Genomic DNA, 55,790 nt, shown 5'->3' with positions numbered 1-55,790 from the left:
CCTGGCTGCCGCCCGCGGTGATGATGGGCGTGCAGGAACAGGTGGCCAAGGTCAACAAGGCCCTGGCGACCTCGACGGCCGACCCTGGCGCCACCGGTGGTCACCAGCGCACAGAGGTGCTGGGCGCGGGCGGGGTCGCGGCCCTGGGCGGGGCGGCCGGAGCGGTCGCCGGAGCCGCCGCCGCGGGCGCGATGGGTGATGACCAGGCCACCCGGGTGGCCGGCCATGGGCAGGACCCCTCGGCAGGGGAGACCTCGGTCCTGGGCGGTCAGGGGCAGCAGACCGGGCAGGGATATCAGCCCACCCAGCAGTATCAACAGGGCTACCAGCCCACACAGCAGGGATACCAGCCCACGCAGCGGTTCCCGGGTGCCCAACAGCAGGCGGGTCCGCCCGCCACCGCGGGTTATGACGCCACCCGACAGCAGCGGCCCGCGGACGATGACCCCTACGCCGACCTGTACGGGGAACGTCGCGGTGCGACCGATCCGCGCCAGGACCAGTATCGCCAGGCCGAGGAACAGCGTCGCCGGCAGATGGAGCAGCAGCGCCATCAGGCCGAGGAACAGCGCCGTAGGCAGGAACAGCAGGACGAACAGCGCCGTCGGCAGGAGGCCGAGCGTGCCCACCGTGACCGGCTGCGCGCCGAGCAGGACGCGGCCCGTCGGGCGCAGTCGGAGGCCCGCCGCGCCGACCAGCCCGGCCTGTGGGGCTTCGTCAAGCTGCTGCCGTTGCTCATCATTCCGCTGATCCAGATCCCGCTGGGTTATGGCGCGGCGTTGGCATGGACGTGGTTCACGACCGAGACCGACGTGTGGACGGGCGTTCCGTACTACTTCGAGCCCTGGAGCATGGACTCGTTCTGGCACGCGACCATGCTGGGCTACTTCATCCTCAACAACCTGGTGGCGTTGGAGTTCCTGGTGCGGTCGTTGCGGACCTCGTTCGTGACCGGCGCGGTGCTGGCGCTGGGTGTGATCGCCGCGACCAACGGGTTGCTGTACAGCTTCGGTTTCTGGGCCTGAGGCTCCGAAGGCACACCGAACCGACTCAAGGCGGGGGCGGGGGACCGACAAGGTTTCCCGCCCCCGCCTCATTGGTGTGATCAGTCGGTGTCCGCGCAGCTCGTAGCGGCTATGGCCTCGAAATTCGGGTTCACTTAACGTGTGCTCAGTTGAGCTGTGCGTAAAAAATCAGCCCGAAACCCTATTGTGGCGGGGTTTCGCTCTTGTTAAGTTGCACCACAAGCTGCATGGGAACGCTCCCAAATTCGGGTTCCCGTGAATGGTAGTCACAAAGACCGACGGAGAAGCACCGTGCACCGACCCCGCTCCCTGGTGTCCCTGGCGGCTCTCGCCCTCACCATCCCCCTCCTGGCCCACGCCGCGCCCGCGTCGGCCGAGACCGGACTCCACGTCGACGACCAGGGTCGACTGGTCCACGCCGACGGCACCGAACTGATCATGCGCGGCGTCAGCCACCCCCACGCCTGGTTCACCGATCGCACCCCCACCGCCCTCGTCGACATCGCCGACCTGGGCGCCAACACCGTGCGCGTCGTCCTCAGCAGCGGCGACCGCTGGGACCGCACCGACGAAGACCAACTCCAGGACATCGTCGCCCAGTGCGCAGACCTGGGCCTGGTGTGCGTGTTGGAGGTCCACGACACCACCGGCTACGGCGAGGACGCCGAGGCGGCCACCCTGGACCAGGCCGTCGACTACTGGATCGACGTCCAAAGCGCCCTCCAGGGCGCCGAAGACCACATCATCGTCAACATCGGCAACGAGCCCTACGGCAACGACGAGACCACCAACCAGGGCTGGGCACTCGACACCTCCGACGCGATCGTGCGCCTACGCGAGGCCGGTTTCGACCACACGCTGGTCGTAGACGCCCCCAACTGGGGCCAGGACTGGCAGGGCACCATGCGCGAGGCCGCCCCCGAGGTCGCCGACGCGGATCCCCACGACAACACCGTCTTCTCCATCCACATGTACGGCGTCTACGAACAGGAGTCGACCGTCGTCGACTACCTGGAACACTTCACCGACGCCGGAGTTCCCCTGATCATCGGCGAGTTCGGCCACGACCACAGCGACGGCGACCCCGACGAGGACGCCATCATGGCCCACGCCGACCGCCTGGGACTGGGCTACATCGGCTGGTCCTGGAGCGGCAACAGCGGCGGCGTGGAATACCTCGACATGGTCGAGGACTTCGACGCCGACCGGATGACCGGGTGGGGAGAGCGCATCTTCCACGGCCCCAACGGCATCGCCACCGGTGACTGAGGAACGCGCTCCGCTCAACACCGAACCCCCGCGAACCCCCCTCGAAAGGACACCCCCATGAGAACGCTCGCCAGGACCGGAGCCCTCACCGCCTCGGCCGCCCTCGTCGGCGGCCTGGCCCTGACCTTGAGCGCGGAGTCGGCCGAGGCGCACGGCGCCTTCACCTACCCGGCCAGCCGCACCTACGCCTGTTACGCCGACGGCATCGAGGGCGGCCAGGGCGGCAACGTCGAGCCCACCAACCCCGCCTGCGCCGACGCCCTGGAGGAGGGCGGCAGCTACCCGTTCTGGAACTGGTTCGGCAACCTGATCAGCGACGCCGACGGCCGCCACCAGGAGGTCGTGGCCGACGGCGAGCTGTGCGGTCCCACCGCCGACTTCGCCGCCTTCAACGCGGTGCGCTCGGACTGGCCCACCACGTCGCTGCCCTCGGGGCAGACGGTCGAGTTCCACCACAACGCCTGGGCCCACCACCCCGGCACCTTCTACACCTACGTCACGAGCCCGGGTTGGTCGCCCGACTCCCCGCTGAACTGGTCCGACCTGGAGCTGATCAACGAGGTCACCGACCCGCCGCTGAGCGAGGGCGGAGTCGAGGGCGCCGAGTACCGCTGGGACGTCGACCTGCCCGAGCGTTCGGGGCAGCACGTCATCTACGTGGTCTGGGAGCGCTCCGACAGCCCCGAGGCCTTCTACAACTGCTCCGACGTCGTCTTCCAATAGGCGGCCTTCGTCTCGCGCCGCCGCTTCGCCCGGGCCGATCCGTCGCCCACCACCGGCCCTCGGCGAAGGAGACGCTCTGGCGCCTTCGGTGTGATGGTGAAAAGCGTGCCATCCCACCGTCGGCACCTCCTCGGGTTCCCGGAGGACAGGGCCTGAGGGCGCCCGAAAGGCGACCCCTCGTGGTCCTCCCTCTGGGGATGGGGCCCGGTCTCGCAGGAGGAGGCCGGGCCCTCGACCCGTTCACCGCCCGGGAGTCACCCGGCGCACGACCCGGTCACCGGCGCCGAGGCGCCTGGCCCAGCAGGTGGACCAGGGCGCGGCGAGCCGAGTCCACGTGCTCCTCGGCGGCCCGGGCCGGCTCCTCGCCGGGGCCGCGGCTCATCAGGCGCACCAGGTGGTGGTGTTCGGCCACCAACAGGTCGCGATAGTGGGCCTGGTCGTGTTCGATGCGGGTCAGCTGGATCAGGCGTACCTGGGAGCGCACGCCGTGCCAGGCGTCGGTGAGGCGGCTGTTGTCGGCGATGGCGTAGACACGGTCGTGGAAGGCCAGGTCCAGGGCGATCAGGGTCAGTCCGTCGGCGTCACCCTCCAGGGCGCGTGCCATGGCCTGGACCAGTGATTCGAGTTCGGCCAGGTGGGCGGGGGTCATGCGGGAGGCGGCGGTGAGGGTGGCCAACCGGTCCAGGGCGGCCCGCACGGTGTAGACCTCGTCGACGTCCTTTGGACCCACATCGATCACGCGGGCGCCGCGGTGCCACTCGCTGCGCACGAGCCCCTCGCGTTCGAGCATGGCCAGTCCCTCGCGCACCGACCCGCGGCTCACGTCCAGGGAGGCGGCCAGTTCGACCTCGCGCAGGGGAGAGCCGGGGGAGACCCGTCCGTCCAGGATGGACTCTCGGACGCGGTCGGCCGCTTCGTGGGCCAGGCCCCGTCTGCGGGCTCGTCGCATTCCACCGTTATCGCCGTCGTCTCGTGCCACGTCGCAAAAGTGTACGGCGTACACCGGCGCGGACAAGAATCCTTCGGGTCTCGGTACCGCTTCGATGTACAAATGTTGACATTGTGACAACACAGGGTCGAATATGGGGCCCCGTACGGGGTTTCGACTCCGTGGTCCGGGTCCCGTCCTGACCCGGACCACGGGCTCTCCGATTCTCTCAGGGTGCCCCGGCCCTTCTTCACGCCCGCGCTCGTTCGCGGTGCCCTTTCCTCTCTCGCGTCGCCCTCGAAGGCGCTGCCCAGGCTCGGTCATCCGACCTTTTCGCTGTTCACGTGTCTGAAATGTGCCTCAAGCACGTCTTGACCCGGTGATCGGGATCACTTATGTTCACCTTAAGAACACGTGTTCGCAAAGCGTACATCCGTGTGTTTCGCGCCCCCCGTTGGAGATCCCATGCGCCTGTCCCCGGCACTCGCGGTCGCCGCGTCCGCCGCACTCCTGGCCACCGCGGCCTGTTCCCCCTCAGAGGAGGGCACGGGCGAAGGAGAACTCACCACCGTCACCGCCGGCGTCATCCCCATCGTGGACGTCGCCCCCATCTACCTGGGCGTCGACCAGGGGTTCTTCAGTGACCGCGGCATCGACCTGCGACTGGAGTCCGGTTCCGGCGGCGCCGCCATCGTCCCCGGCGTCATCAGCGGTGAGTTCGACTTCGCCTTCAGCAACATCGTCTCGCTCATCGTCGCCCGCGAGCAGGGACTGCCCCTGACCACGCTCACCAACGGCGTCACCAGCGCGGGAGAACAGGGCGCCGACTTCGGTGGCGTGTTCGTCCTCGACGACAGCGACGTCACCGGCGCCGCCGACCTCGAAGGCCTGACCGTGGCCGCCAACAACCTCAACAACATCGGCGACACCACCGTCCGCCAGTCCGTGCGCGCCGACGGCGGCGACCCCGCCGAGGTCGACTTCGTCGAACTGCCCTTCCCCGACATGCCCGCCGCGTTGGAGACCGGCCAGATCGACGCCGTCTGGGCCGTGGAACCGTTCGCCTCCACCATCCGAGACGCCGGCCACCGCGAGATCGCCTCCAACTTCGTCGACACCCACCCCGATCTGTCCGTGGCCGCCTACTTCACCGGCGAGGACCGCCTGGCCCAGGACCCCGAACTCTTCGCCGACATCACCGCGGCCCTGGAGGAGTCCCTGGCCTACGCCGAGGACAACCCCGACGAGGTCCGCCGCATCCTCGGCACCTACACCGAGATCGACGAAGCGGTCATCGAGCAGATGGTCCTGCCCCGCTTCCCCGCGCGGATCAACGACGAATCCGTCCAGACCCTGGCCGAACTGATGGTCACCGACGGACTCATCGAGTCCGAGCCCGACCTGGACGCGCTCCTGCCCTGACCCGCCCACGCCCCACCTTCCGAACCACCACAGCCCCCCGCCGGTGTCCCCATCCAGTCCCTGTCCCGTCCCAGGAGAGAACACATGACCGCGAACAAGACCACCCTGGGGGTGCTCGCCGCCGGCGCAGCACTCACCCTGACCGTCACCGCCTGTGGCGGTGAGGCGGACGGCGCCGCCGACGAGGGTGGACTCACCCCCATCACCGTGGGCGTACTGCCGATCACCGCGGTGGCCCCGCTCTACCTGGGTGTGGAACAGGGCCTCTTCGAGGAACAGGGTCTGGACGTGACCATCGAGACCGGCGGCGGTGGCGCCACCACCGTGCCCCGTGTGGTCAGCGGCGAACTCGACTTCGCCTTCGGCAACCTCGCCTCGGTCATCATCGCCCGTGAGCAGGGACTGCCCCTGACCGTGGTCGCCAACGGCATGACCACCACCGGCGACGCCGCCACCGACTACAGCGCCCTGGTCGTACCGCCCGACAGCGACGTCACGAGCGCCGCCGACCTCGACGGCGCCACCGTGGCCATCGACAACCTCAACAACATCGGCGACACCTCCGTGCGCAACTCGGTGCGCGTGGCCGGTGGCGACCCCACCGACCTCGAATTCATCGAACTCGCCTTCCCCGACATGCCCAGCGCCCTGAGCAACGGCCAGGTCGACGCCGCCTGGGTGGTCGAGCCCTTCCTGACCATCGCCCTGGAACAGGGCGCCACCGAGATCGCCGGCAACTTCGTCGACCTGCACGAGGACCTGTCCATCGCCGCCTACTTCACCGGCGAGGAACTCCTCCAAGGCGACCCCGAGACCGCGGACGCCTTCACCGAGGCCATGGACGCCTCCCTGGCCTACGCCGAGGACAACCCCGACGAGGCGGCCCAGATCCTCACCACCTACACCGAGATCGATGAGGCGATCATCGACGACCTGCGCTGGCCGCGCTTTCCCACCGAGATCGACACCGACGCCGTGGCCACCCTCGCCGACCTGATGGTCACCGACGGCATCCTCGACGCCGACCCCGACCTGGACACCCTCATCCGATGAGCACCGCCACCACTTCGGCCCCGACCCCGGGTGGCACCCGCCGCCCGGGCGCTCGGGCGCGCACCGCACCCAATCGGCCCCTGCTCGGTCTCCTGGGCGTCGCCGTCTTCCTCCTGCTCTGGGAAGCCACGCCCCGCCTGGGCGTGGTGCCCGAACGCTACTTCCCGCCCGTCTCCGAGGTCCTGACCACCCTCGCCGAACGCGCGCTCACCGCCCCGTTCTGGCAGGCCGTGGGGCACACCCTGTACGGATGGGCCCTGGGGCTGGCCATCGCCTTCGTCGCCGCCGTCCTCCTCGGCTTCGCCCTGGGAGCGGCACCACGCGTGCGGGCCTTCACCACCTCCACCGTCGACTTCCTGCGCCCCATCCCGTCGGTGGCCCTGATCCCGCTGGCCGTGCTCATGTACGGCACCGACATCCGCTCCACCCTGCTCCTGGTGATCTACGCCTGCTTCTGGCTCATCTACATCCAGGTGCTCTACGGGGTCGCCGACGTCGACCCGGTCGCCGAGCAGACCGCCCGTTCCTACGGACTGGGACGTCTGGCCCGCATCCGCCACGTCGTGTGGCCCACCACGCTGCCGTACCTGATGACCGGGCTGCGCCTGGCCGCCGCGGTCGGACTCATCCTGTCCATCACCGCCCAGCTCATCATCGGCTCACCCGGCATCGGACAGCAGATCACCACCGCCCAACAGGGCAACGCCATCGCCCTGGTCTACGCCTGGATCATCGCCACCGGCATCCTCGGCGTGGTCATCAACATCGGTGTGCGCGCCCTGGAGCGTCGAGTCCTGCGCTGGCACACCTCCGTGCGCGGGGAGGCCACCACATGAGCCGCACCACCCTGGGCGAGTCCACGCCCCCCACCCACACCCCGCCGACGAACCCGACCGAACAGGAGAGCCCCGTGGCCCGCACCCGGCGGCGCCGCCCCGGCGGCCGAGGACCGGCCGGCGCGGCCCTGCGCACCGCGCACGTCCTGCTCCTACCCGCCGTGCTCATCGGCGTGTACTGGGCCTTCACCGCACAACCCGGCGCCGGCTTCTACACGCCCACCCCGTCCGCCATCGGCACCGCCTTCGTCGAACTGTGGTTCTCCGAGCGGTTCTTCGTCGACGTCCTGCCCAGCCTGGGCCGCCTCGCCATCGGCTTCGCACTGGCCGCCCTCATCGGAGTCGGCCTCGGCGTCCTCCTGGGTCTGGACGCTCGCGTACGCGCCGCCATCGAACCCGTCCTGGAGTTCCTGCGCGCCATCCCGCCGCCCGTCCTGGTGCCGTTGATGATCATGCTCGCCGGCATCGACGACACCATGAAGATCACCGTCATCGTCTTCGGGTGCGTGTGGCCCGTCCTGCTCAACACCGTCGAGGGCGTGCGCGCCGTCGACCCCGTCCTGTCCGACACCGCGCGCTGCTACGGCATCACCGGCACCACCCGCCTGCGTGTGCTCATCCTGCGCTCGGCCAGTCCCCAGATCATGGCCGGCCTGCGCCTGGCACTGGCCCTGGCCATCATCCTCATGGTCATCAGCGAGATGTTCGCCAGCTCCAGCGGCCTGGGCTTCGCCATCGTGCAGTTCCAGCGCACCTTCGCCATCCCCGAGATGTGGGCCGGCATGGTCCTGCTCGGCATCATCGGCTTCCTGCTCTCGGCCCTGTTCGAACTCGTCGAAGGCCGCGTCCTGGGCTGGTACCGCGGCCTGCGCGCCGCACACCGGGGAGAGTGACCCATGACCAGCACCCACGAACACGCCTCGCACCACCTGGGAGAACGCCCCACCATGCTCAAGGTCACCGGTCTGCAGAAGATCTACAACGGGGGCGCCACGGCGGTGGAGGCCGTGCGCGACCTGACCTTCGAACTCGCCGAAGGCGAACTCGTCTGCCTCGTCGGACCCTCCGGCTGCGGCAAGACCACCCTGCTCAAGTGCATCGCCGGCCTCATGGCCCCCACCAGCGGCACCGTCGAGCTGGACGGACGGCCCGTTCTCTCACCACCACCGGGCATGGCCGTGGTCTTCCAGGAATATGGACGCAGCCTCTTCGCCTGGATGAGCGTGCGGGACAACGTCGAACTCCCCCTCAAGGAGAAGAAGCTCCCCAAGGCCCGCCGCGCCGAACTGGTCACCGAATCACTCGCCGCGGTCGGCCTGACCGACTTCGCCGACGCCTACCCCTGGCAGCTCTCCGGCGGCATGCAACAGCGCGTGGCCATCGCCCGCGCCGTGGCCTACGAGCCGCAGGTGCTGCTCATGGACGAACCCTTCGCCGCCGTGGACGCCCAGACCCGAGCCGACCTGGAGGACCTGGTCCGCCGGCTCTGGAAGCGCCTGGGCGTGACCGTCCTGTTCGTCACCCACGACATCGACGAAGCCGTCTACCTGGGCGAACGCGTCCTGGTGCTGTCCAACTCACCTACAGTCGTCCAGGACGACATCACCGTGGACCTGCCCGCCGAACGCGACCAGCTCACCACCCGCCAGGACGAACGCTTCACCCACCTGCGCGCCCACGTCTACGCGCAGATCCAACAGGCCAAGAAGGGCACCACCGAACCCGCCGCCTAGGGCCTGACCCCTCCGAACGGCCGCATCACCAACGAAACACAAGGAGCCCATCGTGAGCCTGCTCGACGCCGACAAGTTCACCTCCGCCGTCTTCACCGGCACCTGGACCCCGGCCAAGGGAGGCGACACCGAGGTCGTCTCGCCCTCCTCGGGCACCGTCCTGGGCCGCATCGGCATCGCCGACGCCGACGACGTCCACGAGGCCGCCGAACGCGCGGCCAAGGCCCAGACCGGCTGGGCCGCCACCTCCTTCGAGGAACGCGCCGCCATCCTGCGCCGGGCCGGAGACATCCTCAACGCCAACGCCGAGGAGATCTCGTACTGGTTGAGCCACGAGGGCGGCGCCGCCGCCGGCATGGCCGGCTTCCAGGTACACGTGGCCTCCGAGGAGTGCTACGAGGCCGCCGCCCTGGCCTCCCAACCGCACGGCGAGATCCTGCGCACCGCCAAGCCGCGCCTGAGCTTCTCCCGCCAGGTGCCCGTGGGCGTGGTCGGGGTCATCGCGCCCTTCAACGTCCCGCTCATCCTGGGCATCCGCTCCGTGGCCCCCGCGCTGGCCGTGGGCAACTCCGTCATCCTCAAGCCCGACCCGCGCACCGCCGTCTGCGGTGGCGCGGTCCTGGCCGAGGTGTTCCGTCAGGCCGGAGTCCCCGAAGGCGTCTTCCAGGTCCTGCCCGGCGGCGCGGAGGCCGGCCAGGCCCTGGTCGCCACCCCGCCCGTGCGCGTCATCTCCTTCACCGGATCCACCCCGGCCGGACGCAAGGTCGGCGAGGCCGCCGCCCGCCACCTCAAGCGCGCCCACCTGGAACTGGGCGGCAACTCGCCCCTGGTCGTCCTCGACGACGCCGACGTGGACGCCGCGGCCTCCATCGGCGCCTGGGGCTCCTTCCTGCACCAGGGGCAGATCTGCATGACCACCGGCCGCCACCTGGTGCACGAGTCGATCGCCGACGCCTACGTCGAGAAGCTCGCGGCCAAGGCCGAGGCCCTGGTGGTGGGCAGCACCGAAAAGGACGGTTCCGCACTCGGACCCGTCATCGACGCCGGTCAACGCGACAAGATCCACGGGTTGGTGACCGACAGCGTCGAGGCCGGCGCCGAGCTGCGCGCCGGTGGCACCTACGACGGCCTGTACTACCGGCCCACCGTCCTGGACCGGGTCACCCCGACCACCGCGGCCTACGCCGAGGAGGTCTTCGGTCCGGTCGCCCCGGTGGCGCGCTTCTCCACCATCGACGAACTCGTCGAGATCGCCGGTGCCACCGAGTACGGGCTGTCCTTGGGCGTGATCACCACCAACCCCATGCGGGGGCTGGAGATCGCCGATCGCATTCCCAGCGGCATCGTGCACATCAACGACCAGACGGTCGACGACGAGGCCGTGGCGCCCTTCGGTGGCGTGGGCGACTCGGGCACGGGCTCGCGCTTCGGCGGCACCCGCGCCAACATGGAGGCCTTCACCGAGACCCAGTGGGTGACCATGCAGGCCGACCCCGCCCGCTACCCCTTCTAGACCGGCCGGGGGGGGGGGGGGGGGGGGGCCGGCGCCCCCCCCCCCCCCCCGCCCCCCCCCCCCGCCACCCCCTACCCCGCCGGCGGGGGGGCGGGGGGCCCCGCCCGCCCCCCCAAACGACCCGAGTCACCCGCGTTACCCGTGCTGAGCACGGATCCCGTCGAGGAGGAAGTCGGTGCGACGGTCGTACGCGTCCCGGGACGGGCGGGTGCCGTGTTTGAGGGCGAGCGCGTTGTCGACGATGAGCGCGTGGAGATCCTCCGTCGTGAACCCGGGTCGTAGGGTTCCACAGGCGTGACCGGCCGCGACGAGTTCGTCGTTGATCTCTCCCGCTGCCCGACAGATGTCCATGAGCTGCCGTGAGTGCGGGTACTCCTGCAGCAGGACGTCGTTGGCGGTGGGTTGGCGGTACTGCAGATCGCGGATCGCGGTGAGGTAGTACGCGACCCGCTCTCCAGCTCCTTCGAGGGAGCGCGCGTGGTCGATGACGGCGTGGAGCTCGTTCGCGACGACCTCTTCGATGACGGCCTCGATGAGTCCGACCCGGCCACCGAACCGGTTGAAGATCGTGGCCTTGCTCACCCCCGCCGCCTTGGCCACCTCTTCCAACGGCACGCCCAGACCCCGCCCCTGGAAGGCGTCGATCGCGGCACGGCGGATCTGCTCCGTGTTGCGCCGGGCGTCGGCGCGCAGCCGAGGCTTCGGGGGAGTCCCATCCGTCATGTTCCCCACCGTCCCTCGCCACCGCCACCGTAATTTGACTCGTGGGGTCAGGTTATCTAGCGTCGACGACGGAAGCGAAATTGACCCCACTGGTCAACTTGTGCGACGGCGTGCCGCCGGGGTGCCCACCAGTGCGGGCACACAAGGAAGGGCCGCGAACATGATCGTCGTCACCGGTGCCACCGGCTCCCTCAACGGGGCCACCGTCGAGCACCTCCTCAAGCGCCTGCCGGCCGACCGGATCGGCGTCAGCGTGCGCGACGTCGCCAAGGCGCGGCACTTCGCGGACCGCGGTGTACGCGTACGACAGGCCGCCTACGATGACCCGGCCGCCCTGCGCCACTCCTTCGCCGGCGCCGACCAGGTGCTCCTGGTCTCCGGCAACGACCCGACGGCCGACATGGTGGGCCTGCACCGCAACGCGATCGAGGCGGCGGTCGCGGCCGGCGCCCACAGGATCCTGTACACGAGCCAACAGGGCGCCACGACCGAGGGCCCCTACCCACCGGCGGCCATCCACGCCGCCACCGAGGAGATCCTCGCCGGTTCGGGGGCCGCGTGGACCTCCTTGCGCAACGGCTTCTTCACGCACGACTTCGAAGCCATGCTCGGACCCTGGCGACGCACCGGGACGATCGCCGCCCCGGCCGACGGGCCCGTCCCGTGGACCGCCCCCGCCGACCTGTCCGAGGCCACTGCGTTCGTTCTCTCCGGTGACCGCTCCTTCGACGGAGCCATCACCCTGATCTCCGGTGAGGCCGTCACCCTCGACGACTTCGCCGCTCTCCTCTCCCGCCTCAGTGACCGCACCATCGAACGCGTCGTCGTGGACGACGAACAGTGGGTCGCCGATCAGGTGGCGAACGGTCTTCCGGAGCAGGCGGCCCGCTTCATGCTCACCATGTTCCGCGCGACCCGCGAGGGTTACTTCGCCGAACAGGATCCGCTGTTGGCCGAACTCCTCGGTCGTGAACCCCGAGGCGTCGCCGCCCAGCTCGCGGAGCAGATCGCCGTCTGAAGGGCTCGGGCGACCGATCGAGGGCGAGCGCCACGGGATTCATCGCCGTGGAGATTCCTCCCGAGGAGACCATTCCGGCCGATGGTCGGGGTGGTCGGAGAACGGAAGGGCGAGCAGGGGAAGAACGACTTCCTCGTACTCGCGGAGCAGAGCCTCCCCTTCCGGATGTTCGACCAGGTCGGCGTGGAGCAGTTCGTACCGTTCGATGAGGCGCCTGGTGGACTCCAACCTCCTCAGGGCGTGCGCGGGGTCGTTCCGGACGATGTGCTCCGAGCGCGCTCGCTCTCCTGGACCGCCTTCGCCGGAGGTCGGCGCCACGGTCTCGCCGTCGGCGGACTCCACACGGCCCGACCGGGCCGACCACGTCCGCGCGGCGGAGGAGGCTCCAGCGGCGAGCGCGCCCCGCCAGTGTTCGTCCATCCGCGCCCGCAGGAACGAGACCAAAGCGTCCAACGAATCCCCCTGATCGTCTCGGTGTTCCCTGACGTTTCCGACCGTCGAGGGAACACCGGCCCGGACCATCCCTGGAAAACCCTACAGCGGGTTTTCGGAGTCACTTCGATCGGATGTGGGGTCGAGGGTCGGTTCCGTCGCCCCGGGCTCGGGTCCGGGGCGAGCGGTTCGCCCAACACGCTCCCCGCTCGACCTCACGGCCAGGGCCACCGCGCCCATCACCGTCAGCACGACCACGAGCCCGCCCCAGACCATGGGCTGAGTGATGAGCATGTCCCCGGACTCCTGCCCGGGTGTCCTCCCGCCGTCCCGGCCGGTGACCGTGACCAGCAGGACCACGACCACACCGGCCGCGGCCAGCAGCCGACCGCCCAGCCGCAGCAGGGGACCGGCGCCACCGCCGAGTGCGGCCCGGGTGAGCCTCTCCTCGTGTCGTAGCGGTGTCAGCAGCCGTGCCAGGAACAGCAGGGCCACCGGGAGCTGCAACCCCCACACGATGGTGCGGAACCAGCCGTCGAACCACACGTTGGTGCCGTACAACAGGGTGTGCCACGCGCTCAGGACGTAGACCAGGATGACGAACCGATGCAGTACCCGCCACAGGCGCGAACCCGTCCACGCCCGAATGTAGAACGACAACCCGAGGGGGATCGCCAGGTAGAGGGCGATCAGGCCGAGGAGGATGGCGACCTGGCCGGTGCCGGTCGCGTACCCGCCGGGGACGAAGACGTCGACGAAGGCCGACCACACCAGCCGTGCCGGTGACAGTCCGTCCTCGTTCTGGCGGAGCAGCTCCAGGAAGAACGCCAGGGCGTGGGCGAACATCAGTCCGATGGTGGTGATGCTGGTGACCCGGTGCCAGTGCTCCAGACGGGCGTGGGAGACCGGCGACCAGGACACCGGTCGGGTCGAGCGCAGCAGTCCGAGCATGACGGTGATCCACGCCCACAGCATCGCCGACCAGCCGAAGGCCTGGCACGCCCAGTACAGCCAGTACATCCGAGCGTCGGCCAGGTGCGGCATGACCTCCAGGGTCGCCGAGGTGCCGTCGTCGATGCGCTGATACAGGACCACGAAGATCACCGCGGTCACCACCAGTGCGGCGGTGGAGTCGAAGAGCAGGTTGCGCAGGTCCGCGCGCAGTGTTCGGCGGTCGAGCCGGGGCCGGGGTCTGGCGGGGGAGGACATGGTGGCTCCAGGTGAGGGGTGGGCGACCGGTTCCGAGGCCGAGGGGAGGCCGGGGAGGGAACACGGACCGAAATGGCACGCTAGCGGAAAGTCGGCGCCGGGCCCAGGCCTGTTGAACGCTCAATCATTATTGGGAGGGCGGGATGTCCTCTGTGAGCTGGGAAAATTCCATGCAAGCGCTTACCACAAAGAAAGCGCTTGCCAGGTCTTGGCGTGTGTCCACTACTCGTCGGAGCAGACCTCGAAGTCGCCCCATCCCCGCTCGGTGCCCTGCCAACTCGAACGGTCGTGGGAATCGACGGACTCCCCGTCCACGGTGACACCGTCATCCCGGTAGTGACCGACATGATGGTCGACCGCGCCGTCGCCCTCGGTCTGGAACACCTGCAACTCGGCTCTGCCGTCACCATCCGGGTCAGCGGCCCGTGCCCCGTACACGAACCCCTTGAAGTCGATGCGAAGGGGGCCGACCCTCTCACTGGTCAGATCCTGGGCCAGCGGCCCGAAGTGCACTTCGTGCACCGGCATGTCCTCCACCGGATCGTCGCCCAGGTGCGGCGTCGCGAAGAACAACGCCAGGTCCACGTAGCCGTCACCATCGAAGTCCCCGAGGGTGCCCCGCGCCTCCCGCTTCGGATCCTCCGAACCCGCGTAACCCAGCCTGGCCAAGGCGTCGTCGAGGTCGGCCTCCCACGAGTCCCCGCCGCCCTCGACGGTGATCACACCCTCCCGAGCCGGGTCGCGCACCTCGTCCAGGTGCCCGTCGCCGTTCACGTCGGCGCGCAGCACCGTGCCCTCGGAGTTGGCGCACACCGCCATCGGGGCGTGGTCTCCGGGTCCGGGGGCGGCGGGGCCGGGTTCGATTCGCTCCGACGAGAACGTGAGCCAGGTGAACCCGGCGATGGTGAGCAACCCGAGCCCGGACACGGCGGCGATGCCGAGGAAAAGGGGGCGTCTTTGCGGTGGCGGGGGGAGCGCGCCGGTTCCGGGCGGAAGGGGGGTCGACATCCCGACACCGTAGACGGGCGCGAGGACCCGACTCAACCCATGGCACCCCCGGCGGGCGCCCGACGTCCGAGAGCGCTCCTCCCGGCGCTCCGACACCACACGGTCGACCGTACGATCGAGCGCATGGCCAACGAACACCACCACTCCCTCACCTCCCTCGAACGGCGCCTGGACACCTGGGCGAACGGGCGTTTGGAAGCCCTCCAAGGGCGCGTGGGCGGGGGAGTGCTGGAGTTCGTCGTCTTCACCGTCAAACAGGCCTGGGCGTGCGTCTTCGGCGCCGCCATGCTCGCCCTGCTGGTCGCCACCCACCTGTGGTACCCCGAAGGCGTCGCGCTCTCGCGCAGCGATGCCCTGGTCATCGGAGCGGTCGCCATCCAGGCGCTCATGCTGCTCCTGCGCCTGGAGAGCGGACGAGAGCTCTGGGTGATCGTGCTGTTCCATCTGGTCGGTACGGCCATGGAGATCTTCAAGACGTCCGTGGGCTCCTGGGAGTACGGCGGCGACGGGCTGCTGTGGATCGGCGGGGTACCGCTGTACACGGGGTTCATGTACGCCGCCGTGGGCTCGTACATGGTGCGCGTGTTCCGCCTGTTCGACCTTCGCTTCGACCACTACCCGCCACGTTGGGCCACCGCCCTGCTCGGCCTGGCGATCTACCTCAACTTCTTCGGCCACCACTACCTGTTCGACGCCCGCTGGGTACTGCTGGTCCTCATCGTGGTCCTGTACGCCCGCTGCACCATGCACTTTCGCGACCACCGGTCCCGACCCTGGCGCCGCATGCCCATCCTGGCCGCGTTCGGCGGCGTGGCCTTCTTCATCTGGGTCGCCGAGAACATCGCCACCGCCGCCGGATCCTGGATCTATCCCCACCAGGCCGACGGCTGGCAGATGGTCTCCCCGGCCAAACTGGTCGCCTGGCTGCTGCTGATGATCATCTCCGTGGTGCTGGTGACCTTCGTCTACCGCCCCCGCCCCCTGCACACCCCACCGCAGGACCACGAACTCACCCGGTGAGGATCGCCAGGCCCGCCGAGGGTGGCGAAGGGGTCAGCGCGGAGTGGTCTCGTCAGCCGCCTCCATGGTCCCGCGTTCGCGCAGCAGGGTGTGGGCGAAGTCGATCGCCTCGGGGGTGCTGTCGAATACCGAGCCTCGCTCGAACAACCGGGCGCCCGCGCCCAGTGCGGTCAACGCCCGTGTGTGGTCGGGCCGCACCCCCGACAACAGCACGCAGATTCCGCGTCGCTCCAGACGCTCGATCGCGTCGCCCAGCACCAAGGCCCCGGTGGCGTCCACCGTGCTGACCCGCGACATCCGCAGGATCACCACGGACACGTCGGCCACCTCGGTCAATTCCAACAGGAATCGGTGCGCGGCGGCGAAGAACAAGGGCCCGTCCAGCCGGTAGGCGACGATGTGCTCGTCCAACAGGGCACGTTCCCGCGCACCGTGGTCACCGGGCGGCCCCTGGGACAACTCCACCCGGTTCAGCCGGGCATCGCGCGACACCGCGCGCAGGGCCAGGAACGCGGTGACCGCCATCCCCAGCAGCACCGCCGTGACCAGGTCCAAGGCCAGGGTGGCCACCGCGGTCAGCACCAACACCACGGCGTCGCCTCGGGTGGAACGCATCATCGCGCGCACCGACCCCACCTCGACCATCCGCACGGCGGTGGCCAACAGGACACCGCCCAGCGCGGCCAACGGCACCAGCCCCACCAGCGGGGCGGCGAGCAGCACCACCATGGCCAACACCAGGGCGTGGGAGGCCGCGGCCAGGCGACTGTTGGCGCCCGAACGCACGTTCACGGCCGTGCGCGCGATAGCGGCGGTCGCCGGCACGCCACCGAAGATCGGCACGACCACGTTGGCCACGCCCTGCCCGAAGAGCTCACGGTCGGGGTCGTGCCGTTCGTCGACGCGCATTCCATCGGCCACCGTGGCCGACAGCAACGACTCCAGAGCGGCCAGCGCCGCCACCGCCAGGGCCGCGCTCATCAGCGGGCCCACGGCGGAGGGATCCAGGAACGACAGGGAGGGCGTGGGAAGGCCGGCGGGCAGGGCTCCGATCGTGGGCGTGGACAACGGACTCAGGTGCACCAGCAGGGTCGCGGCGGCCACCGCCAGCAGCGAGAACGGCAACGTGGGTCGCCACCTGGCCCCCACCAGCATCACCGCGGCCACGCCCAGGGCGATGAGCAGGGGTGTCCAGTCCGGGTCGGCGCTGAAGTCCCTGACCAGGGAGAGCGCGCCGGCCAGGACGTTGTGCCCCTCCGGTTGGGGCAGACCCAGCACGAACGGGGCCTGTTGGAGGGCGATGACGACGGCGATGCCCAGAGTGAACCCCTCGATCACGGGTGCGGGAACGTAGCGCATGTACCGTCCGCCCCGTGCCCAGGCCAGGACCAGCAGGATCAGCCCCGCCATCATTCCGACCATGAGCACACCCGTGGGCCCGTGCACGGCCACGATGGGCACCAGCACCACGGTCATCGCTCCGGTGGGTCCCGAGACCTGGAGGTTGGAGCCACCGAAGACCGCGGCCAGGAACCCGGCCACGATCGCGGTGACCAGCCCGGCCTGAGCGCCCAGTCCGGAGGAGATACCGAAGCCCAGGGCCAGGGGCAGCGCGATGATCGCGACCGTCACCCCGGCGAGCAGGTCACGGCCGGGGGAGCGGCGCATGGTGGTGAAGTCGGAGCGCCGGGGCAACAGCGCGCGAGTGTTCGTCCACAACCTCCGCCCGATGCCCCGGGAGTGAGTCGTCTGTGCCATCTCAGCCCTCACGCAGCTCTGCCAACAGTTCCTCACGGCCGGTGCTGAGCTCGGTGAGGATACGGCGGGCGGCGCCCAGGAGGTCGGCGACGTCGGCGCCGGCCAGCTCGTAGACCACCGTGGATCCCTCTCTGCTGGAGGTCACGATGCCCGAACGGCGTAGGACGGAGAGCTGTTGGGAGAGGTTGGAGGGCTCCACGTCCACGTCGGCCAAAAGGTCACGGACGGCCTTGGGGCCGTCCTGGAGCAGTTCCAGGACGCGGATGCGGACGGGGTGGCCGAGCATGCGGAAGAACTCCGCCTTGGCCTGGTACAGGGGACGGTGCACAGTGGACCTCGGGTTCGGGGACGAGACGATCACATCCACCATATGTTGAATTGAAGAAATCTTCATATCGTCATGGTGTGAACTCGACGGCCGGACGATCACCCGGTGAGGCCCGGAAGCACCTCGGGACCCACCCGGCGCACGTACTCGCGGAACAACTCCACGGCCGGGGGCTCGTAACCACCGCCCGAACCCTCACGGGGCCACACGATGCCCACCGGCCGCTCGGCCTCACCATCGATGATGACCAGCTCCACCGTGCCGCCCAGCGGACCCCTGGGGCGGGCCGGCAGCACCGACACCCCCAACCCCGCCGCGACCAACCCCCGAGCCGTGCTGATGTCGTCGGCCTCGAACGCCACCGTGGGCGTGAACCCGGCCCGATCGCCGAGCCGATCGGTCAGATGCCGCACCCCCCGACCCGGCTTGAGCAGGATGAAGTCGTCGCGCGCCGCCGTCAACGACACCTCACCCCGCCCGGCGAGCGGGTGCCCCTCGGGCACCACCAAACGCAGGTACTGGGTCTGCAACACCTGGGAGACCAGCCCCTGGCCCGAGGGCAGGGGAGAGGTCAACGCCAGGTCCGCGCCGCCCGACGACAACCGCCGCAGCGACTGCGCCCACGGTTCCTGGGTCAGGGTGAAACGCACCCCCGGGTGCTCGGCGCGAAAACCCCGCAACAGCACCGGAACCACCTCCACGCCCAGCGTGGGCAGGAACGTCAACGCCACCCGGCCCTCCTCGGCGCCGGTGAGCTCGGCCACACCCTGGCGCAGATCCTCCAGCGACCGCTCCACGTGCGGGAGCAGCGTCCGCCCCGCCCGGGTCAGTCGGATCCCACGCCCGGTGCGTTCGATCAACGCGATGCCCAATTCCTCCTGAAGTCGGGCCAAAGCCCTGCTCAGCGTGGGTTGTGGCATGTTCAGGGCCGAGGCCGCGTGGGTGATGTGCTCGGTCCTGGCGATGGCCGACAACATCCGCAATCGGGGTGCCAACACCTGGGTCAGGTCGCCCACCTCAACGCTATCCATGCAGATCAGTATGCATGAACGTGAAAGCATGCATTGGACGTATGAAAGCGGGCTTCCTAGCGTTGAACCATGACCGTGACCAGCGCACCGCCTTCGACCGACCCCAGACCCAGGGCCGGCACTTCCGCCTACCGGCGCACGGTCATCGCCCTGATCGCCGCGGCCGTCGCCACCTTCGCCCAACTGTGGTCGGTCCAACCGATCCTGCCCGCCATCGCCTCGGGGTTCGGCACCTCCGCGGGACAAGCCGCGCTCACCGTCTCCCTGGCCACCGGCGGCCTCGCCGGCTTCACCCTCATCTGGAGCGGTGTCGCCGACCGCATCGGCCGCGCGCGCGTCATCGGTCTCTCCCTCCTGCTGGCCATCGTGCTGGGCACCGCCGCGCCCTTCGCCACCGAACTCTGGACACTCCTGCTCCTGCGCACCCTCCAGGGCGCCGCCCTGGGCGGGGTCTCGGCGGCCGCCGTGGCCTACCTCGCCGAGGAGATCCACCCCCGCGACGCACCCAAGGCCACCGGCCTGTACATCGCCGGCAACCCCCTCGGCGGCATGGGCGGACGCCTCCTGGCGGGCTTCGCCGCAGAACACGGCGGCTGGCAGTGGGGGATCGCCGCCAACACCATCCTGGGCCTGGTCGCCCTCGTGGTGTTCGTCCTCGTCCTGCCCCGACAGACCAAGGGCGCGCCCACCACACGCCCCACGTCGACCGACGACACCCTCGGCATGGGCAGCCGACTCAAGGCCGCCATGACCACCCCCGGCCTGGTGCCCATGTACGCCCAGGCACTCCTGTTGATGGGCGCGTTCATGGCCGTGTACAACGTCCTGGGCTTTCGCCTCACCGACGAACCCTTCGGGCTCTCCCAGGCCGTGGCGTCCCTGCTGTTCCTGTCCTACACCGCCGGCATGCTCGGCTCGGGGCTGGCCGGATCGGCCACCCTGCGCTGGGGACGCTACGGGGTGCTCACCACCGCCACCGTCCTACTCCTGATCGGACTCGGCGGGCTGTTCACCACCTCGGTGATCCTCCTACTGGCCACCCTGTTGCTGCTGACCTTCGCGTTCTTCTGCGCCCACGCCACGGCCTCGGCCTGGGTGGGATCCCACGCCACCACCGGCCGCGCGCAGGCCACGGCCGTCTACACGCTCGCCTACTACCTGGGCGCGAGCCTGTTCGGGTGGTTGGGAGGCGTGGTCTACGACGCCGTGGGCTGGAGCGGGACCGTCGCCTTGGCGATGGCCCTCACCGTGCTCGCGGGCCTGTGCGCCCTGCGCCTGCGCCGACTCTCGACCACCTGAGCCCCCCACTCGTGAGCGCTACATCGGGCGCACCGTGAGGCTCTGCTCGGCCCGGCCGACCTGCCCTCGCCGATCGTGCAGGGCCGAACTGGTCAGCCCCAGCCCCGTGGGACCGAAGGCCACCGTGGTGTCCAGCCCGACCCACTCGCCCTCCGGCTGTCGGAACAGGTGCACGGTGAGGTCGACGTTGGGGAACATCCACTCCAGGGGCGACTCGCGCACCGCGACACCGTTGGCGGTGTCGAGCAGCTTGACGAAGGAGGCCACCGGCCCGGCCTTCTCGCCCGCCACCAGTTCCACGTCGGTGGAGAGCCACGCCGCGCCACGTCCCGGCACGGCGGGAGCGATCGGCCGCGCGTCCAACGAGGCGATGTAACCACCGGGCCAGATCTCGCTGAGCGGCTTCTTCTCCAGGCCCTCCGGATCGGGCAGGGGATCGGCCGCGCCGCCCTCGACCGCGCCGGTCTCGCCCGCCACGAGCGACCACGCCCGCGCCCGCACGGCGGTGCGGTCCCCGATCTGGACCAACGCCTCGACCAGCTCGATGGTGCGCCCGGGGCGGATGGTGTTCACCTCGACGTGGCACTCGTCCATCGCCAGCGTGCCCAGGATGTCGAAGCCGATCCGGGAGAGTTGTAGTCCCCGCTCGGCGGTGTGGGTCTCGATGGCGTGGGTGATGAGACCGCCCAGTGGGCTGAAGTGCTGCTCGGCGGTGTTCCAAGCGCCGCTGACGTGCTCGGTGGGAACGAAGCGGTCGTCGCCCACTCGGACGAAGTAGGCGTTCTGGGACTGGGACAAGGAGTTCTCCTGCGCTACGGGGCCATGCCGAGTGCATCATCTCCGATGCTCACCCGGCCGGGACCCGCCACCCCCCCACGAGCCGCCGAAGCCCCACCGAGTCCCCGCCCCATCGGTTCCGGTCGTGGTGTTCAGGCGAGCACCCCTTCGACCACGCTCACCCCGCGTCCTGGCACGATGCGGTTCAGACGGAGCCCGGCACGCTCGAACAGTTCCGCGAACCGGCTCGGGGTCCGCTGCTCCCCACCACAGTGCACGAGCATGCTCAGGTCCATGAACCTGGCCGTCCGCGCCGGCTCGGTGCCCTGGGGCATCACCACTTCGGCGAGCAGGACCCGCCCGTGGGGGAGCATCGCCCGGCGGCAGTGCGTGAGGACCTTGGCGGCGTCGGCGTCGTTCCAGTTGTGGATGACGCTGGCGAGCAGGTAGGTGTCACCACCGACCGGCACCGCGTCCAGGAAGTCACCGCCCTCGACACGGCAGCGCTCGGAGAGTTCCCCGCCAAGGAGCGCGGGTTCGGCCCTCGCGATGACCTCGGGCCGGTCGTAGAGCACGCCCCGCAGGTGTGGATTGGCCGACAACACCAAGGACAACAGGCGCCCGCGCCCGCCCCCGACGTCCACCAACAACTCGCTGGGACCGAAGTCGTAGTCCTCGGTCAGGGATCGGGTGAGCTGCGCGGAGATGTCGCTCATGCCCTGGTCGAAGAGCGCGGCGACCTCGGGGTGACGACGCATGTACTCCCAGACGGGAACACCGTGGACGGACTCGAACACCGGACCTCCCACACGCACGGCGTCGGCCAGGTGGGCCATGGTGGACCGCTCTGTCGGGCTCCCCAACCAACGGGCGTACCCGCGCATGGACGCGGCGGAGTCCTCCCGTAGCGCCTCGCCCAGGTCGGTGAGGGCGAAACACCGCTCCGGGGACTCCCGGACCAGTTCCAGATCGGCGCAGGCGCGCAGCAGTCGGTGAAGGGCCTCGGCGTCGGCGTCGACCCGAGAAGCGATCTCTGCCAGGGGCGAGGGTTCCCTGGACATGGCATCGGCGACGCCGAGCTCGGCCGCGGCGCCCACTGCCGCCGCGACCCAGCTGGAGGTGATCAGCTCGAACAGCCGGACGGCGGAGACGTCGAGCGGAGCGGAAGTGGTGGGGAGCGTCACGGGGGTGGATACCTTTCGCTGATTTCCTCGAACGGAGGTGTTTCTGAGGGCGGAACGGCCCCGGGAAACCGAGCGACACGTTACATTACTCCAGGTGGTTGACCCAATACAGAAAGTGGAGATTCCTGTGGAGGTCCCTGAACCCGAACTCCAGGACCAGGGTCGGCGGACGCTGCGTGTACTGAGCACACGACGGGCCGTCCGCTCCTTCAACGACGAATCCGTGCGGGACGAGCTCCTGGATCCCCTGCTGGACAGCATGCTCGCCGCACCCTCCGCCTCCAACAAACAGGCCTGGGCCTTCGTCGTCGTACGACGACCGCGAACCCTGCGCCTGATCCACGCCTTCGCCCCGGGCATCATCGAACGCCCGCCGCTGATCGTGGCGGCCTGCTTCGACCACGGGCGGTCCGTGGGAGGAGGCGCCTGGGACGAGGGCATGCTCTGCGTGGCGATGGCCGTGCAGAACCTCCTGCTGGCGGCACACGCCCTCGGACTGGGCGGGTGCCCCACCGCCAGCTTCCGCAAGAGCCCGGTGCGCAGGTTCCTGAGACTGCCCCAACACCTGGAGCCACTCCTCCTGGTGTCGATCGGACACCCGGCCCCGAACCCGCGCACCACCGCACCCCGACGCGACCGGAACGAGGTGATCAGTCATGAACACTGGGGCTGACCAGTGCCGAATCGACGAGGAACTGTTGTTGCTCGCGGCCTACCTGATCAGCAGTGGCCGAGGCCTGCTGGAGGAACCCCGTGACTACGGGCCACTGCGTTGCCTGGACGCCGCCCGCCGCGTCCTGCGCCTGCGAGCCAGGACCGGTGGAGACCAGAGCCCGGAACTGACCTCCCTGAAGGAGCGCATGGACGAGGTCATGTGCGGTGCGATGGTCGATCGGGACCTGGCCGCCCTGCTCGACGAACTGTGTGATCGACTCGCCGCCGTCGTGGAGGAACCCGGTGCCGTCACCGCCTGAGAGCCCACGCCTGAACGACACCGAGGAGGTCTTTCAGGCCCGGCCCTTCACCCCCGCCTGCGGACGCCTCGTCGAACGCGGAGAGCACGCGCTCATCGGGATCAGCGCCGGCAACGGCTACTTCAGCCAACACAGGATCGCCCAACTCCTGGAATGGACGGGCCGGCGCTTCGGCGCGGTCGACCTGCTCTACGCGGACCTGCACATCGACACCATGCACCGGGCGGCCGGCGCCGAACAGGCACAGGCCTCCAGACGGGCCTGCCGGTCGCTGAGGGACGTGCGCCGGCGGATTCGACGCGCGATGGAGGCGGTGCGGGTACCCGCGCGGGTTCGCTGCCTGGCGTTGTCGGAGACCGTGGACACCCCCGGCTACCGATCGGCCAACGAACGCGTCGAACGGGCGATGAGGGAGGACTCGGCGGTGGGGCGCGCCTGCGAGGAGCACGTCCGGCGGATCATCGCCCCCGAACCGGACCCGGACGGAGCCCGGTTCCGAGCCGGTCTGTCCTACCTGCGAGCGGAACTGCCCTTCCTGCTCAACACCCCGGAGGTCCTGTCCGTGGACACCTCCGTGTGCTGCTACCACGATCTCCTCCCGGTCCTGGTGGGGCTGCGAAGGGAGACCTCCTGCCTGCACCCCGGGCAGGGACACCTCGTGCTCAAGCCCCTCACGACACCGTCCAACTGAGCGGGGCCCCGACACCTGTCGGGGCCCCGGCTCGGTCACGACACCGGACGCACGTCCATGATCGACTCACCGTCCGGAACCCGACGCACCTCGTGCAGGGACAAGCCCACCGAGGCGAAGAGCGCCTCGTACTGTTCACGGGTGCGCAACGGAGCCCCATAGAGCACGAACATGCTCAGACTCATGGCCTCCAGGAACTCGCTCGGTCGCTCCCGCTCTGGGAGGTGACCCACGATCAACAAGCGCGAGGCCGACCCCATCGCCTCCCGAACGTTGCCCAGGATCAGTGCGGCGTCGGGATCGGCCCAGTTCTGCATCACCCGCGCCGCGAGATACACGTCCGCGCCCCGGGGCACCCCCTCGAAGAAGTCGCCACCCATGACCGAGCACCGATCCTCGACCCCCGCCTCACGGAGAAGTGGAGGAGCGCCCTCCACCACGTGCGGAAGGTCGAAGAGGATTCCCCGCGCAGACGGGCACGCGCGCAGCACGGCCGCGATCGTGGCGCCCTCACCACCGCCCAGATCCACCACCGTTTTGGTTTCCGACAGATCGATCTCGCGCAGCAACGGCGCGGCCAGGGCGGAGGAGTTCATGGCCCGGTTGAACACTGCGGCGGCCGCCTCCCGCTCACTCAGGTAGGCGAACAGCTCCTGACCGGTGTGGATGGCGAAGGCCGAGCGGCCCGAACTCACCGAGTGGCCCAGACGAGTCCAGGCCTGGAAGAAGTCGCCGTGCGTGCACATGCGGAACAGGTCCCGCAGCCCTTGGGGGTCGTCGATACGCAGGTGATCGCCCGCAGGACTCAAGGCGAACACACCTGGGTGGGGTTCCTCGATCAGTCCGGCCGCGAGTGCCGCGCGCACGAGGATCAGCAGACGTTCCTCGGGGACACCGAGCTCCCGCGCCACTTCGTCGAGGGGGCGCGGGGAGCAGGCCAATTCTTCGACGGCACCGAGCTCGATCAGTGCGGCCACGGCGTGCATCAACATCGCGGAGGAGACGATCCTGGCCAGGGGCCGGTCGGTTCGTGCGGGCAGGGTGGTGTCCGGGCGCTCCACAAGATTCCCTTCGGTGGTTCCATTGTCACGGAAGGTGACGATGCCAGTTCGAAGGGTGTGGCGTGAGGTCTTTCGTGAGAGAGGGGTCCCGGCCCCGCACCTGGTTTCGGGGTCGGCCGAAGCGATCGTGATCAGGTTCTTCTTCTGTCCCCGAACACGGGTTCGCTCAGGCTAGGCTGACCCCCACAACTCGAAAAAAAGCGAGCCCGCCCGGTGCTACCAACACCGAACGGGCTCTGACCACCAACCTGAGACAACCAGGAAGGCGGCTGGGAGTGCATCCTAAGCCTACAGCGTCCCGCGCCCGAAGCCGGGGGGTCGCTTCGCGTGTCACCCTCACGTTCCACCTCTTTCCGGAGGTGACGCCGTGAGCTACGCGACCATCGTCCGAGGCAGCTTCGGTGGCGATCGATTCACCAGGGTGCTCAACGCCGCGGTCCGTGACAAACGCCTGTCCTACAAGGCCCGTGGTCTCCTCATCTTCATCGCCTCGCACCGTGAAGGGTGGGGCATCGGCTTGGGGCAGCTCATCGCCAACTCCCCGGGTGGTACGGCCGCGATCCGCTCCGGACTCAAGGAACTCGAAGCCGCCGGCTACCTGCGCCGTTACCGGGTCCGCGACGAATTGGGGTGCCTCGGTGGTGCCTACTGGGTGATCACCGACGATCCCGAGTCCCTGCCGGAACGAGTCGCCGAGCTCGCCCGCTCCCTGGAGGGAAAGGCCCTCGTCCTGCTGCGAAACAGCAGGTCAGAGCCTAAGTGCGATTTTCCAGAGTTGGATGACCCACCAGAGGAAAATCGCACCCCTAAGAAGACCAACCACAAGAAGACCAAGACACAAGAACAAGGGGAGGGGGAGGAGGACGCGCGGGCGCGCGCGAGCGAGCTCCCCACCACCGACGCCGACGGCGACCAGTGGGGCGTCCCCGACGCCGAACGTCCCGCCCCCGACCGGGGCGGTCTACTGGAACGCACCGTCATCCCCCAGATCGCCGAGGAGACCGGCCTGGGGCTCCAACCCTGGCAACATCGCCGCCTGGTCCTGGAACATCTGCCCGCCGCGCTCCGGGCCGTCGAGGAGCTGGCCGATGACCGCGTGGGCCCCACCGAACTCCTGGAGTGGCTGCGGTCGGACCACGACACCACGATGTCGCTGTACGCGGTCCTGTCCACCCGTTGCCGCCCGGCCCACCTCGTTGAGGCGCTGCCGATCTGGGTCGCCCGCAACCGCACCCCTGGCGGCCTGCCCGGTCCTTCAACGCCCAAGGTCCCTCACCCGCGCCGAGAACCGGACCCGATGGCCGACAGAGATCCCTTCACCCGGGCGGGCGCACCGCCCACGTGCACGGTCCACCCCGGTATCACTCTGGCCACCGACGCCACCGGACTGCGCACCCGCTGCCACAGGTGTGAGGATCTTCCTGGCACTGAACCCTTCGCCGTTTTGGACGAACCGGCCGGCGCCCTGATGGGTGTGCTCGACGATGCCCTACCGGATACCGCACCCGCACCGCCCGAACATTGTGGGGACCGCTCCTGTCACGAACAGCGCCGACACGTCATTCGCTTCAACCCACAGACCGAGGCCCATGAGGACCTCGGCCCCTGCCCACGTTGCCATCCCAGCCGGATATGGGAGACCGCAACGTGACCCCGGCCCCGCGCACGTCCGGCCGTAACGGGCCTGGATGATGCTCCCGAGGCCTCACCTTGGCGAGGGGCGTAGACCTCCGTATGCTCGGAATGCTCAGGCCTTCGTATGACTGATAACGCGGAAGTAACGCTCCGCGTCGTTGCAGGTCATTAACTGTGAGCCCCGCGCACGCGGGGATGGACCGACCTCGGGGGGACCTCTTGCAGCACACCACCTGTGAGCCCCGCGCACGCGGGGATGGACCGCGGTGAGGTTGCGGTAGTGGTGCAGGGCGTTGGTGAGCCCCGCGCACGCGGGGATGGACCGCTCAACGGACGCCGCCGCTTCGACGTGCGGGAGTGAGCCCCGCGCACGCGGGGATGGACCGTCGAGGCCTACGCGGCCATCTTCGACACCCCGGTGAGCCCCGCGCACGCGGGGATGGACCGCGGTCCATCGTCGGCTGGAGCGAGTCGCCCAGGTGAGCCCCGCGCACGCGGGGATGGACCGACGGTGTTGTACTCGTAGATCTCGGTCTGCTGGTGAGCCCCGCGCACGCGGGGATGAACCGATGTCGGCGTCGGTGGAAGCGAGCCCAGCCTCGTGAGCCCCGTGCACGCGGGGATGGGCCGATCCGCATGCCAGGGGTCGAGACCAGGTGCGAGTTTCGTGTGCCCAGGTTCGCTCTCAAGGTCGGCGAACCTGGCATGTTGCGAGGCGCACGCCGGTACGCTCCACGGGACCAAGAGCAGCCAGACGTGAGGGGCTTTGTGGTGCGGGAGATCGAGACCAAGTACAAGGTGGTCGATACAGAGGCCGTGCTGGCAGCGTTGAAGTCCGCCGAGGTGGCCATGGGCGACCCGGTCTTTCAGGATGATCAGGCCTACGCCCTGGCCGGGTGGACCCCCGACCAAGGCAAGATCGGATTCACCTTCGCCCGTCTGCGAACCCAGGACAACACCCACCTGCTGACCACCAAGACCCCACTGGCCAACGCCATGGAGTGCACCGAGCACGAAACCGCGGTGGCTGATCATGAACAGATGCACGGCGCCCTGTTGGCGCTGGGGTACGAGCCCACGGTCCGCATCGTCAAAGAACGTCGCACCGGCCGTTCGGGAGCGATGGGGGTGTGCGTCGACATCGTCGAGGGCGCCGGCACGTTCCTGGAGCTGGAACTGGTGGTCGATGATGACCGGGACGGCCTTCAAGCCCAATCGGAACTGGACGAGTGGGCCCGCCGGCTCGGGGTCGAGATGGAGCGCACCAATGACACCTACGACATCCTCGTACGCCCGGATCTCACCTGAAGAGCCGGCCCGTTGGCAGACCGGGCGCGACCCAGCGCGCAGGCGTTGAACGGCGCCTGCGCAACATCTTGACCAGGCCCTCCCCTCCGTGAATGGGGCAGCGTGGTCAGCATCGTGCCTCGGACATCAGCTTGCGGGGGTCTCATCCCATCTGGCCTTGTTCAACCTTGATCTGGAGCAGCCGCGGAGAAACCGCGAACCCATGACGGGAGTACGCCGAAACCGCCCTGTCGCTGGAGTGCACCGTCACCCGCTCAAGTCCCAGTTCACTCGCCCACGCCAAGACTGTCTCGATCAGCTCACCGCCCAGGCCACGGTCGCGCTCGTCCGGCGCGACGTACACGCACTGCACATCACCGGACATCCGCTCGAACGCACGCGGAAGCGGCACACGCTGTGTGATCGCCAGCCAGGCCATCCCGATGACCGCATCTCCGCGGACCAGCACCATGCACCGATGGGAGGACTCGCTCTCCCGGGCCCACGCCACGAATCGGGGAACGAACTCCTCCAGCGTGGTGTTGGGAGTTCCGTAGAGCTCCTGCATCCACCGCCATCGCAGCCCGGCGACAGCAGCTAATTCGTTAGACCGAACCGAGCGAATAGCGATGTCGTTCATGGCTTCATCCTGGCGCAGATGCGCCGGCACGAGAGCCCTCTCAGCTATTCCCGCACGAATCCTTGGAACGCCACCACCATGTCGCAACAGGCCCGTTGGATCACCGGGCAGGTTCTCCAAGTCGCCGGAGGCCATGCGTTGTAGGGGTGTCTGTAGTGGGTGCTGCCGCCTCAGGTCCAGCGGGCCATGATCAGGCGTTTCTCGTCCAGCACTTCCGTGGGGGTGAATCCGGCGTGGATGAAGAAACGGACGCGGTCCTCGTAGCCCTCGCCCCCTTCGGGGATGAGGAAGACCCACTCGACCTTCGCCGCGAGGGCCTCTTCCATGAACTTCTCGATGAGATCTCCGCCGATCCCGTGGTGGCGCTGTTCCTCGTCGACGACGATCGCCAAGATGTACCCGTGCGGGGGAGGGGCCGGAGCCCCTGGACCCTCGTACTCTCCGTCGAGGATTCCCTCCAACCAGCCGACGATGTGACCGCCTCGCTCCGCGACCAGCACGACCAGGTAGTCCGGCCACAGGTTCTCGGGGTAACCCTGCAGGTCGAAGTGCGGAGCCTCCTTGGTGATCAGCGTGGCGATCCCGGGCCCATCGCCCGGGACGGCGTCACGCACCACCATGTCCATACCCCCATGCTCCCGCCACCGGCCGTGTGTGCCAAGTAGGCGCAACCGATTCGGAAAACCCCACCCGAAGGGGTGAGGTGGGGTCCCGGGCGAGCGAATCGGAGATGGATCAGGTCATCCGCTCCCTGGCTTGGTCGAACGCACGGGCGAGCTCGAACAGACGCACCATTCGGCTCGCGGTCCGCACACAGGTTCCGGTGTCAGGAAGGGCCTCGCCCAGATGGATCTCGATGTCGGCCGCCCGGTACCGGTCCAGCTGGATCTGCATGTCCAGGTCCCCGTCGTCGACGTTCAGGATGTCCGGGGTGCCCCGGTCGTAGTCACGAACCCGCAGACCGGCAGCGCGCAGCAGGTCGCGGATGGTCAGGCAGTACCGCCGGAACTGCTCATCGTCGAGGGCGGTCGGCGTCTCGCCGTCGATGGAGGTGTCGATTTCGTCCCACCCCTGGGGAACAATGGGAGGAGGGACGTGGATGTCGGTCATCGATACTCCGTCCTGTCAGGCCGCCCGAGGTAGGGGGAGAGGGTCCAATCTCAGTTCCCACCCCGGGCGGCTGCTTTTGTGTCAGTGGGAAGGCACTACCTGGTGTGATCGCCCCAGGTGAGACCTGTATCACTTACTGCTAGGGTGGGCTGAATCAAAGTAGAAGTCAAGCTGTAAGTACAATTTTCCCAGACCTCTTGGAGGAGGCCCGGATGCCCAAGCGGAAGCCGACCCTGCGCGCGCAATGGTTGGGGAAGATGCTGAGGGAGCTGCGTGAGCAGAACGGCCTCAAGCTGACCGACGCGGCCGAGTACCTACAGCGAAGCTTCTCCGCCATCAGCAAGTTCGAGTCGGGCGCCTTGCCTGTCCGCGAGCCCGAGGTGCTGGCCTTGATGGACCTCTACGGAGTCGAGGGCGAACAGCAGCGTTCTGCACTGCTCAAGCTCGCCAATGAGATCAGCAAGACCGGCTGGTGGGAGAAGTACTCCTCCGAGGTCACCGACTGGTTCGTCGACTACATGTGGTTGGAGAGTCGCGCCGAGCGGATACAGGCCTTCGATGTCACACCTATCAACGGGCTGGTACAAACACCCGCGTACGCAGAAGCGCTCTTTCGTGCGGCCAACCCACATGATTCACCTGCTCAGATCGAACGAGGCGTCGAGCTCAGGATGTCACGTCAGAAGATCTTGGAAGGTGAGAACGCCGTACGACTGGAGATCGTGATGGAAGAAGCAGCTCTCCGTCGCATCGTCGGCGGCCGAACGGTGATGCGTGACCAGTACCGGCACTTGCTCAACCGAGTGGAACGCCCCAACATCGAGATCCGGGTGGTCCCTTTCGAGGCCGGAGCGCTGGTGAGTCCTGACGGAGGTTTCCGGCTTATCCACATGACGGACCCGTTTCCCCTTATCGCCTATGCTGTGAGCCCGGCCGGTGGCTTCTACATGGAGTCCGGCGAAGCTCTTCAACAGGCCAATTCGTATGATCGGCTGAGTGAGATGAGCTTGAGCCCTGAGAACTCGGTCGCATTCATCGCGGCACTGGAGAGGAATCTGTAATGAACCGGGACACGTCGACCGTTACGGGTTGGCGCACCAGTAGTTACAGCTCTGACAGTGGTGGCCAGTGTGTCGAGGTGGGTTGGCACATCAGCAGCTACAGTCCCGACGGTGGGCGCAGTTGCGTTGAAGCCGGTCCCTTCTTGGGTGAACCTCAGGGCTTCGCCGTTCGCGATTCCACCCAGCGTGAACTGGGCTACCTCTCCTTCCCCTCTTCGGAGTGGGCCGCTTTGCTGGGCAGTGCCACCCGCTGAGGCGCCCCCACTCCACAGATGTTCTCTGAGGCGGCCACCCCACACTCGGTAGCCGCCTCAGACGTGTTCCGGTAGCCGCTCCCAGCCGCCCAACCCCTGGTCGTCTGGTTGTTCTCGCCGAACGCCTGGGCGGGCACATCGATGTCGACGATTTGTCGCAGGCCGAATGCCGGTTCCTTCCGCGGCGGGGGAGTGGCCTGTCCATGTGCCGGACCTGGCCGGTAGTACCTCTTCCGCCGGCTCCGACCCGGGCGACGCCCGAACCTTCGCATGTCTCGGCATCCAGATGGCACCGAGACGTGGAAAGGTCGATGGTTCGCGGATGCACGTCCGAATCTCTTGTGCTCTCACGCGGCCGATAAGCCGGAATCGGAGGTTCGGCCGACGTATCGGCGGTCCTGGGTCGGTCCTGTCCGCAGGTCGGGTCGGTCGTTCTCTGGCAAAACGGGGCGAATCGCAGTGTCGAGGGGGCAGACATCGGTCCGGAATTAGTTTAAGATTCAACTTGTTGGAGCGAGTGATCGACCGACTCAGGAGAGGATGAAGGTTCATGGACGTGCGCCCCGCAGGCATCCACCACGTGACCGCCATCGCGAGCGACCCCCAGGCCAACGCCGACTTCTACCTCAACGTCCTGGGCATGCGCCTGGTCAAGCGCACCGTCAACTTCGACTCCCCCGAGACCTACCACCTGTACTACGGCGACCGCGCCGGTAACCCCGGCACCATCATGACCTTCTTCCCCTGGCCGGACGCGCCCAAGGGCAGGATCGGCGCGGGGCAGGCCACCACCACGACCTTCTCCGTCCCCGAAGGTTCCCTGGGCTGGTGGGCCGACCACCTCTCCGCGCTCGACATCCCCTTCACCAGTCCCACCGAGCGCACCGACGAGGACGTGCTGAGCCTGCGCGACCCCGACGGCCTGCTCATCGAACTGGCCGCGAGCGCCGACCACCACGACACCGACCCCTGGGACGGGGGAGCGGTCCCCACCGACCACGCCATTCGCGGCATCCGCGCCGTCACCCTGACCGAACAGGACGCCGACGGCACCGCACGGATGCTCGGCGATCAGCTGGGTTTTCGGCTGCACAGCGAGAGCGGCGGCCGGATGCGCTTCCACACCAACGACTCCGGTGACGGAGTGGGCACCATCGTCGACGTGTTGGCCGATCCCAAGGCCGAGCGCGGCCTGGTCGCCGCCGGCACCGTCCACCACGTCGCCTACCGAGCCCCCGACACCCCCGTCCAGGACGCCTGGCGTCAGCGCCTGGCCGATGACGGGGTGGGGGTCACCGAGATCCGCGACCGCAGCTACTTCACCTCGATCTACTTCCGCGAACCGGGCGGGGTGCTGTTGGAGATCGCCACCGACGGCCCCGGCTTCGACTACGACGAACCCCTGCTGGAACTGGGCCGTTCGTTGAAGCTGCCGCCGTGGCTGCAGCCCCGCCAGGACCAGATCGCCGCGAACCTGCCCCACCTGGAGGTGCCCCGGTGACCACCACCGAGGACTTCGTCCACGTCTTCGAGCCGGCCACCGCTCCGGACGAGCCCACACTGTTGCTGCTGCACGGCACCGGTGCCGACGAGCACGACCTGTTGCCGCTGGGCCGTGCCCTGGCCCCGGGCGCCGCGCTGCTCTCACCGCGCGGCAAGGTCAGCGAGAACGGCATGAACCGTTGGTTCCGTCGCCTGCGCGAGGGTGTCTTCGACGTCGAGGACCTGATCGAGCGCACCGCCGAGCTGGCCGAGTTCGTCAAGGCCGCCACCCTCACCTACGACCTGGACCCGAAGCGGATCGTGGTGAGCGGTTTCTCCAACGGCGCCAACACCGGCGCGGGGCTGCTGTTGCTGCACCCGGGGCTGGTGGCGGGGGCGGCGCTGTTCGCCGGCGGTGCTCCGTTGCAGGGGCGCGAACCCGATCCGGTGGACCTGTCGGGGACCCGGGTTTTCCTGGGCAGCGGCGTCACCGACCCGATCACCACGATCGATCAGGCGCGGCTGGTGGCCGCCCAACTGGGGGAGCGGGGCGCGAACGTGCGCGCCGAGGAGCACCCCGGGGGACACCAGTTGCCGCAGTCGGTGGTCGCGCGGGCTCGGGATTGGTTCGCGCAGGCGGCCTTCTAGGACCTGAGGGCCCGTCCCTCGGGCCCTCATCGAACGGCGGTGGCGTTCCCTGTACCTGGACGTCACCGCTTCTTCATACCCTCTGATGAATCTACAACGTCAAGGTGGGCGTTCTGTTCACTCACAGGACTCGACCACCCCTTCATGGCCCATAACGAACCGTCGGCATCCGACACCTTGGGTGCCGAGGGCACTCCCGTGCTATCGGCCATCGAAAGGGACAATCAACCAGGTCCGCTGACAAAGCGGTCGGTCAGGCCGTCTAGATTGGCACGCGTCCCCTTCCCCGCCCCTGAGAAGAGCCCATGATCCCCTCTCTTGCGCCACAGGTCCGCTGATGGAACCCGAGATCCTGGGCCTGCTGTTGCTGGCCGCCGTCGCCGCCGGATGGGTCGACGCCGTGGTCGGGGGAGGAGGCCTGCTCCTACTGCCCGCCATGATGGTCGCCGCCCCCACCACACCCCTGGCCACCCTGCTGGGCACCAACAAGCTCGGCGCGGTCTTCGGCACCGTCTCCGCCGCGGTGGCCTATGCCCGCAGGGTCCGACTCGACCGCCGGATCATCGTGCCCACCGCCGCCCTGGCCCTTCTCGGGTCGGGGCTGGGCGCGGCCCTGGCCACCGCGCTGACCGCCGACGTCCTCAAACCCGTCATCATGGTCGTCCTGGCCGGAGTGGCGCTGCTGGTCGTCTTCCGCCCGACCATGGGCACCAGCCCCGATCCGGCGCTGCGCACCCGCAACCGAATCCTGGCCGTCCTGGCCCTGGCCGGTCTGGGCGTGAGCTTCTACGACGGGCTCATCGGCCCCGGCACCGGCGTATTCCTCATCATCGCCTTCACCGCGGTGCTGGGCATGGACTTCCTGCACGCCTCCGCCGCGGCCAAGATCGTCAACGTGTGCACCAACACCGGCGCTCTGGTGGTCTTCGCCCTGGGCGGGCACATCAACTGGCCGCTGGGCCTGGGGCTGGCGGTGTGCACCATCATCGGCGCGCAGGTCGGCGCACGCATGGCGCTACAACGTGGCGCCGGGTTCATCCGGATCGTTCTGCTCGTGGTGGTGCTGGCGCTGCTGGTACGCATGGGATGGGACGTCTTCGCCTGACCCGCACCCCTCACCAGGAGACCCATGACCGCAATGAGGCCCGTGCCCGCCCGAGCCGAGCACTCCACCCCGATCGCCCACCTGCGAGACGACCACGCCCGGCGACTGCGACGAGGCGGGATCGACCAGTGGGCCCCCGGGGAGGTCGCTCCCGCACAGGTAAGGGCTCAGATCGAGCGCGGCCAGTGGTGGGTGCTGGAGGAGGACTTCCTGGTGGCGGCCGTGCGCGTGTTGGAGTCCGACCCGCAGGTGTGGCCCGAACCCGGGCCTGAGCCGGCCCGTTACGTCCACGGACTCATGGTCGACCACCGGGCCGCCGGTCGGCGACTGGGGGAGGGGTTGCTCGCCTGGGTCGAGGCCAGGGCCGCCCGCGCCGGGTGCGCTCTGGTGCGGTTGGACTGTGTGGCCGCCAACCCCGCATTGTGCGCCTACTACGAGCGTCTGGGCTACCGGGCCCGAGGCCGGATGTCCTTCGCCGAACACCTGGCCTGGCACCCGGTCATGCGCTACGAGAAGCCGGTGGCCCGCACCGCTTGACCGGCCCCTCCTCGGCCCCTCACCCCCTGTGCGGGCGCCCCCGAGAAATCGGCGCCTACGCACGCCCGCCCGGGGCGCGCACCCCGAAAGCCGGGGTGAGGTCGAGCAGGTGGGGGACGAGTGCGTTCGGCGCCACGAAAGGTCTCCGCTTCAGGACGGTTCAGGTGGTGGCGATCAGCGGGTGCGGGTCGTGGTGGGGAGGTGGTCTGGCCGATCCCGTACCTTCATTATCGTCCAAGTCAGATATGATCGCCGAATGACGATCAATGACACGGATGGATGTCTCGCCACGACCGCGGGCGTGGGCGCCGCCGAAGCCCTCTTCCACAGCCTCTCCGACGGCACCCGGCTGGCCATCGTGCGCCGCCTGGCCCAGGGCGAGGCGCGGGTGGCCGACCTGGTGGCCCAGCTGGGACTGGCCCAGTCCACGGTCTCGGCGCATGTGGCGTGCCTGCGCGACTGCCACCTGGTCCAGGGTCGCCCCCAGGGGCGGCAGGTGTTCTACTCCCTGGCCCGCCCCGAACTGCTGGACGTGCTCGCGGCGGCCGAGACGCTCCTGGCCGCGACCGGCAACGCGGTCGCGCTGTGCCCCAACTACGGGACCGACAGCACCACGGCGGAGATGCTCGGTGAGTGACGCATGCTGCGGGGACGCACAACCCCGCCCTGGAGAAGAAACCGAGGAGCACGAGCCGGAAACGCTGTGGCAGGTAGGTGAGATCCGCTTCGCCGCCGTGGCCGCGCTGCTCCTGGTGGCCGGCTACGGCGCTACCTGGGCCGCAACCCCCGACCTGGTAGGGCCGGCGCTCAAGACAGCCGCGCTGGCCGTCGCGGGGTGGACGTTCGTGCCCTCCACACTGCGTCTCCTGGCCCAGGGCAGGATCGGCGTGGGCACGCTGATGACCATCGCCGCCGTGGGCGCGGTGCTGTTGGGCGAGGTGGGCGAGGCCGCGATGCTGGCCGTGCTCTACACCATCGCCGAGGGGCTGGAGGAGTACTCCGTGGCCCGCACCCGGCGCAGCCTGCGCGCCCTGCTGGACCTGGTCCCCGACCAGGCTCGCGTACTGCGCGACGGCGTGGAGCACACCGTCGACCCGGCCGAGTTGGCCGTGGGCGACACACTGGTGGTACGCCCCGGCGAACGCCTGGCCACCGACGGTCGTATCGCCGTCGGACACACCAGCCTGGACACCTCCGCCATCACCGGCGAGTCGGTTCCCGTGGAGGCCGGCCCCGGGGACGAGGTGTTCGCCGGGTCCATCAACGGCACCCGCGCGGTGGAGGTCACCGTCACCTCCACCGCCGCCGACAACTCCCTGGCCCGCATCGTGTCCATCGTGGAGGCCGAACAGGCCCGCAAGGGCGCCGGACAGCGCCTGGCCGACACGATCGCCAAGCCACTGGTGCCCGGGGTGATGGTCGCCGCCGTGCTCATCGCCGCCCTGGGGTCCCTGTTCGGTGATCCCCTGACCTGGATCGAACGCGCCCTGGTCGTGCTGGTGGCCGCCTCCCCGTGCGCGTTGGCCATCTCCGTTCCCGTCACCGTCGTCGCCGCGATCGGCGCCGCTTCCAAGCACGGCGTCCTGGTCAAGGGCGGGGCCGCCCTGGAGGCCATGGGCCGCGTCAGGTCCGTGGCGCTGGACAAGACCGGCACCCTGACCCGCAACCGCCCCGCCGTCATCGAGACCCTCCCGGCTCCCGGACACACCGTCGAGCGGGTGCTGGCGGTGGCCGCCGCGCTGGAGGAGCGCAGCGAACACCCGCTCGCGGCCGCGATCCTGGCCGCCGCCCCCGCACCCGAACGGGCCGAGCAGGTCGAAGCGGTCACCGGCGCCGGACTCACCGGTGTCCTGAACGGCCGCCGCGTGCGGCTGGGCCGCCCGGGCTGGATCGACCCCGCCCCTGTGGCCCAGGACGTGGAACGGATGCAGAACGCGGGTGCCACCGCCGTCCTGATCGAGGAGGACGGCACCCTGCTGGGCGCCATCGCGGTGCGCGACGAACTGCGTCCCGAAGCGGTGGAGGTCGTCTCCGCGCTGCGCGGCGCGGGCTACCGGGTGGCGATGCTCACCGGCGACAACCCGGCCACCGCCGCCGCCCTGGCGGCACAGGCGGGCATCGACCCCGGGGATGTGCACGCCGACCTGCGCCCGGAGGACAAGTCCCGTCTCATCGGCCGACTCCGCGAACACGGACCTGTCGCGATGGTGGGGGACGGGGTCAACGACGCCCCCGCCCTGGCCACCGCCGACCTGGGCATCGCCATGGGCGCGATGGGTACCGACGTGGCCATCGAGACCGCGGACGTGGCACTGATGGGAGAGGACCTGCGCCACCTGCCCCGGGCGCTGGCGCACGCCCGCCGCTCCCGGGCGATCATGTGGCAGAGCGTGGGGCTGTCGCTGGCCATCATCATCACCCTGATGCCCCTGGCCCTGTTCGGTGTCCTGGGCCTGGCCGCGGTCGTACTCGTGCACGAGGTGGCCGAGGTCGTGGTCATCGGCAACGGCATCCGCGCCGGACGCACCCGCCACCTGGGCACCGCCCTCGCCCCGACGCCGCCCATGCGCGCGGCGCGGCGAGATCGTGAAGCCACGGCGAGCCGCCAGACGTTTCGATGAGGAGCACGAGAGGTCGCGGGCCTGAGCAGCGGGGATGCGTGTCGGGCAGTACGCCCACCCGACCTTTTGCGCGAACGGCAAGAAGACGTGCTTAAAACGCATGTCCGTCCTAGGGTGCCGGGCATGAACCACGCACACGCCCACACCGCACACCAGGCGCATGGGACCGACACCGAGGTCCAGGCGGAAATCCTGGACCTGGACGCCGAGGTCCTCGCCGAGCACATCGCCTCCATCACCGCCTGGCTGCCGATGGAGACCGCCCCACACCACATCGTGGATCTGGGCTGCGGTACCGGTACGGGCACCTTCGCCCTCCTGGACCGCTTCCCCGACGCGCACGTCACCGCCGTCGACTCCTCCACCGAACACCTTCAGCGCCTGCGCACCAAGGCGTGCGCCCTCGGCGTCCAGGGCCGCGTGCGCACGGTACAGGCCGACCTCGACGAACCCGCCTGGCCCGACCTCGGCTCACCGGACCTGGTGTGGGCGTCGGCCTCGATGCACCACATGGCCCGACCCGACCGCGCGCTGGGCAACGTCCACCACGCGCTCGCGCCCGGTGGCCTGTTCGCCGTCGTGGAACTGGACGGCCACCCGCGCTTTCTGCCCGAGAACGAGCCGAAGGACCGGCCCGGCCTCGAAGAGCGCGTCCACGCCGCGGCCGACCGTCTCCAGCGCGAACACATGCCTGACCGCGGCGCCGATTGGGGGCCGATGCTGACCGCCGCCGGCTTCACGGTAGAGGGCGAACGCACCGTCGCCGTCGACATCGAAGGCGACCGCAACGAGGCGATCGGCCGCTACGCCCTCGGCGTCCTGCGACGCCTCCGCGGTGTCATCGCCGACAGGATCTCCCCCGAGGACCTCACCGCCCTCGACCGGCTCCTGGACACCAGCGGTCCGCACAGCGTGCTGCGTCGCGACGACCTGACGGTACGCACCGAACGCACCGTCTGGTCCGCCCGTCGCACCTGACACCAGGGTCGATCAGCGAGCGCCACAGGATGCAGGGGTCGACCCCCACCGGCCGACGAACAGGCCGCGCGCGCCCCCGACACCGATGCCGTCCGGTCCCGGCGTACGAGGGGTACTCCCGGATCCGTGGCTGCCGGGGGACCGACAGGGCACGCGGCCACGGAAGGACACGCGGTCACCGGTAGGTCCATACCTGATCCGTGACCTCGGGAAATCCAGCCACCCTCCGGCTCGCCGGAGCTTCGGCACGAGCACGCCTACACCGCCGGGTCCCTCTCACCCGTCAAGGCCGCGGTGACGTCCTCGACGATGCGGTGAGCGCCGTGGTGGTTGGCCGCACCCCAAAAGTCGTGGTCCACCCGATAGACCTGCTCCTTTCGCACCGCGTCCAGGTTCGACCACACCCCGTCGGTGAAGGTGTCCGGAGCTTCGGCGAAACCGGACCCGGCCATGACGAACACGACATCGCCATCGCCCTGCTCCAGGTTCTCGTAACTGCGTGAGATGAAGTCGGTCTCGCCCTCGGCCTCCAACTGGGTCTCGGGCCGGGCGAACCCCAGGTCGTCGATGACCTGACCGGGGAAGGACGCCGGAGTCTCCAACCGGATCTCCGTCTGGTCCTGCAACCGCACCAGCGACACCTCGGTCCCGGCCGGCTCCACACCCGCCTCCTCGATCCGGGCACGCGCCTCCTCGATGGCGCTGTCATAGGCGCCCAACGCCTCCTCGGCCGCCTCCCGGGCGTCCAGGACCTCGGCGACCTCCTCCAGATGCCCGCGCCAGGAACCGGTGCCCTCCCACTCCAACAGCACGGTGGGGGCGATCGCCTCCAACGAATCCAACATCTGGGCCTGCGAACCCATCGGGGTGTCCACACCGATGATCAGATCCGGTTCGGCGGTGGCCAACTCCTCGATGTTGACGTCGTCCTCCACAGGGGAGTTGGTGACCAGCGTCAACCCACCACCGTCGACGTCGGCGGGCAGGAACGGCGCCAACCCCTGGTCGGCCGAACCCGGGGTGCCCATGGTGCCCACCACCTCGTGCCCCAGACCGGTGACCGCGGCCAGGGTGGGACGCCACAGCACGGCCACGCGCTCGGGCTCGGCGGGGATCTCCACCTGACCGTTGGCCCCCTCCACGGTCCGGGTGTCCCCACCCTCCGAATCCCGGGAACCGGTCTCGTCGGAGCCGGGCCCGCACCCGGTCAGTGCGAGCACCCCAACCAGGGGCAGGCAGGCCAAGACGAGCAGGGGACGCGTGTGCGACATCGTTGGGGGACCCTTCCGTGCGAACATGACGTAGGTAAGGCTAACCTGTCTCAGTGGTGTTCGTCCGGGTTTCCCCGGTGCCGTACGATGCGACGTCGGCACCGCCGGCGCCATCATTCCCCCCACAACCACCATCCGTACCCGCACCAGAACGGGGAAGCCGTGGCCCTGCGCGCGCCCACACCAACGCGCCCCACCCTCACCCGACGCGTGATCCGCCCCATCGGTCTCATCGTCGCCCTGGCGGCCCTGGCCGTGTGCGCACTGCTCAGCGTCACCGTGGGAGCCAAACCCATCCCCGCCGCCGACGTCTGGACCGCCCTGACCGCCTACAACGGCGGCTACGACCACGACGTCATCCGCACCCTGCGCGTACCCCGCACCATCATCGGTGTGTTCGTGGGCGCCGCCCTGGGCATGGCCGGCGCCCTCATGCAGGCCCTGACCCGCAACCCACTGGCCGAACCCGGCATCCTGGGCATCAACTCCGGGGCCGCGGCCGCCGTGGTCATCGCCGTGTTCCTGTTCGGCCTCAGCGGCTCCGGGCTGGTCTGGCCCGCCTTCATCGGCGCCGCCCTGGCCGCCGTGGCCGTCTACGCCCTGGGCTCACGCGGACGCGCCAGCGCCACCCCGGTCCGTCTGGCCCTGGCCGGCACCGCCCTGGCCGCCGTCCTCCAAGGGCTGATCTACGGGGTCATCGTCCTCAACGACTTCGTGTTCGACCGCATCCGCTTCTGGCAGGTGGGCTCCCTCACCGGACGCGACCTCGACCTGTTCTGGCAGGTCGCCCCCTTCCTGGTCGCGGGCATCGTGCTCACCCTGGCCCTGGGCCCCTCCCTGAACGCGATCGCCCTGGGCGACGACCTGGCCGCCACCCTGGGCGCCCGCATCCCCCTGATCCGCGCCGGCACCGCCGTGGCCGTCATCCTGCTGTGCGGAGCCGCCACAGCCGCGGCCGGACCCATCTGGTTCGTCGGCCTGATCATCCCGCACGCCGCCCGGGTCATCACCGGACCCGACCAACGTTGGATGCTGCCCTACTCCGCCGTCCTGGGCGCGATCCTGCTCACCGCGGCCGACACCGTGGGGCGCGTCATCCTGCCCGGCTCCGAACTGGAGGTCGGCATCATCACCGCCTTCGTGGGCGCACCCCTGTTCATCGCCCTGGTCCGCAGTAGAAAGATGGCCCAACTGTGAACAAGACCCTGGCCCCACCACGCTCCGACGAGCACACCCACACCCGCCCGCACGGCACCGTGGCCTGGCGCAGCAAGGGCGAACGCCTGTCGTTCCTCCTACGCCCGCGCACCCTGATCGTGTGCCTGGTCCTGGCCCTGGTGAGCGTGACCACCCTGGTGGTCTCGGTGACCGTCGGCGACTACGAGATCCCCCTGTCGGCGGTACCCGGCGCCCTGATGGGCTACGGCGAACGCCTGGACGTGTTCTTCGTCCAAGGCCTGCGCCTGCCCCGCGCCCTGACCGCGATCGGAGTGGGCGCCGCCCTGGGCATCGCCGGCGCGGTCTTCCAAAGCCTCTCGCGCAACGCCCTGGGCAGCCCCGACATCATCGGCTTCACCTCCGGGGCGGCCACCGGCGCCGTCTTCGCCATCCTCGTCCTGGGCTCGAGCCGCCTGGTGGTCTCCCTGGGAGCCGTCGCCGGCGGCCTGATCACCGCCGCCGTGGTCTACCTGCTGGCAATGAAGAACGGAGTACAGGGCTACCGACTGGTACTGGTCGGAATCGGCGTGTCGGCCATGCTGGCCTCGGTCCGCGACTACCTCCTGACCCGCGCCGAACTCACCGACGCCCTGGGCGCACAGATCTGGATGATCGGCAGCCTCAACGGACGCGGCTGGGGCGAGGTCGCCGCCGTCTGGATCGGCTTCGCCCTCCTGGCCCCGGTGCTGTTCGCGGTGGGCCAACGCCTGCGGTTCATGGAACTGGGCGAGGACGCCGCCCAAGGCCTGGGAGTGAACACCCGCTCCACCCAGGTCATCGCCCTGGCCGCCGCCAGCGCACTGACCGGCGCGGCCATCGCGGTGGCCGGACCCATCGGTTTCGTGGCCCTGGCCGCCCCCCAACTGGCCCGACGCCTGACCCGCACCGGCGGCACCACACTGATCGGCGCGGCGCTCATGGGCGCCACCCTGCTCGTACTCGCCGACCTGGTGGCCATGCGCGCCCTGGCACCCACCCAACTACCGGTGGGTGTGGTCACCGCCGTCATCGGCGGCAGCTACCTGATCTGGTTGCTGTACACCGAATGGCGCAGCGGCCGCGCCTGAACCGCCCGCCCCGAACCCCTTTGACGTCCCGCGCACCGCGAAGAGAGCGACGATGAACGACCAGACCCGCCTGACCGGCCAAGACCTGACCCTCGCCTACGACCAACGGGTCATCTCACGCGAGCTGGCCGTCACCATCCCCGACAACTCCTTCACCGTCATCGTGGGCCCCAACGCCTGCGGCAAGTCGACGCTGCTGCGGGCCCTCTCACGCACGCTCAAACCCTCGCAGGGAAACGTCCTACTGGACGGACAGGTCATCGGCTCCTACCCGGCCAAGGAGGTGGCGCGCCGCCTGGGGCTGCTGCCCCAGACCTCCATCGCCCCCGACGGGATCGGCGTGGCCGACCTGGTGGCCCGCGGACGCTTCCCACACCAGAGCTTCCTACGCCAGTGGTCGGCCCAGGACGAGGCGGTGGTGACCCAGGCCATGGAATCCACCGGAGTGACCGCCCTGGCCGACCGCTCGGTGGACGAACTCTCCGGTGGCCAACGCCAAAGGGTGTGGCTGGCGATGGTGCTGGCCCAACAGACCCCACTGCTGCTGCTGGACGAGCCCACCACCTACCTCGACATCGCCCACCAGATGGACATGCTGGACCTGTGCGCGGACCTGCACACCGAACAGGGCCACACCCTGGTGGCCGTGCTGCACGACCTCAACCACGCCTGCCGCTACGCCACCCACCTGATCGTGATGCAGGACGGCGCGATCGTGGCCGAAGGCGACCCGGCCACCGTGGTCACCGCCGACCTGGTGGAGAAGGTCTTCGGCCTGCCCGTGCGCATCATCGCCGACCCCGAGACCGACACCCCGATGATCGTGCCGCTGGACCGGCGCGGAGTACGACGAGACCACGGGTGAAAGGGGCCTGCGGCGCGGGGTCGGCCCAGGAGTCAGCGCCGCAGCAGGGCGCGCAACTCCTCAACGACCAGGCCGGGATCCTCCTCGGCCATGAAGTGACCGCAACCCACCGTGTCGTGGCGCAGGTCCTTGGCCCAGCGCCCCCACAGCGCGGCGGCGTCATAGCCCAGGGCGGCGCCCCAGTCCTGCTGCAACACGGTCACCGGCATGCCCAACCGGTTCCCGGCCTCACGGTCGGCCAGGTCGTGTTCCAGGTCGATCCCGGCCGAGGCACGGTAGTCGGCCACGATCGAGGGCACCGCACCCGCGCACGCCCGCAGATAGGCGCGACGCACCGGGGCGGGGATCGCCTCGGGCGAGTTCGCCCACAGGTCCAGGAAATGTCCGAAGAACTCCTCCGGAGCGGCCTGGATCATCGCCTCGGGCAGACCGGGCGGCTGCGCCATCAGGTACAGGTGAAAGCCCACCGCCCCCTGCACGCCCCGCAACGCCTCCCACATCTCCGGTACGGGCAGCACGTCCAACACGGCCAGATGGGTGACCGCCTCAGGGTGGTCCAGCCCGGCCCGGATACCCACCAGCGCGCCCCGGTCGTGCCCGGCCAACGCGAAACGCTCATGCCCCAACGCACGGGCCACAGCCACCACGTCCGCGGCTATGGTGCGGTTGGAATAGGTATCGGGCCCACTCTCGATGGGGTGATCACTGTCCCCGTACCCGCGCAGGTCCGGACAGATCACGGTGTGGTCCCCGACCAGATCGGCGACCACGTGCCGCCACATCAGGTGCGTCTGCGGGAAACCGTGCAACAGCACCACGGCCGGCCCCGACCCGCCCACCGCCACGTTCAACGACACACCCTCGGCCACCGGGACACGGCGGTACTCCAAACCGGTGATGACACTCGACATGCGAAGCTTCCTCTCCAAGAACCGAAAAGCGGATGAGACCAGCCTGTCGGCCCCCGATGAGCAACCGATGAGCACGCGATACCGTGACCCCTGCCCGGACAGGGCAAGGAAGACGGGGGAGAGCCGGTGACCACACGCCTGGGAGTACTGGGGCCGATACGGGCCTGGGACGACCACGGCCACGACCTACCGCTCAAAGGACCCCGACACCGCCAACTCCTGGCCCGACTGACCATCGCCCACGGCCGCGTCGTCCCGGTGAACGTACTGGTCGAAGACCTGTGGGAGGACCAGGACCCACCCACGAACGCGATCGGGGCCCTACGCACCTTCGTCGCCGCCCTACGCCGGTCCCTGGAACCCGACCGCACCCCACGCACCCCACCGACCCTGCTCATCACCCAAGGCCCCGGATACGCGCTACGCACCCGCGCGGTGGACGCCCACACCTTCGAATCCGACCTGACCCGCGCACGCTCCACCACCGACCCCCACCAGGCCGCACACACCCTGGAACAGGCCCTGCGACTATGGCGCGGCCCCGCCTACACCGACGTCGCCCACACCACCTGGGCCAAGGCCGAACGCGCCCGCCTGAGCCAACTACGACTCCACGCCGTGGAGACCCTGGCCCACGCCCACCTGGACACCGGCCACACCGCCCGGGCCATCGCCGACCTGGACGCCCACCTGGCCGACCACCCCTGGCGCGAACAGGCCTGGCAACTCCTGGCCACCGCCCTCTACCGCGCCGGCCGCCAAGGCGAGGCACTCCAGGTCCTACGCCGCGCCCGCACCCTGCTCGCCCACGACCTGGGCCTGGACCCCGGACGCGCCCTGCGCCGCCTCGAACACGACATCCTCCACCAGGCCGACCACCTCGACCCACCCGAACAACCCACCAACGTGGTCGACGAGCTCTGGCACAGCACCGCCCGCGCCTACCGGGCCGCCCCCGGCCCCCGAGCCCGCCTGGAATCCACCGTGGGCCTCCTGCGCTCCCTGGCCCTGACCGGCCCCGAAGGACTGGTCGGCGCCCGACAACGCCGCGTGCAGGCCATCGACGCCGCCCGGGAACTGGGCGACCCCGAACTCACCGCCCGCGTGATCGGCGCCTTCGACGTGCCCGCCAACTGGACCCGCTCCGACGACCCCGACCAGGCCGCCCACGTGGTGGCCGCCGCCGAGGACACCCTGACCGGACTGGGCCCGAACGCGCACCCGGCCACCCGCTCCCGCCTGCTCACCACCATCGCCCTGGAATCACGCGGAACACGCTCCCCACGCCCACACCAGGCCGCGTCCGAGGCCGAGGGCCTGGCCCGGGAATCGGGAGACCCGGCCCCGTTGGCGTTCGCGCTCAACGGCCGATGGATGCAGACCTTCCACCGCACCGGACTGGCCACCGAACGGGGACGCGTCGGCGACGAACTGGTCCGAGTCTGCGCCCGCCAGGGTTCGGAATCCTTCGAGATCCTGGGGCGCCTGATCGGGATACAGACCGGCGCGGCACTCGCCGACGTCGAGCGCGCCGATCACCACGCCGAAGTGGTCGAAGGGTTGGCCCACCGCCACGAACGCCCCTTGGTGGAGGTCTTCACGACCTGGTACCGGGCACTACGCCTGGACCTGCGAGGCCAGGACCCCGAACAGGTGGCCCACGCCTACCGGGAGGCGGCCGAACGCACCACCACGGCCGGTATGCCCGGCCTGGAACAAGGGCTGCGGGCCCTGGCCATGGCTTGCCTGCGGCTGCGTCATGGCCTGCCCTGGCAAGAGGAACCGGGCGCCGAGTGGGGGCCGCACACGCCCTGGGTGCTCCCCTTGCGGCTGCTCGCCCAGGACCGGACCCAGGAAGCCGCCCAAGTCCTGGACCGGTTCACCGACCCCGACCCGGGGTTGCTCATGGAGGCCCACTGGGCGCTCATCGCCCACGCCGCCCTGACCCTGGACCACCGGGCCGCACTGCACCGCGCCCACACCGCCCTGACACCGGCTCGCGGTGAGCACGCCGGGGCCCAGAGCGGGCTGTTCACCGCGGGTCCGGTCACCGACCTGTTGGAGCGCATCGAAGGCGCCCTCTGATCCCGGAGTGCCCCGCGCGTGGAAGTGCTCCGCGTGCTCACCCGCCCGGACCGGGTGCAGGCCCTCGCGGCTCCACCAGCACGTCCGATGCCGGGACCAAGGTGGTCCCGCCCGCCACGACCCTGAGCGTGTCCGGTGCCGAAAGGCGCTCTCCGCCCGCGTCACAGTTCCTTGATGCGGGCCAACACCGAACGCAGGGTTTCGGCGTCGGGTCGGTGTGTCCCCTGGGCGGAGGAGTGCACCATCACCCGTCCCTGGTCCGCCAGATCCGACAGCAACACCCGCAGCACCCCTGGTGCGAACCCCGAACGGGCCGACACCTCGGCCACCGACACCGGGCGCACGCACAGCGCCAGGATCGTCTCCAGTTCCGGGTCCAGCTCGGTCGGCTCCACCGACGGCACCGCCACCACCTGGGTGCTCAGAGCCAGGTCCGCGCGGGTGGGGCGGGTGCGGCCCCCGGTGAGTGAATAGGGGCGGATCAGGCTCGATTCGGCCGACCACCCCTGGTTCCGATGCGGTGACGGACTCATCTGCTCCCGCCTTCCACACGGGTGAGAGTCGACGGGTGCGGGCCGTCCCGTTCCATCGGAGCGTTCATCGACCTGCCCGACCGGGTGGTCGAATCCTCCCTGTCCAGGGCCTGGCCCCGCGCTGTGGCGCTCGCCGACATCGGCATCGTCCTTCCGTCTGATCGAGGGGTTCGCGGATGCGCGTGAGGGGGTCAGGGAGCGCGGTGGGGGAGAGGGCGTCGATGGTCTGGTCGCCGCGTTCGCTGGTGGTGGCGAACAGTGCCCGCAGGGTGAGCAGGGTGGGGCGGGGGCGTGCCCTTCGGGGAGTGGTGGGCGTGGCCGGGGGCCGCGGGTGGGGGGCGGAGTGGAGTGGAGGGAGGGGGATGACCACATCGAGCCAACCCCCGCCGTGGGGGTTTGGCAAGGGGCGGTGGGTGTCCGGATCCGGCTGTGGGGTTGGGGTTTTCGCGAGCTGGAAGGGGTTCCTGGCACACCCCTCCATTCACACACTTATTAATCTACGTCGTAAAGGCGTGGGTTCGGTATTGACTCACCTCCACAAACATTGATCGAGCGGCTTCGCCGCACCGACACAAAAGGGCTTCTTCGTGGGCGGAATGGGGGTGATGGTGGGGTCCGGCTCGGGTAGGTACCGGCCGGAACCGGCCAATCACGGATTGGCATCTCAAGCGGCACCCAACCCCGAAGGGGGAGTCATGGTCCGGCTCGATGACGAACAGATCAGGGAAGGTCTGGAGCGGCTCACGGAGTGGGAGTGGGATCCGGAGACGGTCTCGATCCACCGCACGGTGAGCCTGCCGGACTTCCTTGGTGCGATCGCCCTGGTGAGTGAAGTGGCCCAGGCCGCAGAGCAGGCCGAGCACCATCCCGACATCGACATCCGCTACAACACGGTGCGGCTGAGCCTGAGCACCCATTCGGAGGGTGCGGTCACCGACAAGGACATGGCCCTGGCGGCTCGGATCGATGAGCTGGTGGCGGCGACGGTCCCCTCGGACTGACCCCGCGGGGCGTCGGCCCTCGTTGGTCCGGCGCAGGGTCGGCCCGGTGCCGGCGGCCGGTCATCGGGCCAGCGAGGCCGTGACCGCCGGCCTTTCGACGCGTGGGTGGTCTTCGTCGGGGGAGGGCTCAAGAGCCGTTCGAGGGCGGGATCACCGAGATCGTGCCCTGAGCCACGGCGCACAGCGTCTCGACGCCTTCCTCGTCCACCGCGAACAGATCGCACCGGCAGACCACGCGGCTACGGCCCGAACGCACGACCCGGCCATGGGAGCGCAGCACGGTTCCGGTCGCGGGGCGCAGGTAGTCGATGGTAAAGCCGGTGGTGAGGACCGAGGCGCCGGCCACGGTTCCCGCTGCGAAGGTGAGCGTGTTGTCGGCCGCGTAGCTCAGGACCCCGCCGTGCAGGTATCCGTTCTGTTGGAGCAGGTCCTCGCGGATGTCCAGTTCCAGGATGGCCTCCGCGTCACCGAAGGCCGTCAGGCGGGCGCCGATCAGGCCGCTGAAGGGCTGTTCCGCCAGGATCTTTTGGGCGAACTCCAGACCGGCGTCGTTCATGGGGTCCCCTCGGCTCTCACTTTGATAGTGAAGTGAGGTTCTCGCGAACCAGGAGCCTCTGTCAAGATTCGACCCATGGCCGAACCCGATCAGCGCCTGTACTTCCTCCTGCAACGAGCCGCGCACCGACTGCGCACCGACGCCGACCGTCGCTGTCTGGAAGCCGCAGGCGTCACCACCGCCCAACTCGGGGCCCTGTTCGCCCTGCGCGACCGCCCCGGCATCACCCAGCAAGAGCTCGCTCGCACCCTGGGATCGGGCGAGTCCGCCATCACCTCCCTGGTGGCACGGCTGACCAAGGCCGGACTGGTCACCAAGGACACCCACCCCGCTCAGTATCGTGCGGTGGTGCTGAGACTGACCTCGGCGGGGGAGGAGAGTCTGGCCGCCGCCCGACCGGAGATCGATCGGTTCAACACCGAGGCGCGGGCGCTGTTGGGGGAGGAGGGGTTCGATGGGGCGGTGGAGGCTCTGCGGAGGTTGGCCCTTTGGGAGCCCTGAGGGATCGGGGTGTCCTTGGGGTCCTTAGGATCGGTTCCCATGACCGAAGACGCTCTGTCCGTTTCCCGTGCCTATGACGAGGTCGCCGAACTCTACGCGGAGCACGCGGGTTCGGCCTTCGCGGTGGATCCGTTGCATCGGGCCATGGTCGACGCGTTCGCGGACATGGTGCGTTCCTCCGGTGGTGGGACGGTTTTGGACGCCGGTTGTGGGCCCGGGCACATCAGCGCTCACCTGGTGCGGCGGGGGTTGGCGGTGGTGGGTGTGGACCTGGCGCCGAAGGCGTTGGTCCTGGCCGGCGACGGCTGCCCGTCCGGGGGGTTCGTGGTGGGACGGTTGGAGGAGCTGCCGCTGGTGGGCGGTTCCGTGGCGGGGGTGTTGTCCTCGTACTCGATCATCCATACCCCGCCTGAACGGCTGCCCGGTGTCCTGGCTCAGATGGTGCGTGTCCTGGCCGGTGGTGGGCACCTGTTGGTGTCCTTCCAGAGTCAGGAGGACCCTACCGGGCCGGTGGAGGTCTTCGATCACCAGGTGGCCACGGCCTACCGCTATGGCGTCGACCATGTGTTGGCGCCGTTGCGTGAGGCGGGGATAGTGGAGGTGGCCCGCTGCGTCCTGGCCGGGCGTGAGGATGCTCGACGCGGGTTCGCCCAGGCGCATCTGTTGTGCCGCAAGGAGCATCCGAGCACGTGAGCGGTGTCGGGCGCGGCCGGGTGGGAATGGGAACGGCCCCGGCGAGCTGTTGCTCGACGGGGCCGTGGCGTGTGCCGGACAAATGCGGTGGTCGCCTCGCGGCGGGTTGCGCGACGCGATTCCGAACCGCCCGCGAGGGGCGTGGTATTCCGCGAAGGCGGTGTATGGCGCCCGGGGGACACTTGCTACCGCATCTGCCTGTAGTGGGTGTAACGGGTGGTGGGTTGTGAGTATTTCCGGGGTGGGGATGTTTACCGGCGAGGGATCGGGTAGGGGATTGGGTGAGCACCTGCGCACCCCGGGGATCAAGGGGGCGGCCGTAACGGCCGATTGGTCCCGGGTCGTCTGAGGCGGGTGTGGGGCCGGGCGCCTACGGGGGTTGTGCGCGCGGCCTGAGCCGGACCCTCGTTATCGGGGGATGTGCGAGATCCGGCGTAGACGGGAGCCCCCGCGGTCTTGGGCCGCGGGGGCTTTTCCCTGTCCGGGGTCAGGTGTGGGTGGTGCCTTTGACGTAGTGGGCCAGGTGTTGGCCGGTCAGGGTGGTGGCCTGGTCGATGAGGTCTGTCGGGGTGCCTTGGAAGACGATGTGTCCGCCGTCGTGTCCGGCTCCGGGGCCCAGGTCGATGATGTGGTCGGCGTGGGCGATGACGGCCTGGTGGTGTTCGATGACGATGACGGTGGTGCCGGTGTCGACGAGTTGGTCGAGCAGGGTGAGGAGTTGTTGGATGTCGGCCAGGTGGAGGCCGGTGGTGGGTTCGTCGAGGATGAGGATGTTGTCCTTGCCGCCCATGTGGGTGGCGAGTTTGAGGCGTTGGCGTTCGCCGCCGGAGAGGGTGGTCAGGGGTTGGCCGAGGCTGATGTAGCCCAGGCCGACGTCGTGTAGGCGGGTGAGGATCTTGTGGGCGGCGGGGGTGTGTGCGGGGCCCTGGTCGAAGAAGGTGTGGGCTTGGTCGACGGACATGGACAGGACTTGGCTGATGTCGTGTCCGTCCAGGTGGTGTTGGAGGACGGCGGGGGCGAAGCGTTTGCCTTCGCATACGTCGCAGGTGGTGGTGATGCCGGCCATGATGCCCAGGTCGGTGTAGGTGACGCCGATTCCTTTGCATTGGGGGCAGGCGCCTTGGGAGTTGGCGCTGAACAGGGCGGGTTTGACGTTGTTGGCTTTGGCGAAGGCTTTGCGGATGGGGTCCAGGAGCCCGGTGTAGGTGGCGGGGTTGGAGCGGCGTGAGCCGCGGATGGGTGCTTGGTCGATGGCCAGGACGTCGTCGCGTCCGGCCAGGGATCCGTGGATGAGGGAGGTCTTGCCGGAGCCTGCGACGCCGGTGACGACGGTCAGGACGCCCAGGGGGATGTCGGTGTCGACGTTCTTGAGGTTGTGGGTGGTGGCGCCGCGGATGGGCAGGGTGCCGGTGGGGGTGCGCACGGTGGGTTTGGGTGTGGTGCGGTCGGCGAGGTGGCGGCCGGTGGTGGTGGGGGCTGTGCGCAGTTGTTCGACGGTGCCTTGGAAGGTGATGTGTCCGCCGTTGGTGCCTGCTCCGGGGCCGAGGTCGACGACGTGGTCGGCGATGGCGATGGTGTCGGGTTCGTGTTCGACGACCAGGACGGTGTTGCCTTTGTCGCGAAGGCGCAGCAGGAGGTCGTTCATCTGTTGGATGTCGTGGGGGTGCAGGCCCGCGGTGGGTTCGTCGAAGACGTAGGTGACGTCGGTGAGGGAGGAGCCCAGGTGGCGGATGAGTTTGGTGCGTTGGGCCTCGCCACCGGAGAGGGTGCCCGCGGGGCGGTCCAGGGAGAGGTAGCCCAGGCCGATCTCGACGAAGGAGTCCAGGGTGTGGGCCAGGGTGGTGAGCAGGGGCGTGACGGTGGGTTCGTTCAGGTCACGGACCCAGTGGGCGAGGTCGCTGATCTGCATGGCGCACAGGTCGGCGATGCCTGCGCCGTTGATCTTGGCGGAGCGGGCGGTGGGGTTGAGGCGGGTGCCCTGGCATTGGGGGCAGTCGGTGAAGGTGACGGCGGTGTCGACGAAGGCGCGGATGTGGGGTTGCATCGCTTCGCGGTCCTTGGCCAGGAAGGTTTTGCGGAGTTTGGGCAGGAGGCCTTCGTAGGTGAGGTTGACGCCTTCGACCTTGACCTTGACGGGTTCGTGGTGCAGGAGGTTGTGGAGTTCTGTGGGGGTGTAGTCGCGGATGGGTTTGTCGGCGTCTACGAGTCCGGAGGCGGCGTAGAGGCGGGTGGTCCACAGGTTGTCGGATTTGTATCCGGGGATGGTGAAGGCGCCTTGGTTGATGGATTTGGTGTCGTCGTAGAGGTGGGTGAGGTCGAAGTCGGTGATCTTGCCGCGGCCTTCGCAGTGGGGGCACATGCCGCCTTGGCGGCTGAAGTTGACCTTGGTGGCTTTGGCTTGTCCGCGTTCGACGGTGATGGCGCCGCCGGCGCGGACGGTGGGGACGTTGAAGGAGAAGGCGTTGGGTGCGCCGATGTGGGGTTGGGCGATGCGGCTGTAGAGGATGCGCAGGAGGGCATTGGTGTCGGTGGTGGTGCCGACGGTGGAGCGGGGGTCGGAGCCCAGGCGTTCTTGGTCGATGATGATGGCGGTGGTGAGGCCGTGGAGGAGGTCGACGTCGGGGCGGGGGAGGGTGGGCATGAAGCCTTGGAGGAAGGCGCTGTAGGTTTCGTCGATCAGGCGGCGTGATTCGGCGGCGATGGTGTCGAAGACCAGGGAACTCTTGCCGGATCCGGAGACGCCGGTGAAGACGGTGAGTCGGCGTTTGGGCAGGGTGAGGTCGACGTTGTGGAGGTTGTTGGCGCGGGCGCCGTGGATGTCGATGGTGGGGTGGTCGTCGGCGGGGTGGGTGGTGTTCATGTGTGCTCCCGGTGTGTGCCTGTGCTGGTCAGGCTATGCCGGGGGTGGGGGTGAGGCTTCTTTGTTCGTGATGGGTGTCGGGTGGGTTTTGGGTATGGGTGTGGCCCCGGTCGGGGTGGTGGCCGGGGTGTGAGGGTGGGGGTGTCAGCGTAGGTGGGAGCGGCGCATTTTGCCTGAGGCGGTGCGGGGGAGTTCGTTGACGAAGTCGATTTTGTGGGGTGTGGCGTGGGGGGCGAAGTGGGTGGCGACCCAGTCGCGTAGTTCGTCGGCGAGTTCGGGGGTGGGGTGGGTGTGGGGTCGCAGGACGATGCGGGCGCCGACGAGGTGTCCGGCGATGTCGTCGGGGATGGCGTAGACGCCGACTTCGTCCACGGCCGGGTGGGTGGTCAGGACGGCTTCGACTTCGGTGGGGCCGATGCGGTAGCTGCGGGTGATGATGGCGCCGTCGTCGCGGGTGTTGAAGTGGAGGTTGCCTTGGCGGTCGATGATGCCGGTGTCGCCGGTGAGGTGGTGGGTGTGCTCGGGGTTGTGGCGGATGTCGATGGTGTTGTCGTAGCCGTGGTAGCCCTCGAACCAGTCCAGGGGGCTGGTGGGGTGGTGGATGGCGATGCGTCCGAAGACGCCGGCGGGTGCGGGTTGGTCGTCGATGGGGTCCAGGACGTGGATGTTCCAGCCGGGTAGGGCGGGTCCGATGGCGCCTGGGGGTAGGTGGTGGGTGTGTTCGGGTAGTTCGGGGTCGTTGGGGATGCCGGCGCACCAGCCGAGTTCGGTTTGTCCGTAGTGGTCGCGGATGGGGACGCCGAAGAGGTCGGTGGCCCAGTCGATGACGTCGGGGGCGAGGGGTTCGCCGGCGCTGGCCAGGTTTTGGACGATGATCTCGGGTGGCAGGGTTTTGGTGGCTGCGCGCAGGGTGCGGTAGGTGGTGGGGTCTGAGGCGAAGTTGGTGACTTGGTGTAGGCCGAGGACGTCGAGGGTGAGTTCGGGGTCGAAGAAGCCTGCTCGTAGGGCCAGGGAGTTGTGGCCGGCGAGTAGGGGTGAGATGAGGCCGTGGTAGAGGCCGTAGGCGGAGCCGGGGTCGGCGGTGTTCCAGTAGGTGTCGTGGTCGGTGAGGCCGAGTCCGTGGTGGTGGTAGGCGTGCATGGCGGCCAGGGCGCGGACGGGGACGCGGGCGCCGCGGGGTGGGCCGATGAGGTTGGAGACGTAGAGCAGGGCCAGGGTGGTGTCGGCGGTGGTGGTGGGTGGGGGTGGTGTGGGGTTGGGGTGGGTGGTGAGGGTGGTGAGGGTGTGGTCGCCGGGGCGTAGGGGGTGGGTGCCGGTGGTGGCGATGTGCCAGGTGGGGGGTGTGGGGTGGTGGGGGCCGGGGTCGAGTTTGGTGCGGTATTCGTCTTGGCAGATGACCAGGTGGGCGCCTGAGTCGGTGAGGCGTTGGGTGATGGCGTGGGGGGCCAGGGAGGACAGGAGGGGGACCAGGACCGCTCCTAGGCGCCAGGTGGCCAGGGCGGTGATGGTCAGGTCGATGCCTTTGGGCATGAGGGTGGCGATGCGGTCGCCGGGGTTGATGTCGAGGGTGGCCAGGCCGGCGGCCAGGGCGGTGGAGCGTTGGTGGAGTTCGCCGAAGGTGAGGGTGGTGGCCTCCAGGGTGGGGCCGATTTCGGTGGTGGCGGTGGTGTGGGGGTTGTGGCGTTCGCAGAGGAGGTGGGCCACCGACGTGGTGGGGGTGTGGTAGGTGGCGATCCAGTCGCGTAGGAGTTGCGCCGGGTCCGACATCGGTGGTGTTCCTTGTTCTTCGGGTGGTGGGTGGTGTTTCAACACTATGTGCATCTGTGGGTCGCGTCTCACTGGTGGGTGGGTGCAGGATGTGGTCATGGACAGTGCTCTTGTGGTGGAACGTTTCGGTTTGGGTGAGGATGTTCGGGGGTGGTTGGCGCAGGCTGAGGCGTTGCCGGGTGCGGGGTTGAGTGTGCCGGTGGGTGCTGGGGCGGAGCGGGTGTGGGAGTTGTTCGCTTTGGCCGAGGCCGATCGTGTGGAGGTGGCGGACCTGTGGCCGGGTGAGGGTGATGGCGGTTGGCCGCCGGAGTTGTGGTACTTGGTGGATTTGATGTGTCGGCGATTGTGGGCCGATCGGGATCTGCCGATGGGGGAGTGGCGTCCTTGGCCGAAGTTGGTGGAGGTGGAGGACGCGCGGGTGCGGATGGCGTCGCTGGTGGCGTTCGCCGCGATGGTGCCCGAGCAGTTCGCCCGGCATGCCTCGTTGGGGATCGAGGAGTCGGTGACGGTGGCGACGTTGGCGGATGTGGGTGTGCAGGTGGCCCGGTCGCGGTGGTTGTTCGGGCGTTTGAGTGTGGAGACGGCGGCGTGGGTGGCGGCGCAGTTCCGGGGTCGGTTGTATTGGGTGGGCGGGTTGCAGTTGGAGCCGGCTCGTTTGGGTGATCAGGGGCCGGTGACGTGGTATTCGCCGCAGGAGGCGGCGGGGTCGGGTCCGGGGATGGGTGTGGGCGATCCGGTGTTGCGGTTGCACATCCCCACGGGTGGGTTGGATCCGGTTTCGGTGGATGGGGCGTTGGCGCGTGCGCGTGGGTTCGCTCGGGAGCATTTGGGGATGGATCCGGTGGTGGCCACGTGTACGTCGTGGTTGTTGGATCCTTATTGGGGTGAGGTGTTGGGGGAGGGGTCCAACATCGTGCGGTTCCAGCGCAGGTTCACGTTGGTGGGTGAGGGGTCTCCGGGTGAGGGGGATGTGTTCCGGTTCGTGTTCGGGATGGCGCGGGTGGATGTGGGGGCGGCGCCGCGGCGGACCCGGTTGGATCGGGCGGTGGTGGAGCGGTTGGAGTCGGGTGAGGGTTTGAGGGTGTGCACGGGCTGGTTGCCGTTGCCGTGAGGTGTGTGGTGTGGGGGTCGCCTGGTGTGGGTGGCCCCCTTTTTTCTTTGTGCTTGGGGGTTGTGGGTCGGGGCATTTGGCCGCCGCCAATGATGGGAGCCCTGGGCGGGTGGTCGGTTCCCTGGTGGGGTTCTTCGACTCGGGTGCGGGGTGGGTCCTGTGGGGTGTGGTCCTTAGGGATGTTGGATGTGGCCGTCTCGGTGGGAGGGCTGTGTGGCGGAAGGTGGGGGCTTTGTTGTGCGCGGAGGGGTTCGTCCGGGTGTTGTCCACCGGTACCTCCGATGCCGAGGGCGCTGACGGGAGGATGCTGCCGGAGCTGGGCGTGCTGGAGCTTTCGGAGCGAGTGGTCGGGCCGGGGCGGGCGTTGTTGTCGGGTCGGGTGATGGGGTTTGGGCGCCGAGGTGGGTGTGTGTCGGTGGTCGTGGGGAGGCCCGCGACCATTCAACTTGACATAATGTGCATTATCGGCGTTTTGGGGAGGCCTGTGGGGAAGGGGTTCTTGTGTCTGTGTGGGTGTGAGGGAACGCGGCGTGGGCCGGCTGTGCGTCCGTCGAGGTGGGTCTTGTGGCGGGCTGGTGTGTGGTGCTGAGCGCGGTGGGTCGTCCACGGGTCGGCGAGCTCGGGCCGGCGTCGAGGGGTGTTGTCGGGTGATCGTCGATTCGGGGGCGTCGTGTGTGCCTGGTGGCCGAGCGTGATGCCCCGAGTTCGAGCTTGGCGCACGTGTGGGTGTTCGGGCAAGTCGTTGGTCTGTGGCCTGTGGACGACGGCGTTGTCCGGTGTGTGGGTCGCGCAAGGGTCGTCGGCGGCTTGCGTCCTGACGCTCACCCGGAGTGGCCTGGGTGTTCGTGCGCTGCGGCCCCGACCGCACCCTCGCCGGCACGGGTGAGCACTCGGGGCCGTGGGTCTCCCCGTTCGCGGCTCGGGCCGGTGGTGGGTGTTTCCGAGTGACCACTCTCGCTGGGCGATATCTCCATGTTT

At 69.1% G+C, this 55,790-nt stretch carries 54 protein-coding genes and 1 CRISPR repeat array (1 of these 55 running past the window's edge); of the genes, 34 read left to right on the top strand and 20 right to left on the bottom strand.

Going from position 1 to position 55,790, the window contains the following annotated elements; all coding sequences use genetic code 11:
* The 3 genes from ACWGKS_RS07600 to ACWGKS_RS07590 form a co-directional block, all read left to right on the top strand.
* Nucleotides 1-1,025, top strand: the 3' portion of a protein-coding gene (locus ACWGKS_RS07600) for a serine/threonine protein kinase (RefSeq protein ID WP_452522091.1). 805 nt of this gene lie to the left of the window's left edge; 1,025 of the gene's 1,830 nt are visible here — the last part of the coding sequence; the start codon falls outside the window, past its left edge; it ends in the stop codon at nt 1,023-1,025.
* 291 nt (nt 1,026-1,316) lie between these two features.
* Complete coding sequence (locus ACWGKS_RS07595) at nt 1,317-2,294, top strand: glycoside hydrolase family 5 protein (protein ID WP_452522089.1); 978 nt, start codon at nt 1,317-1,319, stop codon at nt 2,292-2,294.
* Between the two features lie 57 nt (nt 2,295-2,351).
* Entirely contained in the window at nt 2,352-3,017 is a 666-nt protein-coding gene (locus ACWGKS_RS07590; RefSeq protein WP_452522087.1) for a lytic polysaccharide monooxygenase auxiliary activity family 9 protein, read from the top strand.
* Nucleotides 3,018-3,291: 274 nt separating this feature from the next.
* On the opposite strand, the gene ACWGKS_RS07585 is transcribed toward ACWGKS_RS07590, so the two are convergent.
* Nucleotides 3,292-3,996: a GntR family transcriptional regulator gene (locus tag ACWGKS_RS07585; RefSeq protein ID WP_452455115.1), complete on the bottom strand. Its 705-nt coding sequence runs from the start codon at nt 3,994-3,996 to the stop codon at nt 3,292-3,294.
* Between the two features lie 414 nt (nt 3,997-4,410).
* Between ACWGKS_RS07585 and ACWGKS_RS07580 the strand changes: the two genes are divergently transcribed.
* The 6 genes from ACWGKS_RS07580 to ACWGKS_RS07555 all read left to right on the top strand — a co-directional run bounded on the left by ACWGKS_RS07580 (nt 4,411) and on the right by ACWGKS_RS07555 (nt 10,502).
* The gene (locus ACWGKS_RS07580) at nt 4,411-5,367 is read left to right on the top strand and encodes an ABC transporter substrate-binding protein (RefSeq protein ID WP_358504711.1); all 957 of its coding nucleotides are present in this window, start codon (nt 4,411-4,413) and stop codon (nt 5,365-5,367) included.
* Nucleotides 5,368-5,451: 84 nt separating this feature from the next.
* A complete protein-coding gene (locus ACWGKS_RS07575) occupies nt 5,452-6,420 on the top strand; it encodes an ABC transporter substrate-binding protein (RefSeq protein ID WP_452455116.1) in 969 nt (322 codons plus the stop codon).
* Nucleotides 6,417-7,256: an ABC transporter permease gene (locus ACWGKS_RS07570; protein ID WP_358504717.1), complete on the top strand. Its 840-nt coding sequence runs from the start codon at nt 6,417-6,419 to the stop codon at nt 7,254-7,256. The genes ACWGKS_RS07575 and ACWGKS_RS07570 overlap by 4 nt, the downstream gene beginning before the upstream one ends.
* A complete protein-coding gene (locus tag ACWGKS_RS07565) occupies nt 7,253-8,149 on the top strand; it encodes an ABC transporter permease (protein WP_358504720.1) in 897 nt (298 codons plus the stop codon). Before ACWGKS_RS07570 ends, ACWGKS_RS07565 begins: the two co-directional genes overlap by 4 nt.
* A 54-nt stretch (nt 8,150-8,203) precedes the next feature.
* Nucleotides 8,204-8,989: an ABC transporter ATP-binding protein gene (locus ACWGKS_RS07560; protein WP_358505025.1), complete on the top strand. Its 786-nt coding sequence runs from the start codon at nt 8,204-8,206 to the stop codon at nt 8,987-8,989.
* A 52-nt stretch (nt 8,990-9,041) separates the two neighbouring features.
* The gene (locus tag ACWGKS_RS07555; RefSeq protein ID WP_452455117.1) at nt 9,042-10,502 is read left to right on the top strand and encodes an aldehyde dehydrogenase family protein; all 1,461 of its coding nucleotides are present in this window, start codon (nt 9,042-9,044) and stop codon (nt 10,500-10,502) included.
* Nucleotides 10,503-10,637: 135 nt separating this feature from the next.
* On the opposite strand, the gene ACWGKS_RS07550 is transcribed toward ACWGKS_RS07555, so the two are convergent.
* On the bottom strand, nt 10,638-11,225 hold the full coding sequence (locus ACWGKS_RS07550) for a TetR/AcrR family transcriptional regulator (protein ID WP_452522084.1): 588 nt from the start codon (nt 11,223-11,225) through the stop codon (nt 10,638-10,640).
* Between the two features lie 160 nt (nt 11,226-11,385).
* On the opposite strand from ACWGKS_RS07550, the gene ACWGKS_RS07545 reads away from it, so the two are divergent.
* Nucleotides 11,386-12,243 (top strand): NmrA family NAD(P)-binding protein, encoded by an 858-nt coding sequence (locus ACWGKS_RS07545; protein WP_358504728.1) that lies wholly within the window; start codon nt 11,386-11,388, stop codon nt 12,241-12,243.
* Between the two features lie 39 nt (nt 12,244-12,282).
* On the opposite strand, the gene ACWGKS_RS07540 is transcribed toward ACWGKS_RS07545, so the two are convergent.
* The 3 genes from ACWGKS_RS07540 to ACWGKS_RS07530 all read right to left on the bottom strand — a co-directional run bounded on the left by ACWGKS_RS07540 (nt 12,283) and on the right by ACWGKS_RS07530 (nt 14,892).
* On the bottom strand, nt 12,283-12,696 hold the full coding sequence (locus ACWGKS_RS07540; protein ID WP_358504731.1) for a DUF6221 family protein: 414 nt from the start codon (nt 12,694-12,696) through the stop codon (nt 12,283-12,285).
* Nucleotides 12,697-12,777: 81 nt separating this feature from the next.
* Complete coding sequence (locus ACWGKS_RS07535) at nt 12,778-13,884, bottom strand: ferric reductase-like transmembrane domain-containing protein (protein ID WP_358504734.1); 1,107 nt, start codon at nt 13,882-13,884, stop codon at nt 12,778-12,780.
* Between the two features lie 222 nt (nt 13,885-14,106).
* Nucleotides 14,107-14,892: a hypothetical protein gene (locus tag ACWGKS_RS07530; RefSeq protein ID WP_358504737.1), complete on the bottom strand. Its 786-nt coding sequence runs from the start codon at nt 14,890-14,892 to the stop codon at nt 14,107-14,109.
* A gap of 123 nt (nt 14,893-15,015) precedes the next feature.
* Here ACWGKS_RS07530 and ACWGKS_RS07525 point away from each other — a divergent pair, with 123 nt between their 5' ends.
* A complete protein-coding gene (locus tag ACWGKS_RS07525) occupies nt 15,016-15,912 on the top strand; it encodes a DUF817 domain-containing protein (protein ID WP_358504740.1) in 897 nt (298 codons plus the stop codon).
* A 33-nt stretch (nt 15,913-15,945) separates the two neighbouring features.
* Here the strand turns inward: ACWGKS_RS07525 and ACWGKS_RS07520 are convergent, their stop codons facing one another.
* The 3 genes from ACWGKS_RS07520 to ACWGKS_RS07510 all read right to left on the bottom strand — a co-directional run bounded on the left by ACWGKS_RS07520 (nt 15,946) and on the right by ACWGKS_RS07510 (nt 19,029).
* Nucleotides 15,946-17,670 (bottom strand): SulP family inorganic anion transporter, encoded by a 1,725-nt coding sequence (locus ACWGKS_RS07520; RefSeq protein ID WP_452455118.1) that lies wholly within the window; start codon nt 17,668-17,670, stop codon nt 15,946-15,948.
* 1 nt (nt 17,671) lies between these two features.
* Nucleotides 17,672-17,998, bottom strand: a complete 327-nt coding sequence (locus tag ACWGKS_RS07515; RefSeq protein WP_157090978.1) for an ArsR/SmtB family transcription factor — start codon at nt 17,996-17,998, stop codon at nt 17,672-17,674.
* Nucleotides 17,999-18,096: 98 nt separating this feature from the next.
* Nucleotides 18,097-19,029 (bottom strand): LysR family transcriptional regulator, encoded by a 933-nt coding sequence (locus tag ACWGKS_RS07510; RefSeq protein WP_452522080.1) that lies wholly within the window; start codon nt 19,027-19,029, stop codon nt 18,097-18,099.
* Between the two features lie 69 nt (nt 19,030-19,098).
* On the opposite strand from ACWGKS_RS07510, the gene ACWGKS_RS07505 reads away from it, so the two are divergent.
* Complete coding sequence (locus tag ACWGKS_RS07505) at nt 19,099-20,328, top strand: MFS transporter (RefSeq protein ID WP_452522078.1); 1,230 nt, start codon at nt 19,099-19,101, stop codon at nt 20,326-20,328.
* A gap of 18 nt (nt 20,329-20,346) precedes the next feature.
* On the opposite strand, the gene ACWGKS_RS07500 is transcribed toward ACWGKS_RS07505, so the two are convergent.
* The gene (locus tag ACWGKS_RS07500) at nt 20,347-21,126 is read right to left on the bottom strand and encodes a thioesterase family protein (protein WP_452455120.1); all 780 of its coding nucleotides are present in this window, start codon (nt 21,124-21,126) and stop codon (nt 20,347-20,349) included.
* Nucleotides 21,127-21,257: 131 nt separating this feature from the next.
* Nucleotides 21,258-22,289: a methyltransferase gene (locus tag ACWGKS_RS07495; protein WP_358504753.1), complete on the bottom strand. Its 1,032-nt coding sequence runs from the start codon at nt 22,287-22,289 to the stop codon at nt 21,258-21,260.
* A 127-nt stretch (nt 22,290-22,416) separates the two neighbouring features.
* Between ACWGKS_RS07495 and ACWGKS_RS07490 the strand changes: the two genes are divergently transcribed.
* Genes ACWGKS_RS07490 through ACWGKS_RS07480 form a run of 3 tightly spaced genes read left to right on the top strand, consistent with a single transcriptional unit; the run spans nt 22,417 to nt 23,954 of the window.
* Nucleotides 22,417-22,962 (top strand): nitroreductase family protein, encoded by a 546-nt coding sequence (locus ACWGKS_RS07490; protein ID WP_452522075.1) that lies wholly within the window; start codon nt 22,417-22,419, stop codon nt 22,960-22,962.
* Nucleotides 22,946-23,263 carry a DUF6092 family protein gene (locus ACWGKS_RS07485; protein WP_358504756.1) on the top strand — a complete coding sequence of 106 codons (318 nt, stop codon included), beginning with the start codon at nt 22,946-22,948 and terminating at the stop codon, nt 23,261-23,263. The genes ACWGKS_RS07490 and ACWGKS_RS07485 overlap by 17 nt, the downstream gene beginning before the upstream one ends.
* The gene (locus tag ACWGKS_RS07480) at nt 23,247-23,954 is read left to right on the top strand and encodes a tRNA-dependent cyclodipeptide synthase (protein WP_358504759.1); all 708 of its coding nucleotides are present in this window, start codon (nt 23,247-23,249) and stop codon (nt 23,952-23,954) included. The genes ACWGKS_RS07485 and ACWGKS_RS07480 overlap by 17 nt, the downstream gene beginning before the upstream one ends.
* A 35-nt stretch (nt 23,955-23,989) precedes the next feature.
* Here ACWGKS_RS07480 and ACWGKS_RS07475 read toward each other — a convergent pair whose 3' ends face one another.
* A complete protein-coding gene (locus ACWGKS_RS07475) occupies nt 23,990-25,015 on the bottom strand; it encodes a methyltransferase (protein WP_452455123.1) in 1,026 nt (341 codons plus the stop codon).
* Nucleotides 25,016-25,382: 367 nt separating this feature from the next.
* Here ACWGKS_RS07475 and ACWGKS_RS07470 point away from each other — a divergent pair, with 367 nt between their 5' ends.
* Both ACWGKS_RS07470 and ACWGKS_RS07465 read left to right on the top strand, forming a co-directional pair.
* Nucleotides 25,383-26,666, top strand: coding sequence for a hypothetical protein (locus tag ACWGKS_RS07470; RefSeq protein ID WP_452522072.1), 1,284 nt, complete (start codon nt 25,383-25,385; stop codon nt 26,664-26,666).
* A 158-nt stretch (nt 26,667-26,824) separates the two neighbouring features.
* A CRISPR array of direct repeats spans nt 26,825-27,280; the repeat unit is 29 nt; unit sequence GTGAGCCCCGCGCACGCGGGGATGGACCG.
* Between the two features lie 141 nt (nt 27,281-27,421).
* A complete protein-coding gene (locus ACWGKS_RS07465; protein ID WP_358504768.1) occupies nt 27,422-27,958 on the top strand; it encodes a class IV adenylate cyclase in 537 nt (178 codons plus the stop codon).
* Nucleotides 27,959-28,100: 142 nt separating this feature from the next.
* Here the strand turns inward: ACWGKS_RS07465 and ACWGKS_RS07460 are convergent, their stop codons facing one another.
* From ACWGKS_RS07460 to ACWGKS_RS07450, 3 genes are all read right to left on the bottom strand, one after another.
* The gene (locus tag ACWGKS_RS07460) at nt 28,101-28,577 is read right to left on the bottom strand and encodes a GNAT family N-acetyltransferase (protein ID WP_358504771.1); all 477 of its coding nucleotides are present in this window, start codon (nt 28,575-28,577) and stop codon (nt 28,101-28,103) included.
* Nucleotides 28,578-28,747: 170 nt separating this feature from the next.
* Nucleotides 28,748-29,203 carry a GNAT family N-acetyltransferase gene (locus tag ACWGKS_RS07455; protein WP_452522070.1) on the bottom strand — a complete coding sequence of 152 codons (456 nt, stop codon included), beginning with the start codon at nt 29,201-29,203 and terminating at the stop codon, nt 28,748-28,750.
* A 109-nt stretch (nt 29,204-29,312) separates the two neighbouring features.
* Entirely contained in the window at nt 29,313-29,687 is a 375-nt protein-coding gene (locus tag ACWGKS_RS07450) for a hypothetical protein (protein WP_452522068.1), read from the bottom strand.
* Nucleotides 29,688-29,899: 212 nt separating this feature from the next.
* Between ACWGKS_RS07450 and ACWGKS_RS07445 the strand changes: the two genes are divergently transcribed.
* From ACWGKS_RS07445 to ACWGKS_RS07405, 9 genes are all read left to right on the top strand, one after another.
* Entirely contained in the window at nt 29,900-30,748 is an 849-nt protein-coding gene (locus ACWGKS_RS07445) for a helix-turn-helix domain-containing protein (protein ID WP_452522066.1), read from the top strand.
* Complete coding sequence (locus ACWGKS_RS07440; protein ID WP_452522064.1) at nt 30,748-31,002, top strand: DUF397 domain-containing protein; 255 nt, start codon at nt 30,748-30,750, stop codon at nt 31,000-31,002. Before ACWGKS_RS07445 ends, ACWGKS_RS07440 begins: the two co-directional genes overlap by 1 nt.
* 550 nt (nt 31,003-31,552) lie before the next feature.
* Nucleotides 31,553-32,503 carry a ring-cleaving dioxygenase gene (locus ACWGKS_RS07435; protein WP_358504778.1) on the top strand — a complete coding sequence of 317 codons (951 nt, stop codon included), beginning with the start codon at nt 31,553-31,555 and terminating at the stop codon, nt 32,501-32,503.
* Nucleotides 32,500-33,132: an alpha/beta hydrolase gene (locus ACWGKS_RS07430; protein WP_358504781.1), complete on the top strand. Its 633-nt coding sequence runs from the start codon at nt 32,500-32,502 to the stop codon at nt 33,130-33,132. Before ACWGKS_RS07435 ends, ACWGKS_RS07430 begins: the two co-directional genes overlap by 4 nt.
* Before the next feature lie 337 nt (nt 33,133-33,469).
* A complete protein-coding gene (locus ACWGKS_RS07425) occupies nt 33,470-34,237 on the top strand; it encodes a sulfite exporter TauE/SafE family protein (RefSeq protein ID WP_452522061.1) in 768 nt (255 codons plus the stop codon).
* Between the two features lie 24 nt (nt 34,238-34,261).
* Nucleotides 34,262-34,774 carry a GNAT family N-acetyltransferase gene (locus ACWGKS_RS07420; RefSeq protein ID WP_358504787.1) on the top strand — a complete coding sequence of 171 codons (513 nt, stop codon included), beginning with the start codon at nt 34,262-34,264 and terminating at the stop codon, nt 34,772-34,774.
* A 256-nt stretch (nt 34,775-35,030) separates the two neighbouring features.
* Nucleotides 35,031-35,411 carry an ArsR/SmtB family transcription factor gene (locus tag ACWGKS_RS07415; RefSeq protein ID WP_358504790.1) on the top strand — a complete coding sequence of 127 codons (381 nt, stop codon included), beginning with the start codon at nt 35,031-35,033 and terminating at the stop codon, nt 35,409-35,411.
* A complete protein-coding gene (locus tag ACWGKS_RS07410) occupies nt 35,404-37,395 on the top strand; it encodes a heavy metal translocating P-type ATPase (protein WP_358504793.1) in 1,992 nt (663 codons plus the stop codon). The genes ACWGKS_RS07415 and ACWGKS_RS07410 overlap by 8 nt, the downstream gene beginning before the upstream one ends.
* A gap of 123 nt (nt 37,396-37,518) precedes the next feature.
* On the top strand, nt 37,519-38,373 hold the full coding sequence (locus tag ACWGKS_RS07405) for a class I SAM-dependent methyltransferase (protein WP_358504796.1): 855 nt from the start codon (nt 37,519-37,521) through the stop codon (nt 38,371-38,373).
* 257 nt (nt 38,374-38,630) lie between these two features.
* Here ACWGKS_RS07405 and ACWGKS_RS07400 read toward each other — a convergent pair whose 3' ends face one another.
* Complete coding sequence (locus ACWGKS_RS07400) at nt 38,631-39,644, bottom strand: iron-siderophore ABC transporter substrate-binding protein (protein WP_358504799.1); 1,014 nt, start codon at nt 39,642-39,644, stop codon at nt 38,631-38,633.
* 162 nt (nt 39,645-39,806) lie between these two features.
* Between ACWGKS_RS07400 and ACWGKS_RS07395 the strand changes: the two genes are divergently transcribed.
* The 3 genes from ACWGKS_RS07395 to ACWGKS_RS07385 are packed head-to-tail and all read left to right on the top strand — an operon-like array spanning nt 39,807 to nt 42,794.
* Nucleotides 39,807-40,841, top strand: a complete 1,035-nt coding sequence (locus tag ACWGKS_RS07395; protein WP_358504802.1) for a FecCD family ABC transporter permease — start codon at nt 39,807-39,809, stop codon at nt 40,839-40,841.
* Nucleotides 40,838-41,929, top strand: coding sequence for a FecCD family ABC transporter permease (locus ACWGKS_RS07390; protein WP_452455129.1), 1,092 nt, complete (start codon nt 40,838-40,840; stop codon nt 41,927-41,929). Before ACWGKS_RS07395 ends, ACWGKS_RS07390 begins: the two co-directional genes overlap by 4 nt.
* A gap of 52 nt (nt 41,930-41,981) precedes the next feature.
* Nucleotides 41,982-42,794, top strand: coding sequence for an ABC transporter ATP-binding protein (locus ACWGKS_RS07385; RefSeq protein WP_358504808.1), 813 nt, complete (start codon nt 41,982-41,984; stop codon nt 42,792-42,794).
* A 32-nt stretch (nt 42,795-42,826) separates the two neighbouring features.
* On the opposite strand, the gene ACWGKS_RS07380 is transcribed toward ACWGKS_RS07385, so the two are convergent.
* Nucleotides 42,827-43,705 carry an alpha/beta fold hydrolase gene (locus ACWGKS_RS07380; protein ID WP_358504811.1) on the bottom strand — a complete coding sequence of 293 codons (879 nt, stop codon included), beginning with the start codon at nt 43,703-43,705 and terminating at the stop codon, nt 42,827-42,829.
* A gap of 126 nt (nt 43,706-43,831) precedes the next feature.
* Between ACWGKS_RS07380 and ACWGKS_RS07375 the strand changes: the two genes are divergently transcribed.
* Nucleotides 43,832-45,790 carry an AfsR/SARP family transcriptional regulator gene (locus ACWGKS_RS07375; RefSeq protein ID WP_358504815.1) on the top strand — a complete coding sequence of 653 codons (1,959 nt, stop codon included), beginning with the start codon at nt 43,832-43,834 and terminating at the stop codon, nt 45,788-45,790.
* A 161-nt stretch (nt 45,791-45,951) separates the two neighbouring features.
* Here the strand turns inward: ACWGKS_RS07375 and ACWGKS_RS07370 are convergent, their stop codons facing one another.
* Entirely contained in the window at nt 45,952-46,323 is a 372-nt protein-coding gene (locus tag ACWGKS_RS07370; RefSeq protein ID WP_452522056.1) for a DUF742 domain-containing protein, read from the bottom strand.
* 695 nt (nt 46,324-47,018) lie between these two features.
* Here ACWGKS_RS07370 and ACWGKS_RS07365 point away from each other — a divergent pair.
* Entirely contained in the window at nt 47,019-47,324 is a 306-nt protein-coding gene (locus tag ACWGKS_RS07365; protein ID WP_358504821.1) for a 4a-hydroxytetrahydrobiopterin dehydratase, read from the top strand.
* Nucleotides 47,325-47,451: 127 nt separating this feature from the next.
* Here ACWGKS_RS07365 and ACWGKS_RS07360 read toward each other — a convergent pair whose 3' ends face one another.
* Complete coding sequence (locus tag ACWGKS_RS07360) at nt 47,452-47,880, bottom strand: PaaI family thioesterase (RefSeq protein ID WP_452455132.1); 429 nt, start codon at nt 47,878-47,880, stop codon at nt 47,452-47,454.
* A gap of 75 nt (nt 47,881-47,955) precedes the next feature.
* On the opposite strand from ACWGKS_RS07360, the gene ACWGKS_RS07355 reads away from it, so the two are divergent.
* The gene (locus tag ACWGKS_RS07355; RefSeq protein ID WP_452455133.1) at nt 47,956-48,381 is read left to right on the top strand and encodes a MarR family winged helix-turn-helix transcriptional regulator; all 426 of its coding nucleotides are present in this window, start codon (nt 47,956-47,958) and stop codon (nt 48,379-48,381) included.
* Between the two features lie 39 nt (nt 48,382-48,420).
* Nucleotides 48,421-49,074, top strand: a complete 654-nt coding sequence (locus ACWGKS_RS07350) for a class I SAM-dependent DNA methyltransferase (protein WP_358504830.1) — start codon at nt 48,421-48,423, stop codon at nt 49,072-49,074.
* 487 nt (nt 49,075-49,561) lie between these two features.
* Here ACWGKS_RS07350 and ACWGKS_RS07345 read toward each other — a convergent pair whose 3' ends face one another.
* Nucleotides 49,562-51,934, bottom strand: a complete 2,373-nt coding sequence (locus ACWGKS_RS07345) for an ATP-binding cassette domain-containing protein (protein WP_452455135.1) — start codon at nt 51,932-51,934, stop codon at nt 49,562-49,564.
* 144 nt (nt 51,935-52,078) lie between these two features.
* The gene (locus ACWGKS_RS07340; RefSeq protein WP_358504836.1) at nt 52,079-53,701 is read right to left on the bottom strand and encodes an AMP-binding protein; all 1,623 of its coding nucleotides are present in this window, start codon (nt 53,699-53,701) and stop codon (nt 52,079-52,081) included.
* 97 nt (nt 53,702-53,798) lie between these two features.
* Between ACWGKS_RS07340 and ACWGKS_RS07335 the strand changes: the two genes are divergently transcribed.
* On the top strand, nt 53,799-54,812 hold the full coding sequence (locus ACWGKS_RS07335; RefSeq protein ID WP_358504839.1) for an acyltransferase domain-containing protein: 1,014 nt from the start codon (nt 53,799-53,801) through the stop codon (nt 54,810-54,812).
* The last annotated feature ends 978 nt before the right edge of the window (nt 54,813-55,790 follow it).

Source organism: Nocardiopsis sp. NPDC055879, assembly GCF_053615935.1.
Note: the sequence above shows the minus strand (reverse complement) of the source record. Positions and strands in the feature narration are given on the sequence as shown.

Excerpts from the sequence above, each read along its gene's own strand:
- ACWGKS_RS07385 (WP_358504808.1), top strand. The coding sequence starts at position 41,982 with ATGAACGACCAGACCCGCCTGACCGGCCAAGACCTGACCCTCGCCTAC.
- ACWGKS_RS07350 (WP_358504830.1), top strand. The coding sequence starts at position 48,421 with ATGACCGAAGACGCTCTGTCCGTTTCCCGTGCCTATGACGAGGTCGCC.
- ACWGKS_RS07435 (WP_358504778.1), top strand. The coding sequence starts at position 31,553 with ATGGACGTGCGCCCCGCAGGCATCCACCACGTGACCGCCATCGCGAGC.
- ACWGKS_RS07565 (WP_358504720.1), top strand. The coding sequence starts at position 7,253 with ATGAGCCGCACCACCCTGGGCGAGTCCACGCCCCCCACCCACACCCCG.
- ACWGKS_RS07405 (WP_358504796.1), top strand. The coding sequence starts at position 37,519 with ATGAACCACGCACACGCCCACACCGCACACCAGGCGCATGGGACCGAC.
- ACWGKS_RS07580 (WP_358504711.1), top strand. The coding sequence starts at position 4,411 with ATGCGCCTGTCCCCGGCACTCGCGGTCGCCGCGTCCGCCGCACTCCTG.
- ACWGKS_RS07455 (WP_452522070.1), bottom strand. The coding sequence starts at position 29,203 with ATGGACATGGTGGTGCGTGACGCCGTCCCGGGCGATGGGCCCGGGATC.
- ACWGKS_RS07340 (WP_358504836.1), bottom strand. The coding sequence starts at position 53,701 with ATGTCGGACCCGGCGCAACTCCTACGCGACTGGATCGCCACCTACCAC.
- ACWGKS_RS07590 (WP_452522087.1), top strand. The coding sequence starts at position 2,352 with ATGAGAACGCTCGCCAGGACCGGAGCCCTCACCGCCTCGGCCGCCCTC.
- ACWGKS_RS07570 (WP_358504717.1), top strand. The coding sequence starts at position 6,417 with ATGAGCACCGCCACCACTTCGGCCCCGACCCCGGGTGGCACCCGCCGC.
- ACWGKS_RS07575 (WP_452455116.1), top strand. The coding sequence starts at position 5,452 with ATGACCGCGAACAAGACCACCCTGGGGGTGCTCGCCGCCGGCGCAGCA.
- ACWGKS_RS07335 (WP_358504839.1), top strand. The coding sequence starts at position 53,799 with ATGGACAGTGCTCTTGTGGTGGAACGTTTCGGTTTGGGTGAGGATGTT.
- ACWGKS_RS07505 (WP_452522078.1), top strand. The coding sequence starts at position 19,099 with ATGACCGTGACCAGCGCACCGCCTTCGACCGACCCCAGACCCAGGGCC.
- ACWGKS_RS07360 (WP_452455132.1), bottom strand. The coding sequence starts at position 47,880 with ATGAACGACGCCGGTCTGGAGTTCGCCCAAAAGATCCTGGCGGAACAG.
- ACWGKS_RS07530 (WP_358504737.1), bottom strand. The coding sequence starts at position 14,892 with ATGTCGACCCCCCTTCCGCCCGGAACCGGCGCGCTCCCCCCGCCACCG.
- ACWGKS_RS07355 (WP_452455133.1), top strand. The coding sequence starts at position 47,956 with ATGGCCGAACCCGATCAGCGCCTGTACTTCCTCCTGCAACGAGCCGCG.
- ACWGKS_RS07370 (WP_452522056.1), bottom strand. The coding sequence starts at position 46,323 with ATGAGTCCGTCACCGCATCGGAACCAGGGGTGGTCGGCCGAATCGAGC.
- ACWGKS_RS07450 (WP_452522068.1), bottom strand. The coding sequence starts at position 29,687 with ATGACCGACATCCACGTCCCTCCTCCCATTGTTCCCCAGGGGTGGGAC.
- ACWGKS_RS07365 (WP_358504821.1), top strand. The coding sequence starts at position 47,019 with ATGGTCCGGCTCGATGACGAACAGATCAGGGAAGGTCTGGAGCGGCTC.
- ACWGKS_RS07560 (WP_358505025.1), top strand. The coding sequence starts at position 8,204 with ATGCTCAAGGTCACCGGTCTGCAGAAGATCTACAACGGGGGCGCCACG.
- ACWGKS_RS07420 (WP_358504787.1), top strand. The coding sequence starts at position 34,262 with ATGACCGCAATGAGGCCCGTGCCCGCCCGAGCCGAGCACTCCACCCCG.
- ACWGKS_RS07485 (WP_358504756.1), top strand. The coding sequence starts at position 22,946 with ATGAACACTGGGGCTGACCAGTGCCGAATCGACGAGGAACTGTTGTTG.
- ACWGKS_RS07510 (WP_452522080.1), bottom strand. The coding sequence starts at position 19,029 with ATGGATAGCGTTGAGGTGGGCGACCTGACCCAGGTGTTGGCACCCCGA.
- ACWGKS_RS07440 (WP_452522064.1), top strand. The coding sequence starts at position 30,748 with ATGAACCGGGACACGTCGACCGTTACGGGTTGGCGCACCAGTAGTTAC.
- ACWGKS_RS07345 (WP_452455135.1), bottom strand. The coding sequence starts at position 51,934 with ATGAACACCACCCACCCCGCCGACGACCACCCCACCATCGACATCCAC.
- ACWGKS_RS07520 (WP_452455118.1), bottom strand. The coding sequence starts at position 17,670 with ATGGCACAGACGACTCACTCCCGGGGCATCGGGCGGAGGTTGTGGACG.
- ACWGKS_RS07415 (WP_358504790.1), top strand. The coding sequence starts at position 35,031 with ATGACGATCAATGACACGGATGGATGTCTCGCCACGACCGCGGGCGTG.
- ACWGKS_RS07380 (WP_358504811.1), bottom strand. The coding sequence starts at position 43,705 with ATGTCGAGTGTCATCACCGGTTTGGAGTACCGCCGTGTCCCGGTGGCC.
- ACWGKS_RS07445 (WP_452522066.1), top strand. The coding sequence starts at position 29,900 with ATGCCCAAGCGGAAGCCGACCCTGCGCGCGCAATGGTTGGGGAAGATG.
- ACWGKS_RS07425 (WP_452522061.1), top strand. The coding sequence starts at position 33,470 with ATGGAACCCGAGATCCTGGGCCTGCTGTTGCTGGCCGCCGTCGCCGCC.
- ACWGKS_RS07400 (WP_358504799.1), bottom strand. The coding sequence starts at position 39,644 with ATGTCGCACACGCGTCCCCTGCTCGTCTTGGCCTGCCTGCCCCTGGTT.
- ACWGKS_RS07550 (WP_452522084.1), bottom strand. The coding sequence starts at position 11,225 with ATGACGGATGGGACTCCCCCGAAGCCTCGGCTGCGCGCCGACGCCCGG.
- ACWGKS_RS07460 (WP_358504771.1), bottom strand. The coding sequence starts at position 28,577 with ATGAACGACATCGCTATTCGCTCGGTTCGGTCTAACGAATTAGCTGCT.
- ACWGKS_RS07525 (WP_358504740.1), top strand. The coding sequence starts at position 15,016 with ATGGCCAACGAACACCACCACTCCCTCACCTCCCTCGAACGGCGCCTG.
- ACWGKS_RS07545 (WP_358504728.1), top strand. The coding sequence starts at position 11,386 with ATGATCGTCGTCACCGGTGCCACCGGCTCCCTCAACGGGGCCACCGTC.
- ACWGKS_RS07535 (WP_358504734.1), bottom strand. The coding sequence starts at position 13,884 with ATGTCCTCCCCCGCCAGACCCCGGCCCCGGCTCGACCGCCGAACACTG.